Source organism: Variovorax sp. WDL1 (assembly GCF_001541225.1).
Taxonomy (GTDB): Bacteria; Pseudomonadota; Gammaproteobacteria; order Burkholderiales; family Burkholderiaceae_C; genus Variovorax.
Genome location: NZ_LMTS01000069.1, coordinates 7,091 through 58,607 on the forward strand (window position 1 = coordinate 7,091; position 51,517 = coordinate 58,607).

The 51,517-nt window shown below is 66.8% G+C and carries 51 protein-coding genes and 2 tRNA genes; 26 read left to right on the forward strand and 27 right to left on the reverse strand.

Going from position 1 to position 51,517, the window contains the following annotated elements:
- Positions 1 to 3: 3 nt before the first annotated feature.
- The 3 genes from APY03_RS45625 to APY03_RS09285 are packed head-to-tail and all read left to right on the forward strand — an operon-like array spanning position 4 to position 1,550.
- Positions 4 to 132 carry an NfeD family protein gene (locus tag APY03_RS45625; RefSeq protein WP_443082812.1) on the forward strand — a complete coding sequence of 43 codons (129 nt, stop codon included), beginning with the start codon at positions 4 to 6 and terminating at the stop codon, positions 130 to 132.
- Positions 133 to 144: 12 nt separating this feature from the next.
- Positions 145 to 1,131: a flotillin-like protein FloA gene (gene floA / locus APY03_RS09280; protein ID WP_068676072.1), complete on the forward strand. Its 987-nt coding sequence runs from the start codon at positions 145 to 147 to the stop codon at positions 1,129 to 1,131.
- Positions 1,128 to 1,550 (forward strand): hypothetical protein, encoded by a 423-nt coding sequence (locus tag APY03_RS09285; protein WP_068676074.1) that lies wholly within the window; start codon positions 1,128 to 1,130, stop codon positions 1,548 to 1,550. Before floA ends, APY03_RS09285 begins: the two co-directional genes overlap by 4 nt.
- Positions 1,551 to 1,660: 110 nt before the next feature.
- On the opposite strand, the gene APY03_RS09290 is transcribed toward APY03_RS09285, so the two are convergent.
- The 4 genes from APY03_RS09290 to xseB form a co-directional block, all read right to left on the reverse strand.
- The gene (locus tag APY03_RS09290) at positions 1,661 to 2,740 is read right to left on the reverse strand and encodes a TRAP transporter substrate-binding protein (protein WP_068676076.1); all 1,080 of its coding nucleotides are present in this window, start codon (positions 2,738 to 2,740) and stop codon (positions 1,661 to 1,663) included.
- A 94-nt stretch (positions 2,741 to 2,834) separates the two neighbouring features.
- Positions 2,835 to 4,718, reverse strand: a complete 1,884-nt coding sequence (gene dxs, locus APY03_RS09295; protein WP_068676078.1) for a 1-deoxy-D-xylulose-5-phosphate synthase — start codon at positions 4,716 to 4,718, stop codon at positions 2,835 to 2,837.
- Positions 4,719 to 4,732: 14 nt separating this feature from the next.
- Positions 4,733 to 5,647 carry a polyprenyl synthetase family protein gene (locus APY03_RS09300; protein WP_068676079.1) on the reverse strand — a complete coding sequence of 305 codons (915 nt, stop codon included), beginning with the start codon at positions 5,645 to 5,647 and terminating at the stop codon, positions 4,733 to 4,735.
- A complete protein-coding gene (gene xseB / locus APY03_RS09305) occupies positions 5,644 to 5,913 on the reverse strand; it encodes an exodeoxyribonuclease VII small subunit (RefSeq protein ID WP_068676218.1) in 270 nt (89 codons plus the stop codon). The genes APY03_RS09300 and xseB overlap by 4 nt, the downstream gene beginning before the upstream one ends.
- 246 nt (positions 5,914 to 6,159) lie before the next feature.
- Between xseB and APY03_RS09310 the strand changes: the two genes are divergently transcribed.
- From APY03_RS09310 to APY03_RS09345, 8 genes are all read left to right on the forward strand, one after another.
- Positions 6,160 to 7,296 (forward strand): aromatic ring-hydroxylating oxygenase subunit alpha, encoded by a 1,137-nt coding sequence (locus tag APY03_RS09310; protein WP_068676081.1) that lies wholly within the window; start codon positions 6,160 to 6,162, stop codon positions 7,294 to 7,296.
- A gap of 10 nt (positions 7,297 to 7,306) precedes the next feature.
- Positions 7,307 to 8,239: a DMT family transporter gene (locus APY03_RS09315; RefSeq protein ID WP_068676083.1), complete on the forward strand. Its 933-nt coding sequence runs from the start codon at positions 7,307 to 7,309 to the stop codon at positions 8,237 to 8,239.
- Positions 8,240 to 8,256: 17 nt separating this feature from the next.
- Positions 8,257 to 9,168 (forward strand): sulfurtransferase, encoded by a 912-nt coding sequence (locus APY03_RS09320; protein WP_068676085.1) that lies wholly within the window; start codon positions 8,257 to 8,259, stop codon positions 9,166 to 9,168.
- On the forward strand, positions 9,165 to 9,710 hold the full coding sequence (locus APY03_RS09325) for a DUF2796 domain-containing protein (RefSeq protein WP_068676087.1): 546 nt from the start codon (positions 9,165 to 9,167) through the stop codon (positions 9,708 to 9,710). The genes APY03_RS09320 and APY03_RS09325 overlap by 4 nt, the downstream gene beginning before the upstream one ends.
- A 1-nt stretch (position 9,711) precedes the next feature.
- On the forward strand, positions 9,712 to 10,416 hold the full coding sequence (locus tag APY03_RS09330) for an ABC transporter ATP-binding protein (protein WP_068676089.1): 705 nt from the start codon (positions 9,712 to 9,714) through the stop codon (positions 10,414 to 10,416).
- Entirely contained in the window at positions 10,413 to 11,675 is a 1,263-nt protein-coding gene (locus APY03_RS09335) for an ABC transporter permease (protein WP_068676091.1), read from the forward strand. The genes APY03_RS09330 and APY03_RS09335 overlap by 4 nt, the downstream gene beginning before the upstream one ends.
- Positions 11,676 to 11,677: 2 nt before the next feature.
- Positions 11,678 to 12,277 carry a DUF3299 domain-containing protein gene (locus APY03_RS09340; protein WP_068676093.1) on the forward strand — a complete coding sequence of 200 codons (600 nt, stop codon included), beginning with the start codon at positions 11,678 to 11,680 and terminating at the stop codon, positions 12,275 to 12,277.
- An 89-nt stretch (positions 12,278 to 12,366) separates the two neighbouring features.
- Positions 12,367 to 12,576, forward strand: a complete 210-nt coding sequence (locus tag APY03_RS09345; protein ID WP_068676095.1) for a dodecin — start codon at positions 12,367 to 12,369, stop codon at positions 12,574 to 12,576.
- A gap of 29 nt (positions 12,577 to 12,605) precedes the next feature.
- Here the strand turns inward: APY03_RS09345 and APY03_RS09350 are convergent, their stop codons facing one another.
- The 4 genes from APY03_RS09350 to APY03_RS09365 form a co-directional block, all read right to left on the reverse strand.
- On the reverse strand, positions 12,606 to 12,839 hold the full coding sequence (locus tag APY03_RS09350; RefSeq protein ID WP_232073276.1) for a hypothetical protein: 234 nt from the start codon (positions 12,837 to 12,839) through the stop codon (positions 12,606 to 12,608).
- A gap of 130 nt (positions 12,840 to 12,969) precedes the next feature.
- Entirely contained in the window at positions 12,970 to 13,839 is an 870-nt protein-coding gene (locus tag APY03_RS09355; protein ID WP_068676222.1) for a ZIP family metal transporter, read from the reverse strand.
- A gap of 176 nt (positions 13,840 to 14,015) precedes the next feature.
- Positions 14,016 to 14,774, reverse strand: a complete 759-nt coding sequence (locus APY03_RS09360; protein ID WP_068676097.1) for an aspartate/glutamate racemase family protein — start codon at positions 14,772 to 14,774, stop codon at positions 14,016 to 14,018.
- Positions 14,775 to 14,806: 32 nt separating this feature from the next.
- Positions 14,807 to 15,688, reverse strand: coding sequence for a transporter substrate-binding domain-containing protein (locus APY03_RS09365; protein WP_068676099.1), 882 nt, complete (start codon positions 15,686 to 15,688; stop codon positions 14,807 to 14,809).
- Between the two features lie 225 nt (positions 15,689 to 15,913).
- Here APY03_RS09365 and APY03_RS09370 point away from each other — a divergent pair, with 225 nt between their 5' ends.
- Entirely contained in the window at positions 15,914 to 17,125 is a 1,212-nt protein-coding gene (locus tag APY03_RS09370) for a D-amino acid dehydrogenase (RefSeq protein ID WP_068676101.1), read from the forward strand.
- 3 nt (positions 17,126 to 17,128) lie between these two features.
- On the opposite strand, the gene APY03_RS09375 is transcribed toward APY03_RS09370, so the two are convergent.
- Genes APY03_RS09375 through polA form a run of 3 tightly spaced genes read right to left on the reverse strand, consistent with a single transcriptional unit; the run spans position 17,129 to position 22,154 of the window.
- A complete protein-coding gene (locus tag APY03_RS09375; protein WP_068676103.1) occupies positions 17,129 to 18,031 on the reverse strand; it encodes a LysR family transcriptional regulator in 903 nt (300 codons plus the stop codon).
- Between the two features lie 8 nt (positions 18,032 to 18,039).
- A complete protein-coding gene (locus tag APY03_RS09380; RefSeq protein WP_068676105.1) occupies positions 18,040 to 19,329 on the reverse strand; it encodes a M20/M25/M40 family metallo-hydrolase in 1,290 nt (429 codons plus the stop codon).
- Positions 19,330 to 19,361: 32 nt separating this feature from the next.
- The gene (polA, locus tag APY03_RS09385; RefSeq protein ID WP_068676107.1) at positions 19,362 to 22,154 is read right to left on the reverse strand and encodes a DNA polymerase I; all 2,793 of its coding nucleotides are present in this window, start codon (positions 22,152 to 22,154) and stop codon (positions 19,362 to 19,364) included.
- A 97-nt stretch (positions 22,155 to 22,251) separates the two neighbouring features.
- On the opposite strand from polA, the gene APY03_RS09390 reads away from it, so the two are divergent.
- Genes APY03_RS09390 through APY03_RS09400 form a run of 3 tightly spaced genes read left to right on the forward strand, consistent with a single transcriptional unit; the run spans position 22,252 to position 24,503 of the window.
- Complete coding sequence (locus APY03_RS09390; protein WP_068676109.1) at positions 22,252 to 22,608, forward strand: hypothetical protein; 357 nt, start codon at positions 22,252 to 22,254, stop codon at positions 22,606 to 22,608.
- 12 nt (positions 22,609 to 22,620) lie between these two features.
- Complete coding sequence (locus APY03_RS09395; protein WP_068676110.1) at positions 22,621 to 23,670, forward strand: homoserine kinase; 1,050 nt, start codon at positions 22,621 to 22,623, stop codon at positions 23,668 to 23,670.
- A 29-nt stretch (positions 23,671 to 23,699) separates the two neighbouring features.
- Complete coding sequence (locus tag APY03_RS09400) at positions 23,700 to 24,503, forward strand: BPSS1780 family membrane protein (protein ID WP_068676112.1); 804 nt, start codon at positions 23,700 to 23,702, stop codon at positions 24,501 to 24,503.
- Between the two features lie 75 nt (positions 24,504 to 24,578).
- Here APY03_RS09400 and APY03_RS09405 read toward each other — a convergent pair whose 3' ends face one another.
- Together APY03_RS09405 and APY03_RS09410 are read right to left on the reverse strand one after the other, a co-directional pair.
- Positions 24,579 to 26,702, reverse strand: a complete 2,124-nt coding sequence (locus APY03_RS09405; protein ID WP_232324209.1) for a hypothetical protein — start codon at positions 26,700 to 26,702, stop codon at positions 24,579 to 24,581.
- Between the two features lie 149 nt (positions 26,703 to 26,851).
- Positions 26,852 to 29,215: a UvrD-helicase domain-containing protein gene (locus APY03_RS09410; protein WP_068676117.1), complete on the reverse strand. Its 2,364-nt coding sequence runs from the start codon at positions 29,213 to 29,215 to the stop codon at positions 26,852 to 26,854.
- Positions 29,216 to 29,445: 230 nt separating this feature from the next.
- Between APY03_RS09410 and APY03_RS09415 the strand changes: the two genes are divergently transcribed.
- From APY03_RS09415 to APY03_RS09425, 3 genes are all read left to right on the forward strand, one after another.
- A complete protein-coding gene (locus tag APY03_RS09415; RefSeq protein ID WP_083944243.1) occupies positions 29,446 to 31,230 on the forward strand; it encodes a protein kinase domain-containing protein in 1,785 nt (594 codons plus the stop codon).
- 225 nt (positions 31,231 to 31,455) lie between these two features.
- Positions 31,456 to 32,433, forward strand: a complete 978-nt coding sequence (locus tag APY03_RS09420; protein WP_068676121.1) for a GMP reductase — start codon at positions 31,456 to 31,458, stop codon at positions 32,431 to 32,433.
- A gap of 52 nt (positions 32,434 to 32,485) precedes the next feature.
- Positions 32,486 to 32,561, forward strand: a tRNA-Ala gene (locus tag APY03_RS09425).
- Positions 32,562 to 32,613: 52 nt separating this feature from the next.
- Here APY03_RS09425 and APY03_RS09430 read toward each other — a convergent pair.
- Entirely contained in the window at positions 32,614 to 33,321 is a 708-nt protein-coding gene (locus APY03_RS09430; protein ID WP_068676123.1) for an SDR family NAD(P)-dependent oxidoreductase, read from the reverse strand.
- Between the two features lie 112 nt (positions 33,322 to 33,433).
- On the opposite strand from APY03_RS09430, the gene bktB reads away from it, so the two are divergent.
- Both bktB and APY03_RS09440 read left to right on the forward strand, forming a co-directional pair.
- Positions 33,434 to 34,615: a beta-ketothiolase BktB gene (gene bktB, locus APY03_RS09435; protein ID WP_068676125.1), complete on the forward strand. Its 1,182-nt coding sequence runs from the start codon at positions 33,434 to 33,436 to the stop codon at positions 34,613 to 34,615.
- Between the two features lie 64 nt (positions 34,616 to 34,679).
- Positions 34,680 to 34,755, forward strand: a tRNA-Lys gene (locus APY03_RS09440).
- A 137-nt stretch (positions 34,756 to 34,892) separates the two neighbouring features.
- On the opposite strand, the gene APY03_RS09445 is transcribed toward APY03_RS09440, so the two are convergent.
- The 3 genes from APY03_RS09445 to orn form a co-directional block, all read right to left on the reverse strand.
- On the reverse strand, positions 34,893 to 36,338 hold the full coding sequence (locus APY03_RS09445; protein WP_068676127.1) for an NAD-dependent succinate-semialdehyde dehydrogenase: 1,446 nt from the start codon (positions 36,336 to 36,338) through the stop codon (positions 34,893 to 34,895).
- A gap of 213 nt (positions 36,339 to 36,551) precedes the next feature.
- Positions 36,552 to 38,360 (reverse strand): DEAD/DEAH box helicase, encoded by a 1,809-nt coding sequence (locus tag APY03_RS09450; RefSeq protein WP_068676129.1) that lies wholly within the window; start codon positions 38,358 to 38,360, stop codon positions 36,552 to 36,554.
- A gap of 223 nt (positions 38,361 to 38,583) precedes the next feature.
- Entirely contained in the window at positions 38,584 to 39,180 is a 597-nt protein-coding gene (gene orn, locus APY03_RS09455; protein WP_068676131.1) for an oligoribonuclease, read from the reverse strand.
- A 65-nt stretch (positions 39,181 to 39,245) separates the two neighbouring features.
- Here orn and APY03_RS09460 point away from each other — a divergent pair, with 65 nt between their 5' ends.
- The 4 genes from APY03_RS09460 to APY03_RS09475 are packed head-to-tail and all read left to right on the forward strand — an operon-like array spanning position 39,246 to position 42,968.
- Positions 39,246 to 40,517, forward strand: coding sequence for a M48 family metallopeptidase (locus APY03_RS09460; RefSeq protein WP_068676134.1), 1,272 nt, complete (start codon positions 39,246 to 39,248; stop codon positions 40,515 to 40,517).
- Positions 40,518 to 40,534: 17 nt separating this feature from the next.
- Positions 40,535 to 40,873 carry a 4a-hydroxytetrahydrobiopterin dehydratase gene (locus tag APY03_RS09465; RefSeq protein ID WP_068676136.1) on the forward strand — a complete coding sequence of 113 codons (339 nt, stop codon included), beginning with the start codon at positions 40,535 to 40,537 and terminating at the stop codon, positions 40,871 to 40,873.
- Between the two features lie 17 nt (positions 40,874 to 40,890).
- Positions 40,891 to 41,850 carry a ribosome small subunit-dependent GTPase A gene (gene rsgA, locus APY03_RS09470; RefSeq protein ID WP_068676138.1) on the forward strand — a complete coding sequence of 320 codons (960 nt, stop codon included), beginning with the start codon at positions 40,891 to 40,893 and terminating at the stop codon, positions 41,848 to 41,850.
- On the forward strand, positions 41,847 to 42,968 hold the full coding sequence (locus tag APY03_RS09475) for a glycosyltransferase family 4 protein (protein ID WP_068676140.1): 1,122 nt from the start codon (positions 41,847 to 41,849) through the stop codon (positions 42,966 to 42,968). The genes rsgA and APY03_RS09475 overlap by 4 nt, the downstream gene beginning before the upstream one ends.
- A 15-nt stretch (positions 42,969 to 42,983) precedes the next feature.
- On the opposite strand, the gene hisC is transcribed toward APY03_RS09475, so the two are convergent.
- The 7 genes from hisC to rpsP form a co-directional block, all read right to left on the reverse strand.
- Positions 42,984 to 44,063 (reverse strand): histidinol-phosphate transaminase, encoded by a 1,080-nt coding sequence (gene hisC, locus APY03_RS09480; RefSeq protein WP_068676224.1) that lies wholly within the window; start codon positions 44,061 to 44,063, stop codon positions 42,984 to 42,986.
- A 20-nt stretch (positions 44,064 to 44,083) separates the two neighbouring features.
- A complete protein-coding gene (locus tag APY03_RS09485) occupies positions 44,084 to 45,082 on the reverse strand; it encodes a CobD/CbiB family protein (RefSeq protein WP_068676142.1) in 999 nt (332 codons plus the stop codon).
- 51 nt (positions 45,083 to 45,133) lie between these two features.
- Positions 45,134 to 45,853 (reverse strand): CoA pyrophosphatase, encoded by a 720-nt coding sequence (locus tag APY03_RS09490; protein WP_068676144.1) that lies wholly within the window; start codon positions 45,851 to 45,853, stop codon positions 45,134 to 45,136.
- Between the two features lie 166 nt (positions 45,854 to 46,019).
- Positions 46,020 to 46,400, reverse strand: coding sequence for a 50S ribosomal protein L19 (gene rplS / locus APY03_RS09495; RefSeq protein ID WP_068676146.1), 381 nt, complete (start codon positions 46,398 to 46,400; stop codon positions 46,020 to 46,022).
- Positions 46,401 to 46,497: 97 nt separating this feature from the next.
- Positions 46,498 to 47,244 (reverse strand): tRNA (guanosine(37)-N1)-methyltransferase TrmD, encoded by a 747-nt coding sequence (gene trmD / locus APY03_RS09500; RefSeq protein ID WP_068676148.1) that lies wholly within the window; start codon positions 47,242 to 47,244, stop codon positions 46,498 to 46,500.
- 18 nt (positions 47,245 to 47,262) lie between these two features.
- Positions 47,263 to 47,817, reverse strand: a complete 555-nt coding sequence (gene rimM, locus APY03_RS09505) for a ribosome maturation factor RimM (protein ID WP_068676150.1) — start codon at positions 47,815 to 47,817, stop codon at positions 47,263 to 47,265.
- Between the two features lie 16 nt (positions 47,818 to 47,833).
- Positions 47,834 to 48,097 (reverse strand): 30S ribosomal protein S16, encoded by a 264-nt coding sequence (rpsP, locus tag APY03_RS09510; protein WP_068676152.1) that lies wholly within the window; start codon positions 48,095 to 48,097, stop codon positions 47,834 to 47,836.
- A 167-nt stretch (positions 48,098 to 48,264) separates the two neighbouring features.
- On the opposite strand from rpsP, the gene APY03_RS09515 reads away from it, so the two are divergent.
- Together APY03_RS09515 and APY03_RS09520 are read left to right on the forward strand one after the other, a co-directional pair.
- Entirely contained in the window at positions 48,265 to 48,786 is a 522-nt protein-coding gene (locus APY03_RS09515) for a GNAT family N-acetyltransferase (protein WP_068676154.1), read from the forward strand.
- A complete protein-coding gene (locus tag APY03_RS09520; protein ID WP_068676156.1) occupies positions 48,783 to 49,229 on the forward strand; it encodes a hypothetical protein in 447 nt (148 codons plus the stop codon). Before APY03_RS09515 ends, APY03_RS09520 begins: the two co-directional genes overlap by 4 nt.
- Before the next feature lie 7 nt (positions 49,230 to 49,236).
- Here the strand turns inward: APY03_RS09520 and APY03_RS09525 are convergent, their stop codons facing one another.
- The 3 genes from APY03_RS09525 to folK all read right to left on the reverse strand — a co-directional run.
- Entirely contained in the window at positions 49,237 to 50,247 is a 1,011-nt protein-coding gene (locus tag APY03_RS09525) for an inorganic phosphate transporter (RefSeq protein ID WP_068676158.1), read from the reverse strand.
- A 12-nt stretch (positions 50,248 to 50,259) separates the two neighbouring features.
- Positions 50,260 to 50,904 carry a DUF47 domain-containing protein gene (locus tag APY03_RS09530; protein WP_068676160.1) on the reverse strand — a complete coding sequence of 215 codons (645 nt, stop codon included), beginning with the start codon at positions 50,902 to 50,904 and terminating at the stop codon, positions 50,260 to 50,262.
- A gap of 91 nt (positions 50,905 to 50,995) precedes the next feature.
- Positions 50,996 to 51,517: 2-amino-4-hydroxy-6-hydroxymethyldihydropteridine diphosphokinase (gene folK, locus APY03_RS09535; RefSeq protein WP_443082811.1), on the reverse strand; the 522-nt coding region annotated here is incomplete at its 5' end.

Genomic DNA, 51,517 nt, shown 5'->3' on the forward strand with positions numbered 1-51,517 from the left:
GGCATCGCCGAGATCGACGCTCAGCGCATCGACGTGGTCTCGGACGGGGAACTCATCGAGCCTGGCGAGTTCATTCAGGTAGTGCGGGTCGACGGAAACCGCATCGTTGTCAAACGTGCGCGTGGCACTTGAAAAGGAACCATCATGGGCGGACTCGAGACAGGATTTCTGGGAGCTGGCGCGCTGGGCATCCTCCTCATCGTTCTGGTCGCAACAGTGCTGTACCTGGTGCCGCTTCCGTTGTGGATTGCCGCGTGGGCCTCGGGCGCGTACGTCAGCATATTCACGCTGGTCGCCATGCGGCTTCGGCGCGTACCGCCGGGCACCATCGTCACTGCCCGCATCAGTGCGGTCAAAGCAGGGATAGAGATTCCGCTGAATGACCTGGAGGCCCACTTCCTCGCGGGCGGCAATGTGGTCCGGGTCGTCAACGCAATGATCTCTGCCGACAAGGCCAGCATTCCGCTGACCTTCAAACGCGCCTCGGCCATCGATCTCGCGGGGCGCAATGTGCTTGAAGCGGTGCAGATGTCAGTGCTTCCCAAGGTCATCGAGACGCCCCGCATCGCGGCGGTTGCCAAGGACGGCATCCAGCTCATCGTGGTTTCCCGCGTGACTGTTCGCACCAACATTGAACGGCTCGTCGGCGGCGCCGGTGAGGAGACCATCATCGCCCGGGTGGGCGAAGGCATGGTGAGCACGATCGGATCGGCGATCAATCACAAGAGCGTGCTTGAGAACCCCGATCACATCTCCAAGCACATCCTGAGCAAGGGCCTGGACGCAGGGACTGCCTACGAGATTCTCTCGATCGACATCGCGGACGTCGACGTGGGAGAAAACATCGGTGCCAAGCTGCAGATCGACCAGGCCAATGCCGACAAGCAGATTGCCCAGGCCAAGGCGGAAGAGCGGCGCGCGATGGCGGTCGCACTCGAGCAGGAGATGAGCGCGCGCGTGGTGGAAGCCGAAGCCGAGGTGCCGCGGGCGATGGCCGAGGCGTTTCGTGCCGGCAATCTCGGCATCATGGATTACTACCGCATGAAGAACCTGCAGGCAGACACCGACATGCGCGGTGCCATCGCAGGGACCGACGAGGCCGGCCAGGACCAGGGGAACAAGCGACCATGACGCCCGTCGATCCGCTTTTTTACGTACTGCTCGCTGCGCTCGCGCTGGTGTTTGGCTATGCGGCGCGGCGGGGTGCGCGGCGCCTGCCGGAGCGGCCGGTGCAAGAGCAGGCAGCCGAAGAACTCCAGGAAGCCGTGGAGGCCAGGGAATCCCCGCCGAATGCGGCAGTAGACGGCCGCGAACCACGGGGCCGCAGCAGGGAGCCCAGTCCGATCGCCCAACGGCCGGTCCGGCGAACCTCCGCGGCCCTCACGGACATCGCGCCTCCTCGCCGCACCCGTACGCAGGCCATGCTCGGTTCGCGACAGGGCTTGCGCGATGCCGTCGTTTCAATGACGGTGCTGGGTCGGTGCCGCGCACTGCAGCCGCATTCGACACCCGGCGCCGATGCGGCGGGCTCTGGTGCGGAGCGCCGCTGAGCGCGGCGGCGCCTCGCACCGCAGCGCTGCATGCCGCACGCACCATAAAGAAGCCCCGCCGTGACCGGCGGGGCTTTGATGCTTCAGGATTGCAGAAGCGGACGTCCCGATCAGAGCTTCTGCTGCTGCATGAAGCGATCGAAGGTGCCTTCGGTGAAGCGGAACCAGGCGTTCTGGTCAGCCAGGAACTTGGCCCAGTCGCCGTAGATCTTCTTCCACTCCGGATTGGTGTTGTTCAGGTCCGAGTAGATCTGCTGGGCGGACTTGAAGGCGGCCTTCATCACATCTTGCGTGAAGGGCTTGAGCACCGTGCCCGAGCCGACCAGCTGCTTGAGCGCCACGGGGTTGCGCGCGTCGTACTTCGCGGTCATCGTGATGTTGGCCTGTGCGGCTGCCGCTTCGACGATTGCCTTGTACTCGGCCGACAGGCCTTCCCATGCCTTGGTGTTGATGTAGAAGTCGAGTTGCGGGCCGCCTTCCCACCAGCCGGGGTAGTAGTAGAACTTGGCGACCTTGTTGAAGCCGAGCTTCTGGTCGTCGTAAGGACCGACCCACTCGAGTGCATCGAGCGTGCCCTTCTCGAGCGCGGGGTACAGGTCTGCGCCGGGGATGGACTGCGGGATCATGCCGAAGGGCTCGAGCACCCTGCCGGCAAAGGGGTTGGTGCGGAACTTCAGGCCCTTCAGGTCGGCGACCGACTTGATCTCCTTGCGGAACCAGCCACCCATCTGCGCGCCCGTGTTGCCGCCGGGCAGGTTGAAGATGTTGTACTTGGCGTAGAAGGCGCGCATCAGCTTGAGGCCGTTGCCCTCGTACATCCAGGCGTTCATCTGGCGCGTGTTCATGCCGAAGGGCACCGCGCAGCCGAGGCAGAAGGTCGGGTCCTTGCCGTAGAAGTAATAGGGCGCGGTGTGCGCCATCTCGACCGAGGCGTTCTGCACGCCGTCGACCACGCCGAAGGCCGGCATGAGCTCCCCACCCGCATGCACCGAGATCTGGAACTTGCCGCCCGTCGCGTCGCTCACCTGCTTGGCGAACACCTCGGCCGTCCCAAAGATTGTGTCCAGCGACTTGGGAAAGCTGGAGGCCAGGCGCCAGCGGACAGCGGCCTGCGCGTGGACTGCGGGCGCGATGCCGGCAGCGAGGACGCCGGCGATGCCTGCGTTTTTGATGAGGGAACGACGATCCATTGAGGTTGACTCCGAGTGCTTGGAAAAAACAAGAACGCGGCTCGTGGCCGCGTTGCCGACTTTGCTGTCGAGGCAGCAAGATTGTAAAAAGTGCTTACATGACCCCGGGGCGGGTTTTCCCTGCGGGCTCGCTCGCGCCGAAGCGCTCGCGTATCGATTGCTCGATGCCGGCTGCGTCGAGCCCGATGCTCGCCAGCAGCCTGGCCGGGTCGCCATGCTCGATGAAACGATCGGGCAGGCCCAGCTGCAGCACGGGCCGCTGCACATCGGCCGCCTGCAGCGCCTCGATGACCGCACTGCCCGCGCCCCCCATCACGGCGCCTTCCTCGAGGGTCACGACGCACTCGTGCGTGGCCACGGTCTTCAGCAGCAGCTCGACGTCGAGCGGCTTGACCCAGCGCATGTTGAGCACCGTGGCATCGAGCGCCGCGGCGGCCTTGAGCGCCGGCTGGAGCAAGGTGCCGAAGACCACGATCGCGATGCGGCGCCCCGAGCGGCGCAGCTCGCCCTTGCCGAAGGGCAGCGCCTCGAGCCCGGGCGGGGTCGCGACGCCGGCGCCGGCGCCGCGCGGATAGCGCACCGCCACCGGATGATCCTGCGCGAAGGCGCTGGAGAGGAGTTGCCGGCATTCGGCCTCGTCGGCCGGGCAGGCCAGGCTCATGTTGGGGATGCAGCGGATGAAGGCGATGTCGTAGGCGCCCGCATGGGTGGCGCCGTCGGCACCCACCAGGCCCGCGCGGTCGAGCGCGAACACGACCGGCAGGTTCTGGATCGCCACGTCGTGGATCATCTGGTCGTAGGCCCGCTGCAGGAAGGTCGAGTAGATCGCGACCACCGGCTTGAGCCCCTCGCATGCGAGTCCCGCCGCGAAGGTGACGGCGTGCTGCTCGGCGATGCCGACGTCGTAATAGCGCTCGGGGAAGCGCTGCTCGAACTCCACCAGCCCCGAGCCCTCGCGCATCGCAGGCGTGATGCCGACCAGCCGGCTGTCCTGCGCCGCCATGTCGCACAGCCAGTGGCCGAAGATCTGCGTGAAGGTCTGCTTGGGCGCGGTAGCGGGCTTGACCAGGCCAATCGCCGGATCGAACTTGGTGGGTCCGTGGTAGGCCACCGGGTCGGCCTCGGCCAGCTTGTAGCCCTGGCCCTTCTTCGTGACCACGTGCAGGAACTGCGGGCCGTGCAGGTGCTTGAGGTTTTCGAGCGTGGGCACCAGGGAGTCGAGGTCGTGGCCATCGATCGGGCCCACGTAGTTGAAGCCGAACTGCTCGAAGAGCGTGGCCGGCACCACCATGCCCTTGGCATGCTGCTCCAGGCGCTTGGCCAGCTCGAAGAGCGGCGGCGCGGCGCGCAGCACGCTCTTGCCCACGTTCTTGGCCGCGGCGTAGAAGTTGCCGCTCATCAGCTGTGCGAGATAGCGGTTGAGCGCGCCCACCGGCGGGCTGATCGACATGTCGTTGTCGTTCAGGATCACCAGCAGCTTGCAGTCGTACACGCCCGCATTGTTGAGGGCCTCGAAGGCCATGCCGGCAGTCATCGCGCCGTCGCCGATGATTGCGACGGCGTGCCGGTCCTCGCCCTTCTGCTTGGCCGCCAGCGCCATGCCGAGCGCGGCAGAGATGCTGGTGGACGAGTGCGCGGTGCCGAAGGTGTCGTACTCGCTTTCGCTGCGCTGCGGGAAGCCGGAGATGCCGCCGATCTGGCGCAGGCTGGGCATGCGCTCGCGCCGGCCGGTGAGGATCTTGTGCGGATAGGTCTGGTGGCCCACGTCCCACACCAGCCGGTCGTGCGGCGTGTCGAACACGTGGTGCAGCGCCACCGTGAGCTCGACGGTGCCGAGGTTCGAGCTCAGGTGCCCGCCGGTGCGCGAGACGTTGTCGAGCACGCAGCTGCGCACCTCGTCGGCCAGCTGCTTGAGCTGGGCGCGGTCCATGTGACGCAGGGCTGAAGGGTCGTGGAGGGTGGGGAGCAGCGGAGCCATGGGGTTGTAGTTCTCTATCGATCGCGGTCCACGACCATGTAGGCCAGCGCACGCAAGGCACCGGTGTCGGCCAGCCCACTGCGGTCGAGTGCCTGCAGCGCCTGGGCCAGCAGCTCGCGCGCCTGCGCACGCGCGCCTTCGAGGCCGAGCAGCGAGACATAGGTGGGCTTGTCGCTCGCCGCGTCCTTGCCTGCTGTCTTGCCGAGGGTCTCCGAGTCGGCCGTGACGTCGAGGATGTCGTCCACCACCTGGAAGGCCAGGCCGATCGCGGCGCCGTAGGCGCGCAGCGCATCGAGCGCCTCGGCATCGAGGGTGCCGCAGGCGGCGCCCATCTCGACGCTGCCCTGCAGGAGGGCGCCGGTCTTCAGGCGATGCATCTCTCGCAGCTGGGCCTCGTCGAGCGCGAGCCCGACGCTGGCCAGGTCGATCGCCTGGCCGCCGGCCATGCCCTGGCTGCCGGCCGCGCGCGCCAGCAAGCGGCACAGGCGGGCCTGCACCTCGGGCGCGATGCCTTCATGCTCGGGCGTGAGCAGCTCGAAGGCCAGCGCCTGCAGGGCATCGCCGGCCAGCAGCGCATCGGCCTCGCCGAACTTCACGTGCACGGTGGGCTTGCCGCGGCGCAGCACATCGTTGTCCATGCAGGGCAGGTCATCGTGCACCAGCGAATAGGCATGGATCAGCTCGGCCGCGCAGGCGGCACGCAGCGTGGCCTCGGCCTGGCCGCGCGCCGACTCGCTGGCGGCGAAGACCAGCAAGGGCCGCAGCCGCTTGCCGCCGTCGAGCACTGCATAGCGCATCGCATCGCCCAGCAGCACCGGCGCATCGACGCCCACCCAGCGCGACAGCGCGGCCTCGACGCTCGCGAGCAGCGGCTCGCTCCAGGCCGCAAGGCGCTGTGCGTCCCAGCGCAAGGTATCGGCGGCCCTCATTCCGCGTTCCAGACTTTCAGGCCGTTCGCGTCGAGCACCTTGATCTGATCTTCGACTGCCTGCAGCTTGTCGCGGCAGAAGGCCAGGAGCGCCGCGCCCCGCTGGTAGCTGCCGAGCAGCTGGTCGAGCGGCAGTTGCCCCGATTCGAGCTCGGCCACCAACTGCTCGAGTTCCTGAAGCCCGGCTTCGTAGCTCGCTGGCAACGCGCCGGTGCCGGAAGCTGTGGGCGAAGAATCTGGTGGGGAGGAAGGGGACACCTTGGGCATGCGGGGATGGGAGATCAAACCGGGCATTTTAGGGCGGGGGCACCAGGGCTCGCCCCGCGGCGCCATCGGCGGGGCCCGGGCAAGCCCTTCGGCACGGAGGGCAAAACAGCAGCACGCGCATTTTTCCCGGGGTACAATCCCGCTCTCTCGCGCCGGCGCCTGCCGGCGATTTTCTTGGGGCCGCCCACTCTTCAGCGGCACCTCTTTGCGTTCTTCCTCCCTGTGGGGAGCTTGGTCAGGTCACCCATGTCTGATTTAAGTCTTCAACTGCAGCAGGCTTCCAGCCAACTCCCGGTTTCCGCGTACTTCGACGAGGCGCTCTATGCCCGCGAGCTGCAAACCCTTTTCGCCGGCGGTCCGCGCTACGTCGGTCACCGGCTCGCGGTGCCCGAACCGGGCAACTACCACGCCCTGCCGCAAGAGCAGCAGGGCCGCGCGCTGGTGCACACGCCGAAGGGCGTCGAGCTGATCTCCAATGTGTGCCGGCATCGCCAGGCGCTGATCCTGAAAGGCCGCGGCGAACTCGACCCGCAGGCCGGCGGCGGCAACATCGTGTGCCCCCTGCACCGCTGGACCTACGCGGCCGCCGACCCGCGCACCACCGGCAAGCTGATCGGCGCGCCGCATTTCGCACAGGACCCCTGCCTCGACCTGCACAACTATCCACTCACGGAATGGAACGGCCTGCTGTTCGAGCAGAACCCGCAGGGCGGTCGCGATGTCGCCGCCGACCTGGCCCGGCTGGGTCCGCGCGCCGACCTCGACTTCGAGGGGTACGCACTGGACCGCGTCGAGCTGCACGAGTGCAACTACAACTGGAAGACCTTCATCGAGGTCTACCTCGAGGACTACCACGTCGGGCCCTTCCACCCGGGCCTCGGCAGCTTCGTCACCTGCGAGGACCTGCGCTGGGAGTTCGGCCCCCACCATTCGGTGCAGACGGTGGGCGTCGCCAACCGTCTGGGCCGCGCCGGCAGCCCGGTCTACCAGAGGTGGCAGGAGCAACTGCTGAAGTACCGCGAGGGCAAGCCGCCCAAGTACGGCGCGATCTGGCTCACCTACTACCCGCACGTGATGATCGAGTGGTACCCGCACGTGCTCACCGTCTCGACGCTGCACCCCATGGGGCCGCAGAAGACGCTCAACATGGTGGAGTTCTTCTACCCCGAGGAGATCGTCGCCTTCGAGCGCGAATTCGTCGAGGCGCAGCAGGCTGCCTACATGGAAACCTGCGTCGAGGACGACGAGATCGCCGAGCGCATGGACGCCGGCCGCCGCGCGCTGATGCTGCGCGGCGTCGACGAGAGCGGCCCCTACCAGAGCCCGATGGAAGACGGGATGCAGCAGTTCCACGAGTGGTATCGCCGCGAGATGGCTGCCTAGAGCCGGAGGGATGCAAGCCCTCTGGATGGTGCTGGCCGCACTGATCTTCGCCACCATGGGCGTGTGCGTGAAGATCGCTTCGGCCTGGTTCACGAGCGCCGAGCTGGTGCTCTACCGCGGCCTGATCGGCATGCTGTTCCTCTGGGCGCTGGCGCGCCAGCGCGGCATCGCGCTCGCCACGCCCTACCCCGGCATGCACGCCTGGCGCAGCCTGATCGGGGTGTTCTCGATGGGTGCCTGGTTCTACGCGATCGCGCACCTGCCGCTGGCGACCGCCATGACGCTCAACTACATGAGCAGCGTCTGGATCGCGGCCTTCCTCGTGGGCGGTGCCCTGCTCGCGTGGGTGCCGGTGCCCGGCCGCGACGGGCGCATTGCACGGCCGCCGCTGCAGGGGCCGCTGGTGCTGACCGTGCTGGCGGGCTTCGGCGGCGTGGTGCTGATGCTCAAGCCCAGCGTCGGTGACGGCCAGGGCTTCGCGGGGCTGGTGGGCCTGATATCCGGGCTGACTGCCGCCTTCGCCTACATGCAGGTAGTTGCCCTCTCGCGCGTGGGGGAGCCGGAATCGCGTACGGTCTTCTATTTTGCGGTGGGCTCGGCGGTGGCGGGCGGCCTCGTCACGCTGCTGGGCAGCTTCACGCCATGGGAACAATGGACCTGGGCGCACGCGGCGTGGCTGCTGCCGGTTGGCGTGCTCGCGGCCCTGGGACAGCTGTGCATGACGCGTGCCTATGCCAGCGCCAAGACGCAAAGCGGTACGCTCGTCGTGGCCAACCTGCAATATTCCGGCATTGTCTTTGCGGCAATCTACAGTGTGCTTCTGTTCGGAGACCACATCGACGCGGCCGGCTGGGCCGGCATGGTGCTGATCGTCGGCAGCGGCATCGCGGCCACCGTGCTGCGCCAGCGCTCGCTGCCCAAGGCGCCCGCCGAAGAGCATTGAGCCATGAAGGAACCGCCATGTACCAGACCCTGATTTCCGTCGACCAACTCATGGACCTGCAGCGCAGCGCCGCCCCGCAGATGGTGTTCGACTGCACCTTCGACCTGATGAAACCCGAGGCCGGCCCCGCCCAGTACCGCGCGGCCCACATCCCGGGAGCGATCTACGTCGACCTCGACACCGACCTGAGCGCCAAGCATGGCGCGCCCGGCGCCAACGGTGAGGTCGTGGTGGCGCAGGCCGACGAGGGCCCGCCCGCGTCGGGCGGGCGGCATCCGCTGCCCAGCCGCGAGAAGTTCGCGGCGTGGCTCTCCGGCATCGGCTTTGCGAACAACATGCAGGCCGTGGTCTACGACCGCAACGGCGCCAACTACTGCGGCCGGCTGTGGTGGATGCTGAAGTGGATGGGCCACGACGCCGTGGCCGTGCTCGACGGCGGCCTGCAAGCCTGGCAGGCGGCGGGCGGCAAGACGAGCGATGGCGAGGAGCCGGCGCGCTTCCAGTCGAACTTCGTACCCGGGGATCCGCTCGTGGCCCTGGTCGACACGCGCACCGTCGCCGCGCGCCTGCAGAAGGCCGACCAGACGCTGATCGATGCGCGCGCAGCCGCACGTTATCGCGGCGAGGTGGAACCTCTGGACCCGATCGCCGGTCACATCCCCGGGGCCCTGAACCGGCCCTTCACCGAGAACCTCGGCCCCGAGGGCAAGTTCAAGCCGGCCGCGCAGCTGCGTGCCGAGTTTGAAGCGCTGCTGCAGGGCCGGGCCCCTTCCACGGTCGTCCACCACTGCGGCAGCGGAGTGAGCGCCGTGCCGAACGTGCTCGCGATGCAGATTGCCGGGCTCGGACCGACCGCGCTCTATGCCGGCAGCTGGAGCGAGTGGAGCAACACGCCGGGACTGCCGACCCGGCAAGGTGCGGATGCATGAATCTTCAACGCCTTCTCTGGACTTTCGCGTGCGCGGGCCTGGTCGCGGCAACCCCGCTCGCGGCGACGGCACAGGCGCGCGCGCATGTGCATGGCCAGCTCAGGCTCGACATCGCGATCGAGGGCCCGACCGTGGTGATCGAGATGGAATCACCGCTCGAGAACTTTGTCGGTTACGAGCATGCGCCCAAGACCGAGGCCGAGAAGAAGATGGCCGACGATGTCGTCAGTCAGCTGCGCGCGGCCGACCAGCTGTTCAAGATCGACCCCGCCGCCAACTGCAAGCTCGGCCCGGTGACGCTGCGTTCTGCGGCGCTGGGCCTGGGCAAGTCCGAGACCGGCGCTGAAGGGCATGCCGATCTCGATGGCACTTTCGCGTTCAATTGCACCAAGGCCACGGAGACGAAGTTCATCGAGCTTGCGTTGTTCAACGCCTTCAAGAACGTGCGGCAGATCGAGGTCCAGATCGTCGCGCCCGAGGGCCAGTTCAAGCGCACGCTCAAGCGGCCCGCCGCGCGGCTGACCTGGGGCGGCGGCAAGTGAGGTGAGCGCAGTTCTTCGCGCCGAAGCGTTGCGCTTCACCTGGCCTGGCGCCTCCGCCCCCTGCATCGACATCGAACACCTCGACATCGAAGCGGGCGAGGCCGTGTTCCTGCACGGGCCCAGCGGCTGCGGCAAGAGCACGCTGCTGTCGCTGCTGGCCGGCGTGCTGGTGGCCGATTCGGGCCACGTTGCCCTGCTGGGCCAGGACTGGGCCGCACTTTCAGGCGCCGCGCGCGACCGCCAGCGCGTCGCGCACGTGGGCTACATCTTCCAGCAGTTCAACCTGCTGCCCTACCTGAGCGTGCTCGACAACGTGCTGCTGCCCTGCCGCTTCTCGGCGCGGCGCCGCCAGCAGGCCGGACGCGAAGGCGGCGCGCGCGCCCAGGCCGCGCAACTGCTCGAAGCGATGGGCTTGCCGCAAGCCATGTGGAAGCGCCAGGCGATGCAGCTGTCGGTCGGCCAGCAGCAGCGCGTCGCCGCCGCACGCGCGCTCATCGGCCATCCCGAGGTCGTGATCGCCGACGAGCCCACCTCGGCACTCGACGAGGACCGCCGCGAGGCCTTCCTCGACGTCCTCGTCGAAGCCTGCCGCGCAAACCGCAGCGCGCTGGTGTTCGTGAGCCACGACCAGCGCATCGCCGCGCGCTTCGGCCGGCATCTGCTGCTGCCCGAGATCAACCGCGCGGCCATGGGCGAGCCTGCATGAACGCCCTGTTCGCGATCGCCTGGAAGAGCGCCTGGAACCGACGCTTCACGCTGGCGCTCACGGTGCTGTCGATTGCGCTGTCCACATTCCTGCTGTTGGGCGTCGAGCGGATCCGCACCGAGCTGCGCGACAACTTTTCCGCATCGGTCTCGGGAACCGACCTGATCGTGGGCGCGCGCACCGGCTCCTCGCAACTGCTGCTGTACTCGGTGTTCCGAATCGGCGCCGCCACCAACAACATGCAGTGGCAGAGCGTGCAGGCGCTGGCCGCGCACCCGGGCGTGGAATGGGTAGTACCGTTGTCGCTGGGCGATTCCCACCGCGGCTTCGCGGTACTCGCGACCTCGCCGGACTACTTCCAGCATTTCCGCTACGGCGATCGCCAGCCACTGCGCCTGCGCGAGGGCAAGCCCTTCGCCAAACTCTTCGATACCGTGATCGGCGCCGAGGTGGCGGATCGGTTGGGCTACCACGTGGGCCAGCGCATCACCCTGGCGCACGGCAGCGGCGAGCTGAACGTGGCCGAGCATGCGGACAAGCCCTTTGTCGTCGCGGGTGTGCTCGCGCGCACCGGCACGCCGGTCGATCGCACGGTCCACGTCGGCCTGGAAGCGATGGAGGCCCTGCACCTCGAATGGCGCGGCGGCGCGCCGCTGCCGGGGGTGCGCATCCCGGCCGAGCAGGTCCGCAAGTTCGACCTCAAGCCCAAGACCGTGACCGCCGCGCTGGTCGGGCTCAAGAACCGGGCCGCGGTGTTCTCGGTGCAGCGCTGGGTTTCAACCTACCAGCCCGAGGCGCTGATGGCGATACTCCCCGGCGTGGCGCTGGACGAGCTGTGGAGCGTCATCGGCGTCGGCGAGAACGCGCTGCTGCTGATGTCCGCGCTGGTCGCGCTGGTCAGCCTCGCAGGACTGGTGTCGGTGGTGATGGCCGGGCTGAACGAGCGGCGCCGCGAGCTCGCGGTGCTGCGTGCGGTGGGCGCCAGCCTGCGCCATGTTGTGGCGTTGCTGGCACTCGAAGGCGCGATCGTCACGCTGCTGGGCGTGGCGCTCGGCCTCGTCGCGACGGCGCTGGGGATCGCCCTGCTTTCGCCATGGCTGCAGGCCCAGTTCGGGCTGACACTCTCGCTGTCCGAACCTACACTCAACGAATGGGCCCTGCTCGCCGGCTTGTTGGCGGCGGGCTGGCTGGCCAGCCTGCTGCCGGGCGTGCGCGCCTACCGGTTGTCGCTGGCCGACGGCCTCTCCCCAAGGATCTGAAGATGATCAAGACATTGCGTCCCCTGCTCCTGGCGCTGTGCGCCGCGGCCGCCACGGCCTACGCTGCCGACCCGGCGCCGCAGTCGACCTCGGCCACCAACCCGCTGGGCGGCAAGGAAGCCGCCGCCAAGCCCGCGCCGGGCCAGCCGCGGCTGATTGCCTGGGAAGAACTGGTGCCCAAGGACTGGGACCCGATGAAGGAGTTCAAGGGCGTGGACCTGAGCAAGCTCGAGGACGGCGATCCGCGCGCCAACGAGCTGCTGCTGAAGATGCAGGAAGTCTCGAACAACGCGCCCACCAACCCGGAGATGAACGGCGTGGAGATCAAGCTGCCGGGCTTCATCGTGCCGCTGGAAGAGAACAAGGGCGAGGTCACGGAGTTCCTGCTGGTGCCCTACTTCGGCGCCTGCATCCACACCCCGCCGCCGCCGGCCAACCAGATCGTGCATGTGCGCCCGCGCCGTGGCGCGAAGTTCCGCGCCATGGACACGGTGTGGATCACCGGCAAGCTCCAGACCTTGCGCAACGATTCGATGATGGGCGTGAGCGGCTACCACGTCACGGCGGAGAGCGTGACCAAGTACACCGGCGGGGCGAAGTAGCAGACGGCTACGGGGCCCTGAGCCTATGATGAACGGGACGCTGCCCTTCGATGGCAGCGCGCCCGGTTCCATCATCCAAGGAGCGTTCCATGTCCAATCACGTCTACAAACTCCTCGAACTCACCGGCTCCTCGCCCACGAGCAGCGACGATGCCGTGCAGTGTGCGATAGCGAAGGCGAGCGAGTCGGTGCGCAACATCCAGTGGTTCGAGGTCACCGAAACCCGCGGCCACGTGCAGGACGGCAAGATCGCGCATTGGCAGGTCACGCTGAAAGTGGGCTTCACGCTCGAGGACTGAAGAAAAGGCCCGGTGCGGACCGGGCGGCCTCAGTCCGGCGCCTGCATGACGCGATCGAATTCCTCGTCGGCGGGCACGTTGTCGGCATCGAGCTCGCTGGCATCGCTCAGGTCGATGCCGGTTTCCTCGGAAAGCTCATCCGGCGCTCCGGCTTCTACTTCGTCCAGAGCTTCGCCTTCGGGCAGCTCGTCGTCCTCGATTTCTTCTTCCGTCGGATCGTCGACGGGGTCGACGGAGCGCAGCGGGGGATCGGCGCGGTTCATGATCGGCTCCTAGGCTGTTGTGGCTCGCGTTGGCGAATCCCAAGTGTGAGCCTCCTCGCCCGACTTGGGTAGCCCGAGTTTGCAACCGGTCGAACGGGCGCCGTGTCGGAAAGTACCGCGTCCGCGCGCGTCAGTGCCTGTGCCCGTGTTCCTCGTGGGCGGGCTCGGCGGGCTCATGGGCATGTCCGTGCTCGCCATGGGCCAGGCGGCTGACGCCCATCACCAGCAGGAGGCCCACGGCGAGCCAGGCGATCTGCAAGGCGGTCTCGCGCGCGCTCAGGCGCTTCTGCAGCTGCGGGATCAGGTCGGCCAGCGCCACGTAGACGAAGCTGCTGGAAGCCAGCACCAGGAAGTAAGGCAGCAGGCCATGGAGCTGGTCGACGAGCCACCAACCGGCCAGGCCGCCCATCGCAGTCATGGTGCCGGCGAGCGACACCTTGACCAACGCGGCCCGTGCATTGGGCGAGCTCTGGCGCAGCACGATCAGGTCGCCGATGTGGTGCGGTACTTCGTGCGCCAGCACCGCGAGCGCCGCCACGAGGCCCAGGCGCAAGTCGGCGACAAAGGCCGAGGCGATCAGGATGCCGTCGCCGAAGCAATGCACGCTGTCGCCGGTGAGCACCGCCCAGCCGCCGCCCTTGTGCGGGTGGTCGTGGCCGTGCGAATGCGCGCGTCCGGGCCCATGGTCGTGGTGCTCCTCCTCGCCTTGATGGTGCTCGTGACCGTGGTGCCAGAGTTCGGCCTTGTCGAGCAGGAAGAACATCACCAGCCCGCCGAGCAGCACACCGAACAGCAGGCCCGGTTCGATACGGCTTTCGAAGGCCTCGGGCAGCAGGTGCATGAAGGCAGTGGCCAGCAGCGCGCCGGCCGCCAGGCTCAGCAGGTGCTGCGGACCGACACCGCCGCCGCCGCGCACGCCCACGCGCAACAGCAGCGCGGCGATCCAGACACTTCCGATGCCGGCGACAAGGGTGGCGGCAATGATGGCGAACAGGTTCATGATGGATTCACGAGAAAAAACAAAGCCGCCCATCGGACGGCTTCGGCAAAAAGCAGCGCTCGCCATGGCCGCCGGGAGCCGGTGGCCAGAGCTGCTTTCATCTTATCAACCGTGTCAAGGGGGAGGATGCCCACGGACGCGGGACCGCGCCGGCGCAAAAGCCGCCCTGCAGGCGATCAGGTGTGAATCCGCTCTGAAGCCCCGTCATAGGCCCGCAGTGCGAGCGCCGAGGCCAGGACCCGTGCCGGATCGACCAGCCGCAGCCCGGCGACGGCGGCCGAGCCTTGCAGGCCCAGCGGGATCTCGGTGCAGCCCATGACGATGGCCACCGGGCCATGCCGGCCCGCCAGTTGCAGCGCGACCCGGCTGAAGCAACGCTCCGCCAAGCGCATGTCGCCGGCTTTCACGCCCTCGTAGATGCCGCGCATCAGCAGCCTGCGTTCCTCGGCCAGGGGCAGGTGGCAGGCCAGGCCCGCAGCGGCGAGCGCCTGCTCGTAGAGCCCCACGCGATAGGTGCCCTCGGTCGCCATCAGCGCCGTGCCGCGCACGCCCTCGGCCGCGAGTTGCGCCGAGACCTCGCGCGCCACATGCAATACCTCGATCTGCGGGAAGCGCTCCTGCAGCGTGGCGTGCCATGCATGGGCCGTGTTGCAGGCGATGGCCACGGCGCGGCTGCCCAGGGCGGCCAGCCGTCCGAGCGCCTGCAGCATGGGCTCCAGCGGCTGGTGGGCGCCGAGCGCATTCGATCCGAGCGCGCCGCTGCGGTCGGGCACCGGCACCTGCGCCAGCCAGTGCTCGGGAAAAGCCTGGTCGCGCACCGGCTCGCCGCGAGCGCGCATGAGCCGGGCACATGCTTCGACGAAGAGGCGCACGAAGTCGGCACCTGCCGCCGGCCCCATGCCGCCCAGAATGCCGACAGTCTGCGACTTCAGCATCGCGCCCTCCCTGCCTCGATCAACGCTTGCGCTCAGGTCGCTGGCTTGTCAGTGGGCGACATGATGTTCTCGCGCAGCTGCGGGCTCATCGGCAGGTTCAGCGGCACGTTCTTGGGTGGGATCGGCTGGAGGAACCACTTGGTGTACATCTTCTCGAACTCGCCGCTCTTCATCAGGCCGATGAAAGTGTCGTCCACCAGCTTCTTGAAAGCGGTGTCGTCCTTGGCCAGCATGCAGGCATAGGGCTCGACCTGCAGCGCCTCGCCCACCACCTCGAACTCGGCCGGGTTCTTCGCATTGGCCATCAGGCCGTACAGCAGGATGTCGTCCATCGCGAAAGCCACGGCGCGGCCGCCCTCGACCAGCAGGAAGGCGTCGGCGTGGTCCTTGGCGAGCACGATGTCCATGTCGAGGTTTTTCTCGGCGTTGTACTTGCGCATGACAAGCGCGTTGGTGGTGCCGGTGGTGCTGGTGACCGTCTTCTTCGCGAGGTCGGCGTAGCCCTTGATGTTGGAGGACTTCTTCGCCAGCAGGCGCGTGCCTGTGTAGAAATGGTTGACGGCGAAGCTCACGTCCTTGGCGCGTGCGCTGTTGTTGGTGGTGGAACCGCATTCCAGGTCGACGGTGCCGTTGCTCAGCAAAGGAATTCGGTTCTGCGAGGTCACGGCCATCATGGCCACCTCGAGATTGGGCTTGTTGAGCTTCTTCTTGACTGCTTCGACCACCGCATTGGAGAGCTCGACCGAGAAGCCGATCGGCTTGCCCCCGTCGAGGTAGCTGAAGGGCACCGAGGACTCGCGGTAGGCGAGCGTGATCTTGCCGGAGGCGGCGATCTTGGCCAGGGTGTCGGCAGCCTGCGCGCCCGTTGCGGCAGCGGCGAACGCCACGGCAGCCATCAATACGGAAATCTTCATGCGAGCCCTTTCGATCGGAATGGAATGTGTTGCCGAGTGTAGGAACGATTCACGCGGCGGTCACAATTCCTTTTGCGCCCACGCCCATGACCAAATGTTATGGCCAGCGCCTGGCGCCTGAAGGCATGAGCTTTGGCTATGGGCTGCGGCGCTTTCGGCATTTCACGCATGCGCGGCCGACGCCTACAGTCGAGTATTCCAACAAAGCGACAGGAAGAAGGCGTCATGCATGTGGGTGTGCTGGGTGCAGGCATCGTGGGCCTGGCCACGGCGTGGCAGTTGAGCCAGCGGGGCGTCCAGGTCAGCGTGGTCGACCGCGCGGCGCCCGGGTCCGGCGCGAGCGGCGGCAATGGCGCGCAGCTGAGCTATTCCTACGTGCAGCCGCTGGCCGACGCCTCCATCTGGAAGCAGCTGCCCAAGCTGCTGTTATCGCCCTCCTCCCCGCTGAAGCTGCGGCCCCAGCTCGATCCGCTGCAATGGCGCTGGGGCCTGGCATTTCTCGCGGCCTGCAACGCGCGCACCTCGCGCGAGACCACGGCCCGGTTGCTGGCGCTCGCGGCCGAGAGCCGTGCCGCCTTCGAAGCCATGCTGTCCGGGCTCGAACCCGACTGCGATTTCTCCAGCACCGGCAAGCTGGTCCTGTATGGAAGTGCCGCCTCGCTGGACGGCGCCCGCCGCCAACTCGAGCTCCAGCGCACGATGGGCAGCGAGCAGCGCCTGGTCACGCCCGACGAATGCATCGCGATCGAGCCGGCGCTCAAGGCCTACCGCACGCAGATGGCCGGCGCCATTCACACGCCCAGCGAATGCGCCGCCGACTGCCTCAAGCTCTGCATCGCGCTGGAGCGGGCGTTGCGCGCGAGCGGCGTTCGTTTCCTGCTCGACTGCGAGGTGCAGCGCTTCGACCTGCGCGATGGCCGCGTGGCAGCGGTGCAGACCAGCGCGGGCGACGTGGAGGCCGACGCCTTCGTCATGGCCCTGGGCACCGCTTCGCACCGGCTGGGTCGCCAGCTCGGCGCCTACCTGCCGGTCTATCCGCTCAAGGGCTACAGCATCACCGTCGATGTCGACGGGGCGCCCGATGCCGCCCCGCAGGTCAGCGTGACCGACAGCACGCGCAAGGTGGTGTTCGCGCGCATCGGCTCGCGCCTGCGGGTGGCGGGGATGGCCGAGCTGGTGGGGCACGATGCCAGCATCCCGGCCACGCGCATCGAGACGCTGGCGGCGGCGACGCGCGCCGTGTTCCCGCAGGCCAGCCGCATGGAGGCGCTCCACCCCTGGACCGGCATGCGCCCGGCCACGCCGACAGGCGTGCCCATCATCGGGCGCATTGCCGGCGCGCCGTCGAACATGGTGTTCAACACCGGCCACGGCGCGCTGGGCTTCACGCTGGCTTTCGGATCGGCGCAGCGCGTGGCGCGGCAGCTGACGGCCTAGGCCCTATGCCATTTCCTCGATCGCCTCGCGCATGCATCGCGTGATGCCGCGCACCGCCACCGAATCGGGCCGCTCGGCAAAGCGCAAGGCACGGATAGGCACCGGAATGCGCGGCTCGAGCGCCAGCACATCCACCTTCTCGCGATCGGCAGATCCGGCGGTGCAGCCGTCGACCAGGGCCACGCCGAGCCCGTGGTGCGCCATGGCCAGCGCGGCATGGTAGGTCTGCACCGTGACCACGGCCTGCTGGAAGCCCACCCCGGCCTGCCGGCACGCCTGGCTCAGGCTGGTGCCCACGGGGTCGCGGCTGTCGAGCCCCACCACCGGCAGCTTGACGAGGTCGTGCAGCGCCGCCGAGCCGTTACGTACCAGTGCGCGCGGCAACATCCCCTTGGGCGCGATGCAGACCATGCGGCTGTCGGCCAGCGCCTCCTGCGTGAGCGAGGGGTGCACCGCGGGACTGAAGGCGAAGCCCACGTCGGCCTCCTGCCGCAGCAGCGCCGACATGATCTGCGGCGAGTGCAGGGCCTCCACGGTGACGGCGATGCCCGGATGCTTCTGCCGGAATGACTTGAGCGCGCGCGGCAGCACTTCATAGCTCAGCGCCAGCACCGTGAGGATGCGCAGCTCGCCCGCATCGCTGCCCGTGCGCAGGTGGGCCGCCAGCCGCTGCACCTCGTCGAGTTGCGCGAACAGGCGTTCGATGTGCGGATAGAGCGCCTGCGCCTCGGTCGTGGGGGTGAGCCGCCCCTTGGCGCGCTGGAACAGCGGGAAGCCCAGCTGGAGCTCCGCATGCTGCAGCGTGCGGCTGACGGCCGGCTGCGTGATGTTGATGAGCCTGGCCGCCGCGCTCACGCTGCCGGTGAGCATGATGGCGTTGAAGACCTCGATGTGGCGCAGGCGCATCGAGCTATCTACCTGGCGGCGACCTTGCCGCGCGAGATGTCCATCACCATCCGCGCAGCCAGGTAGAGCCGCGGCTCGATGGAGTCGACCAACACGTACTCGGCATCGGCCGAATGCGCGCCGAAGCCCTGCAAGCCGAAGCGCTCCACCACCGGCGCCTTGGTCTGCAGCGCGGCAAACGCCGCATCGGTGCCGCCACCGGCCACCTTGTCGTCCGCGCCCAGGCTACGGCCCAGTTCCTTGTAGACCGCCTGCGCATGCGTGGCCAGCGCGCGCGAAGCGTCGGTGGCCTCCAGCGGCGGGCGGCGGCGCTCGAACTTCATCTCGACCTTGGCCTCGGGAACCAGCTGCTTCTTCACCCGTTCCTGCACCTGCTTCTCGATGCGGTCGTAGTCGCTGACCTTGAGCACGCGCACGTCGGCTGCGGCGCTGGCCGATGCAGGGATGACGTTGCGATTGGTGCCCGACTTCGAGATCGTCCAGTTCATCTTGAGCCCGGTCGCCGGATCGGACAGGTCGCGCATCTGCAGGATCTGGTGCGAGAGCTCGTACAGCGCATTCACACCCAGCTCGGGCGCCGAGCCCGCATGCGAGGCCTTGCCCGTGACGTTGAGCGACACCGACGCGATGCCAGCGGTGGCCAGCGAAAGCTTGTCTTCCTTGACCGAAGCGCCCTCGTACGACATCACCACGTCGTGCTCCGCGCCGAGCCGGCTGATGAGCGCGCGCGAACCGGGCGAGCTGATTTCCTCGTCGCCGTTGATCAGCACCGTGAGCGTGCCGTATTCCTTGAAGTCCAGCGCCTTCAGCAGCGCCACCGCGTGCAGGATGACGGCCACGCCCTGCTTGTCGTCGGCGATGCCCAGGCCGTAGGCCTTGTCACCCTCGATGCGGAAGGGCTGCTTGTTCAGCATGCCGATCTGATAGACCGTGTCCATGTGGGCGATCAGCATGATCTTCTTGCTGCCGGTGCCCTTGAAGGTGGCGCGCACCGCCTTGCCGATCTTCTCCGGCGTGTCCTCCATGCGGTAGGCCTCGGCCGTGGGGTCGACCAGCTCGACCTGGCCGCCCATCGCCTCGAGGCGCTCGGCGATCAGGTTGGCGATCTTGTCCAGGCCTTCGAGGTCTCGGCTGCCCGATTCGATGGAGACCAGCTGCTTCAGGGTTTCGAGCAGGGCAGGCTTTTCCTTGGCGGCCAGCGCGGCGATGCGCTCGTCGGGTGCGGCCGAGGCGATGCCCAGCCAGGCGGCGCAGACGACGCCAAGCGCGAGGGTGCGGAGGGAATGCGGGAGCTTCATCCTGTGGTCTTTCCTTGGGTCTCGTCTTCTTTTCAGTGGGCCTTGTCCCAGTTCGGGCCAAAGCCGATCTCGGCCAGGAGCGGAACCTTGAGCTCCGCCACGCCGGCCATGAGTCGCGGGATCTCGCTGCGGACCCAGTCGACTTCATCCTCTGGCACCTCGAACACCAGTTCGTCGTGCACCTGCATGATCATCTTCGTGCGGCGCTGCTCGGCGTCGAGCACGTCCTGCACCTTGACCATGCTGAGCTTGATCAGGTCGGCCGCCGTGCCCTGCATCGGCGCGTTGATGGCGGCGCGCTCGGCCCCGCCGCGGCGAGGGCCGTTGGGCGAGTTGATCTCGGGCAGGTAGAGGCGCCGGCCGAACACCGTTTCCACATAGCCCCGCTGCTTGGCCAGCGCCTTGGTCTCGTCCATGTAGATCTTCACGCCCGGGTAGCGTGCGAAATAGCGGTCGATGTAGGAGGCCGCGGCCTTGGTCTCGATGCCGAGGTTGCGCGCCAGGCCGAAGCTGCTCATGCCGTAGATCAGCCCGAAGTTGATGACCTTAGCGTAGCGGCGCTGCTCGCTCGACACCTGGTCCACCGCCACGCCGAAGACCTCGGCCGCGGTCGCGCGGTGCACGTCGATGCCCTCGGTGAACGCGCGCAGCAGCGACGCGTCGCCGCTGATGTGGGCCATGATGCGCAGCTCGATCTGCGAGTAGTCGGAACTCGCGATCACGCTGCCCGCCGGCGCCACGAAGGCCTCGCGCACGCGCCGGCCTTCGGGGGTGCGGATCGGGATGTTCTGGAGGTTGGGGTCGTTGCTGGACAGCCGCCCCGTCACCGCTACCGCCTGCGCGTAGTGCGTGTGCACGCGGCCCGAGCGCGGATGCGCCAGCTGGCCCAGCTTGTCGGTGTAGGTGCCCTTGAGCTTGGACAGGCCGCGGTGTTCGAGGATCTTGGCCGGCAGCGGGAAGTCCTCGGCCAGCTTCTCCAGCACCTCCTCGTCGGTGCTCGGCGCGCCGCTGGGCGTCTTCTTGACCACCGGCAGCCCCAGCTTGGTGAAGAAGACCTCGCCGATCTGCTTCGGCGAGCCCAGGTTGAAGGGCTGGCCCGCGAGCTCGTAGGCTTCCTGCTCCAGCGCCATGATGCGCTTGCCCAGCTCGTTGCTCTGGGCCGCCAGCGTGGGCGCGTCGATCAGCACGCCGTTGCGCTCGATGCGGTAGAGGGTTTCGCTGGAGGCCATTTCCAGCTCGTAGACGAAGCGCAGCTTGTCGTCGGCCTGCAGCTTGGGCCAGAGCGCGAGGTGCACGTCCAGCGTCTGGTCGGAGTCCTCGCAGGCGTACTCGGCCGCCTTGTCGATCGACACCTGGCTGAACGGGATCTGGTGCGCGCCCTTGCCGCACAGGTCCTCGTAGTCGATGCCGCTGCGGCCCAGGTGGCGCTCGGCCAGGCTGGCCAGGCCGTGCGGCTTGTGCACTTCGAGCACGTAGCTCTGCAGCATGGTGTCGTGCGCGTAGCCCTGCACCTCGATGCCGTGGTTGGCGAACACATGGCGGTCGTACTTGACGTGCTGGCCCAGCTTCTTCTTCGTGCCGTCCTCCAGCCAGGGCTTGAGCCTGGCGAGCACCTCGCCCCGCGGCAGCTGCGCCGGCGCGTCGCCATAGTTGTGCGCCAGCGGGACGTAGGCCGCCTCGCCGGGCTTGACGCTGAAGCTGATGCCCACGATCTCGGCGTGGATCTCGTCAAGCGAAGTGGTCTCGGTGTCCAGCGCGACCAGCTCGGCGGCCTCGATCTTCGCCAGCCAGGTGTCGAAGAGCGCCCAGTCGAGGACCGTGTCGTAGGCCACGTTGGTGGCCTTGGCGCCGGCGTCGGCGGCCGGCTCCTCGAGCAGGCCGGTGCCACCCTCGGGACCGCGCTTCGCCTTGTTCTCCCGGATGAGCTCGGGCGGTACTTCATGCGCCTCCAGCGTCTTCACCAGGCTCTTGAATCCGTACTTCTCGTAGAAGCTCTTCAACGCGTCGACCTGGTGCGGGCCGATGGCAATGCCATCGAGCGCGGGCAGCCCGGGCACATGGCCGTCGAGTTCGCAATCGGTACGGATGGTCACCAGACGCTTGCCCTGCGGCAACCAGTCGAGGGCCTTGCGCAGGTTCTCGCCGGCCTGGCCCTTGACCTCGCCGGCGCGGGCGATGAGCGCATCGAGCGAGCCGTACTCCAGCAGCCACTTGGCAGCCGTCTTCGGGCCCACCTTCTCTACCCCGGGCACGTTGTCGACGCTGTCGCCCACCAGCGTCTGGTAGTCGACCATCAGGCGGGGCGGCACGCCGAACTCGGCCGTGACGCCGTCCACGTCGCGTCTCTTCCCGCTCATGGTGTCGATGATGGTGACGTGCTCGTCGACCAGCTGGCTCAGGTCCTTGTCGCCGCTGGAGACGATCACCTCGACGCCCTGGTTCGCCGCTGTGCGTGCCAGGGTGCCGATCACGTCGTCGGCCTCGATGTCGGGCACGCACAGCACCGGCCAGCCCAGGAGCTTGACGACTTCGTGAATGGGCTCCACCTGGCTGCGCAGGTCGTCGGGCATCGCGGAGCGGTTGGCCTTGTACTGGGGATACCACGCGTCCCTGAAGGTCTTGCCAGGCGCGTCGAAGACGCAGGCGGCGTAGTCGGCCCGGACCTCGCGGCGCAGCACCTGCAGCATGTTGATCATGCCGCGGATGGCGCCGGTCGCCGGGCTGCCGGGATCGCCCGGCACTGCGCGCAGATCGGGCATCGCATGGAAGGCGCGGTACAGGTAGCTCGAACCATCCACGAGCAGCAATGTTTTCTTGTCGGTCATCGGAGCATTTTGCCGCGCCGCGTCCGGGCACCCGCACGACGGCGAACGTCGTTGCCGGCTGACAGCGGCCCATGGGGCCGCCGCCTACAATCACCCCATGCCCTCACCTCATCTTCTGCTTGCCCGCGGCGCCCTGCTCGCCGCGCTGGCCGGCGCCGCCCCGCTGGCCGCCGTTCATGCCCAGAGCGCGCCGCCGCCCGCCGAGGCCCAGGCCACGCCCGAGTCGCCGCGCCGCAACCAGAAGATAGAGCACATCCACGTCGAAGATTCTGGTGCGCGCGTCGACGAGGTGCGCTACGGCGGCCAGACCCAGAGCATCACGGTCCAGCCCAAGGCGAACGTGCCCTCCTACGAGGTGCTGCCGAACCAGGGCGGGCGCGACCGGCAGGGCCGGTCAGAGGCCGGCGGCGGCAACGGCAACGGCGCGCGGGTCTGGAACGTGCTCAAGTTCTGAGCACGGGCGGCCGTGGCGGTCTTCACCGAAGTCGGGTTCGACGAAGCCGATGCGCTGGTCCAGCGTCTCGGCCTGGGCCCGCTGGCTGCACTGCGAGGCATCGAGGGCGGCATCGAAAACACCAACTACTTCGCCAGCACCGCGTCGGGCGAATTCGTCCTGACGCTGTTCGAGCGCCTGGGGCCGCATCAACTGCCCTACTACCTGTGCCTGATGAAGCACCTGGCCTCGCGCGGCATCCCGGTGCCCGAGCCGGTCGCCGACCCGGCGATTGAGCCGCTCGGCGGACATCCCCTCTCCGTCCCGGCCGATGCGCCCTGCGAGTTCCTGCACCGGGTCGCGGGCAAGCCGGCGGCGCTGGTGCAGCGGCTCGCGGGCAAGAGTGAGCTGGCCCCCACCCCCTTGCACTGCGCCGAGCTGGGCCGTCTTCTGGCGCGCATGCACAAGGCTGCGCGCGACTTCCCCCGCATCCAGCCCAACCTGCGCGGCCTGGCCTGGTGGAACGACACCGCGCCGGTGGTGCTGCCCCACCTCGAAGCACCGCAGGCCGCGCTGCTGAAGAGCGAGCTGGCCTACCAGAACCACATCGCCCAATCCTCGGCCTACGCGGCGCTGCCGCGCGGCCCGGTGCACGCCGACCTGTTCCGTGACAACACCATGTTCGCCGCCGACGGCGACACCCCACGCCTGACCGGCGTGTTCGACTTCTACTTCGCCGGCACCGACACCTGGCTGTTCGACCTGGCGGTGTGCCTCAACGACTGGGCGATCGACCTGCCCACCGGCCGGCACGACCCGGTGCGCGCCGACGCCCTGCTGGCCGCGTATGGCACCGTGCGGCCGCTGACCGGTGCCGAGCGAGCCCTGCTGCCCGCGATGCTGCGCGCCGCGGCCCTGCGCTTCTGGATCTCGCGGCTGTGGGACTTCCACCTGCCGCGCGAGGCGAGCATGCTCAAGGCCCATGATCCGACCCATTTCGAGCGCGTGCTGCGCGAACGCTCGCGGGCGCCGGCCGCACCCTTCTCTTCGTGCATCGCCCTCGGCGAGCCGCAGGCCGCCTGAGGCTTTTTCAGCCCCCGGCCTCTCCATCCATGAAACTGAACCTCGTGCCGGCACGCACCGGCGCCGAATGGGTCCGCCTCGGGCTCAAGACCTTCTGGCGGCAGCCGCTGGCCTTCATTTCGCTCTTCTTCCTGTTCATGGCGTCGATCTCGATCGCCTCGCAGCTGCCGCTGATCGGCAGCGTGCTGGCGCCCATCCTGCTGCCCTTCATGACGCTGGGGCTGATGGTCGCCACCTCGGTCGCCCATGCCAACGACCGGCAGAAGCCGGCAGCGCCGGCCATGTTCGCGGCCGCTGCCGGAGCGGTGCGCAGCGAGTGGCGGCCGATGATCGTGCTGGGCCTGATCTCGGCTGCCTACTTCGTCCTGGCAGTGGGCGTCTCGGCCCTGTTCGACGGCGGGCAGCTGGCAAGCGCCTACCTGCTCGACGAGACGCTCTCGCCCGAGGTCTTGGCCAGCAGCGACTTCCAGACCGCGCGCCTGTTCGTCATGGTGCTCAACCTGCCGCTGTCGCTGGCCATGTGGCATGCGCCGGCGCTGGTGCACTGGCATCACGTCGAACCCGTGAAGAGCCTGTTCTTCAGCCTGGTCGCGCTGTTCCGCAACTTCGGCGCCTATGCGATGTTCTGCCTCTCGTGGTTCGGCGTGTTCCTAGTCGCCGGCATCGCCATCGGCCTGGTGGCCACGGTGCTGGTCGGTGTCGGCGCCATCGGCATGGGCGGCGGTGCCTCGGCCATCGGCAGCGCGCTGATGATCGGCAGCGCGCTGGTGCTGGCGGCCATGTCGCTGAGCTCGACCTGGTTCACCTTCAGGGACAGCTTCCGGGCGGACTAGCTGCATCCACGGCGGCGGCCTGCCGCGCGAGCGCAAGGTCAACGCGCCGACGGAGTTGCTGCAAGCGTGCGTCGATCAGGACGGCTGGCCGGCCACCTGGCCCTCCAGCTCCTCGATCAGCAAGGCCACGAGGTCGTTGCACTGGGGGTGCTGATTGAAAACCATCGGGATGACCTCCAGGACCGCAAGTCGTTCATAGGGGTCGATGTCCACCCGCTTCCCGAAGATCCGGATCAGCTCCATGTGACCCGGCAACTCGCGCTCGCCATCGGGGGAATAGCGCCTGATCAACATCTGGCCCTGCTCATGCGGTGTGAGCCGAAGAAATGCAGAGCGCAGAATGTCCGCTGGAAAATGCTCCATGAAGCCAGGGCCCGCGAACTCTTCGACGTAGGGAACGGTCACCGAGCAGAACTGGCGCAAGAGATCTGCCAGGCAGTCCACGAGCCCCGGCGGCCAGTCCCCGGACGCGTTCGCACGTCGGCACAGGGCGCCGAGCAGGCGGATGTCGGCAAGGCTCCACAGGACATAGCGTTCGCCAAACGGGTCGTCGATCAGCAGAGCGGGCTCGTCGCTCACACCGTGGTAGCGCTGGAGTGCCGCGAGAAGGGCGTTCGCCACCGGCGCCGCCACTTCGATGACCTCGTCGGGATTCGCGATCAGCGCGAGCATGTCGTCCAGGTGCTCCCATTGGCAGTACAGCCACTCATAGGCCGGAGCTGGCCACGAACCCGGTCCGAGTATGAGCTCCTGGAGACGGCTGCGCACTTGCGCCTGGCTCTTCGGCAGGGGAAGCATGGACAACAAGCCCAGCAGGGTCTGCGCCTGCACAACCGTCGGGTACGCCGGCAGGCAATAGTTGACTTGGGCGACCAATCGCTCAAAGCCCTCTCTTTTCCCTGGGCCCAGAGTGCGGTGAGCCATGGTCAGGAACTGCAATGGCAGCGCCGACAGATCGATGTGCTGCGCGAAACACGGCGACATCTTCCGGCTCCGGCTCAGCAACTGGAACATCGCCCGATTGTGCAGGTCACGATAGGCACTCTGCATCGGCGCGCCCACACCACGTTCGCTCTGGATCGAGCCCAACAACAAGGCCCGCAGCACGAGATCGAGGCGGCGCTGCGTCACGCCCGGCGCGCTTGGCAACATCGAAGCGACCGTTTGTGCATCCAGATCCACAAGCTCCCGGACCAGATCGTGCATCTTGTCCTGGAGCGCGCCCGGGTGTCCAAAGGTTGATGAATTGCCGCTGTGGGCCACCATCTGTTTCCACGGATGATTGGCCAGCTTCGGACTGAAGCAAGCGAAGAATTCCTTGTCGACCAGTGCCAGTTTCACCAAGGCAGCGCGGGAATCGGAGTCCTCGTCCTCAGGAGGAAGATACTCAGGGCGCATCCAGTCGATGCCCTGGTCCCGGAGCACGTGCGCCATCACCCGCTGCAGCACATCGAAGGGCAGTTTCATGGGGGCGCCGTCCGTCGTCGCACCCAGCGCCTGGAGCGCATGGCGGTCAGAGCCCGTGTCGATCACGATGATCTCGTCCTCCTCGAGAGCAACGGGGGCGGATTCGATGGGCACAACCCGCGTGGTGCTCGGCACGGCAAACCCAAGCCCTGGGAGGGTTTGTTCGACGCCGGCAACGACTGCCTGGACGTGGTCGATCAAAGCGAGCCCGTGCTGGGGAAGCTGTCCTTGACGCTGCTGGTCATGCAAACATGCCAGAAGCGTCTGCATGGCAAGAGGCGACAGCCTGTGAACAGCGCCGCAAAGATTCGGCCACACAGCGAATGCCTGCTTCGCCGACGATGCAGTGTCCATGCAGAGCTTCACGCACTCGCCCAGCTCTCGAGGAGTCAGGTCCACCAGCAAGCCTGCGAGCCGATCTGACAAGCACGGCAGCAAGTCCGGACAGGCCTCGCAAAGACCCGGCGTCAGCGCTCCGACCCAGGCTTTGATGTCCTCCACCGTTTCAACGTCCGGCAGCAGGGTCAGCATCCAAGGGCCGGTTCGCTCTGGCCCGTTCAGCCCTCCTTCGTGAAAGGCGATGAGACGCGGGCTCACGGAAGGACTGCGCGACCGAGCATCATCAACCGCCGAGGAATCGGCAGGACTGTGCTCGACTTCCTCCCTCTGGACCTCTTCGGCTGACTCCGAGCGGCTGGTCGATCTGCTCGATACTCTGGAAGGAAATTTCATGGTTGGCGATTGCTCTTGGTGTGGGTTCAGAACTGGGAGGACATGCCGAAAGGCAACCGCCCTGGCATGCACATCCGACATCACACCTGAGTAACGCGCTCGCGCCCGGGGTTCCTCTCGAGCCAGGGTCAACCACCCGGTCCCGGCGCCTAAACCGGCGTCAGCTTCGCCACCGACAGCGCCAGCCACTTGATGCCGTGGCGCGGGAAGTTGATCTGCGCCCGCGCATCGTCGCCGCTGCCCTCCAGCGCGAGCACCGTGCCCTCGCCGAACTTGTTGTGAAAGACCTGCATGCCCGAACGCAGGCCATGCGAAGGCGCAGCCTTCTGCGGCGGCACGGGTGGGCTGGCGAAGTTGTCCTTGCTGCCGTAGCTGCCGCCGCGCGTGCTCGCGTAGCCCCCGCCGTAGCCGAAAGCCGAGGGCGTGAAGCCCTGGTTCTTCGGCGTCAGCCACTTGAGCGCGCTCTCGGGCAATTCGTCGAAGAAGCGGCTCTTGAGGTTGTAGCGGGTCTGGCCGTGCAGCATGCGGGTCTGCGAATGGCTCAGGTACAGGCGCTGGCGCGCGCGCGTGATGGCCACGTACATCAGCCGGCGTTCCTCTTCCAGGCTTTCGTGGTCCGACAGCGAGTTCTCGTGCGGAAAGAGTCCCTCCTCCATGCCGGTGATGAACACGCAGTCGAACTCCAGGCCCTTGGCCGCGTGCACGGTCATCAACTGCACCGCGTCCTGTCCGGCCTGCGCCTGGTTGTCGCCCGATTCCAGCGCGGCGTGGGTCAGGAAGGCGGCCAGCGGGCTCATGGTCTCGCCGGTCTCGGCGTCCGGTGCCAGGGGCTCGTCGGTGATCGGCAGGTTCGGATCGAGGCCCTGGCTGGCCGGCGACTGGCGCAGTTCGTCCACCGGCATCGCCACCGCGTCGCGGCCGAAGCCCTCCTGCGTGACGAAGCTCTCGGCCGCGTTGACCAGTTCCTCCAGGTTCTCGATGCGGTCGGCGCCTTCGCGCTCGGTGCGGTAGTACTCGATCAGGCCGCTGTGCTGCAGCACCAGCTCGATGATCTCGCGCAGCGACAGGCCCTGGGTCTGCTCGCGCAGCACGTCGATCTTGGCGACGAATGCCGACAGGTTGGCACCGGCCTTGCCGCCGACGGCAGCGACTGCGTCATGCAGCGACCGACCCGCGGCACGGGCGGCGTCCTGCAGTTGCTCGATGCTGCGCGCGCCGATGCCGCGCGGCGGAAAGTTGACGATGCGCAGGAAGCTGGTGTCGTCGTCCTTGTTCTCGAGCAGCCGCAGGTAAGCCAATGCATGCTTGATCTCGGCGCGCTCGAAGAAGCGCAGGCCGCCGTACACGCGGTAGGGCACAGCGGCATTGAAGAGCGCGGTCTCGATCACGCGACTCTGCGCGTTGCTGCGGTAGAGCACCGCCATCTCCTTGCGCTCGATGCCCTCGCGCACGAGCTGGCGCATTTCCTCCACCATCCACTGCGCCTCCGCGAAGTCGCTGGTCGATTCGTACACGCGCACCGGCTCGCCGGGGCCCTGGTCGGTGCGCAGGTTCTTGCCGAGCCGCTTCTTGTTGTGGCTGATCAGCGCGTTGGCCGAGTCGAGGATGTTGCTGTAGCTGCGGTAGTTCTGCTCCAGCTTGATCTGGTGCGTTACATCGAACTCCCGCACGAAGTCGGCCATGTTGCCCACGCGCGCGCCGCGGAAGGCGTAGATGCTCTGGTCGTCGTCGCCCACGGCGAGCACGCTGTTGTCGCCCGGGACGAAGCGGCCCTCCACAGTGGTGCCGGCGAGCATCTTGATCCAGGCGTACTGCAGGCGGTTGGTGTCCTGGAACTCGTCGATGAGGATGTGGCGGAAGCGCCGCTGGTAGTGCTCGCGCACCGGGTCGTTGTCGCGCAGCAGCTCGTAGCTGCGCAGCATCAGCTCGCCGAAGTCGACCACGCCTTCGCGCTGGCACTGATCCTCGTAGAGCTGGTAGAGCTCGACCTTCTTGCGGTCATCCTCGCTGCGGGTCTCGACGTCGCGCGGGCGCAGGCCATCTTCCTTGGCGCCGGCGATGAACCACTGCGTCTGCTTGGCCGGGAAGCGCTCTTCATCGACGTTGAACTGCTTCATCAGCCGCTTGATGGCCGAAAGCTGGTCCTGCGTGTCGAGGATCTGGAAGGTGGACGGCAGCCCGGCCAGCTTCCAGTGCGCGCGCAGGAAGCGGTTGCACAGGCCGTGGAAGGTGCCGATCCACATGCCGCGCACGTTGACGGGCAGCATGGCGGTCAGGCGCGCCATCATCTCCTTGGCCGCCTTGTTGGTGAAGGTGACGGCCAGGATGCCGCCTGGCGAGACCTGGCCGGTTTGCAGCAGCCAGGCGATGCGGGTGGTGAGGACGCGGGTCTTGCCGGAGCCGGCGCCTGCGAGGATCAGGGCGTTGCCGGCGGGCAGCGTGACGGCGGCTAGCTGCTCGGGGTTGAGGTTTTGCAACAAAGGGGAGGCGGGCGCGGGGGTGTCGAACAGCATGGCGCATTGTAGGAAGTGCTGTTTTGCACGGTTCAACGGCGCGCCGGTCACGCGCATCGCGGGGGAGGCGGAATTGTTTCCGGCTGTCCGTTACTCAGCTTGCACAGGACGTCGCATAGCAGGAAGCGCCGTCCCAACTGTCTCGTGGACTGGCATTCAGTGGATCACATGGCAGATGAGCAATTTCTGCGAATTGTCACTCTGAGCTTACCAAACGTCAGATCTCACTTATGCGCCCAACCACCGCGACCATCAAGGCCGAAGTCAAGTTCTACGAAGCAACGCCGAAGACCGAGAACAGTCCAGCGCACGTATCGCGCCCACCCGCCAACACCGTTCAACAACTGGGCTTGCACAAAAAATCCGACGTGCGGATCGTGTTCGAAGCGCGGGGAACGGTCATTTATGCAAAGACATGGGCAGAGCCCAACCGGGCCAAGCGCCTGTGGGAGGCAGCGTACGGCCGTTCCAAAATTCGAAAGAGTTCATCAAGAGCTGTCCTAGATCGGCTCGAAAAAGATGTGGCCAACAGTGGAGGGGCTTCAAGGAGTCCTCTCGTAAAAGCCAAACTTGAAGAGGTGCGGTCCCAAATCATGGAATCGGACTCTGTATATGCGAAAGATCTTCACGCGCTGCTTGACGGCATCTCCAAGGCGGAGCAAGTCCATGCCGAACAGCAACTGAGGTTCAACGCGAACATGAAGGATGCTGCCGATAAGCTGAAGACGCATAGGACCCAGTATTTCCTCAACGCGTTGCCGTCTAAAAATTTGGACCCTACTCGGTTCACCAAAAAATCCGTTGGCGATTTTCTGGACTTCGTCAGAAAAACGGCTGATCTTGATCTGGGCGTTCTCGGGGCAAGCCCGATTGCTTATGAAGAGGCCCAGAAAGCGATTGAGTTTGCCGAGACCTGGGCCAACGCGACGCCAAAGGCCGCGCTCGGAAGCCCGAAAGCCCGATGTGCCATCGACCACATAGTGAGCCTGATACTCGGTAGCGGTATGGACCTGAATCGCCCCGCCAGGCAAGACTTGGGGAAATTCAAGTGGGTCGACAATCAAACGCTGAGCGGCCCCGGCGGCCAGTTCGTGCGTGACAAAGAACCCATCTGTAAAAATGGTCCGTACATCTACAGGTGCGGCACCGAGACCGTTGTCGTGAAGTCGTTGCACCATGATGACGAGCAAAAGGCGGCGCAAGCCCTGCAGGAAGCTGAGGTACACGCCCACGCAACGACGGGCGAGCCCGGGCACATCGTGCAGCTCCTGGGGATCGTACAAACGCCCGAAACCGGCCCCATGATGGTTCTCCAACATGCGCCCAACGGTGATGCCAATCAAGCTCTGTTGAAGTTACAGAAACTGGGCAGTGAACGCGCGTCGCACTCGCTAATGACCATGTTCACGTACATGGTCATGGGGGCGAAGAAGGCCCATCACAACGGCGTCATGCATCTTGATCTCAAGCCCGAGAACTACGCTCTCGATGAGAATGGCGCGCCTTTGCTTATTGACTTCGGCACTTCGCGCGCAACGCTGGCCCGGACCATGAAGAGCCCGACCGACTCACCCGAGTTCAGCGCTCCGGAGCTCGTCAACGCACTCCACGCACCAGGAACGATCACCTTTGAGGCCGACGTCTGGTCATTGGGAGTAGTCCTGTACCAATTCAACTCGCCCCGATTCGACGACATTGAGTCCACCGACGACCCTCGCCGCCTTCTGCCCTTTCCCCACACGGGATTCAACACCGCCTCCGTCAAACTTATCAACGAGTTCATTACGAAAAAAGATGAGGAGGATCGATTCAATCAACTTGACTTGGACCAGGACAACCCGTTGCATCACCTGATCATCCGCATGCTTGATCCGGATCCCTCCAAGCGGCCCTCGCTCACGGACGTGCTCGAGCATCCGTCGATCAAGCCCTATGCGAATCAGAGTGCCGCTGAATTGCTCGATGCGCGCGAGCTGATCCTCGAACCTCCTGCCAATCAACTGATTCAGGTTTGAAGCAAACGTCCGAGCGTCGCGGCGATCGGTTCATTCGCTCCCTTGCATAGACAGTATTTGCATACCGGTCTGCGCATGCGCCGCCGCGCGACTAGAATCAGCCACCGGGCCCAAGTTTCTTGCGCCCGGTTTTTTGCGCGCGCTTCCTTTTGCGGGACGCGCCCGAAGACCGGCCAGACCAAGCGCTCATTCGTTCTTCAACGACCTCTCCAGGAGCTTGGTTTCATGCAGATCTTCGACTACGACAACATCCTCCTCCTGCCGCGCAAATGCGTGGTGGAAAGCCGTTCCGAGTGCGACGCCAGCGTCACGCTGGGTGGCCGCACCTTCCGCATCCCGACGGTGCCCGCCAACATGAAGACAGTGGTCGACGAGACCATCTGCACTTGGCTGGCGCAGAACGGCTACTTCTACGTGATGCACCGCTTCGACCTCGACAACGTGCAGTTCGTGAAGGACATGCACGCGAAGGGCGTCTTCGCCTCCATCTCGCTGGGCGTCAAGAAGCCGGACTACGAAACGGTGGACCACCTGGCCGCCGAGGGCCTGGCGCCCGAGTACATCACCATCGACATCGCGCACGGGCACGCCGACACGGTGAAGAACATGATCACCTACCTCAAGAAGAAGCTGCCCAAGGCCTTCGTGATCGCAGGCAACGTGGGCACGCCCGAAGCTGTGATCGATCTCGAGAACTGGGGCGCAGACGCGACCAAGGTCGGCATCGGCCCGGGCAAGGTCTGCATCACCAAGCTCAAGACCGGCTTCGGCACCGGCGGCTGGCAGCTGTCGGCGCTCAAGTGGTGCGCGCGGGTGGCGACCAAGCCCATCATTGCCGACGGTGGCATCCGCGACCACGGCGACATTGCCAAGAGCATCCGCTTCGGCGCGTCGATGGTGATGATCGGCTCGCTGTTCGCCGGCCACGAGGAGTCGCCAGGCAGGACGGTGGAAGTCGACGGCACCCTCTTCAAGGAGTACTACGGCTCGGCCAGCGACTTCAACAAGGGCGAGTACAAGCATGTCGAGGGCAAGCGCATCCTCGAGCCGATCAAGGGCAAGCTGGCCGATACGCTGGTCGAGATGGAGCAGGACATCCAGAGCTCCATCAGCTACGCGGGAGGGCGCAAGCTGATGGATATCCGCAAGGTCAACTACGTCACGCTGGGCGGCGACAACGCGGGCGAGCACCTGCTGATGTAAGGCACCGGCTGCGCCGGGGCCTCTCGATTCTGGTTAGAATTCGCCCTGCGTTGGGGGGGTAGCTCAGCTGGGAGAGCGCCGCGTTCGCAATGCGGAGGTCGTGAGTTCGATCCTCATCCTCTCCACCAACTCTTTCAAAGGCCTCGGCATCCGCCGGGGCCTTTTTGCTTTCAGGTTATTTCAGGCGTCGAGCGTCAGGTGCTGGCCGTGCAGCGCCGCAGCCGCGGGCGAGGCCAGGAAGCCGATGGTCTGGGCCGCCACTGCTGTCGACACCCAGCTCTCGGGCTTGGCATCTGGCATGGCCTGGCGGTTGGCCGGCGTGTCCAGCACGCTGGGGGCGATGCTGTTCACCGTGATCCCATGCGGCGCCAGTTCGGCAGCCGAGGCCTCGACGAGGCGCTGCAGCGCGCTCTTCGACGCGATGTAGGCCGCCATGGCGGCGGTGCCGCGTGCGGCGCTCTTGGCGGTAACGGCGATCACGCTGCCGGCCTTGCGCTCGATCATCGAGGGCACCAGCGCCTGCGAAACCGCGACGAAGGACCATGCGTTCAGGTTCATCATGCGGTCCCAGGCGGGCCGGCTCAGCGCATGCACCTCTTCGCCCATCTCGAAGCCGCCGGCGATGTGCACCAGCGCATCCACATGCTTGAAGGCTGCAAGGATGCGACCAGCCGCATCCCCCATGCTCTCGCCGGAAGTCACATCAGCTTCGAGCAACAGGTGTTGCGAGTTGTCCAGCCCCGGGAAGACGCTGACGATGTGTTCCATCCGGTGGTCGAGCAGAGCGAGGCGGGCGCCCTGGTCGAGGAAGTGCTGCACGACGGCGCGGCCCAGGGCGCCGGCAGCGCCTGTGACCACGACGTGGCGGGAGGTGTTGGGGTCGATCATTTCGCGGTTCCTTGTTCGGGCAGGCATCGTAACGCCGAGGTCACGCAGGAAACGTGCATCATTGCCACTTTCCCCTCCCCCTGCCCCCTTTCACTGCACCCGGAGACTTGTCATGAAAGAAGTAGTTGTTGTCAGCGGCGTTCGCACGGCCATCGGTACCTTCGGCGGCGCGCTCAAGGACGTTCCACCCACGCGGCTTGCCGCGCTGGTGACCCAGGAAGCGCTCGCGCGTGCCAAGGTCGACGGCAAGGACGTGGGCCATGTGGTCTTCGGCCACGTGGTCAACACCGAGCCGCGCGACATGTACATGGCACGCGTGGCTGCCATCGAGGGCGGCTGCGCCCAGGAAACGCCTGCGCTCACCGTCAACCGCCTCTGCGGCTCGGGCCTGCAGGCGATCGTGAGCGCGGCGCAGAGCATCCAGCTCGGCGACGCGACGGTGGCCGTCGGCGGCGGCGCCGAGAGCATGAGCCGCGCCCCGCTCTCCTCGCTTACCGCACGCTGGGGCGTGCGAATGGGCGACATGAAACTGGTGGACATGATGATCGGCGCGCTGCACGACCCCTTCGAGAACATACACATGGGCGTGACGGCCGAGAACGTGGCCAAGAAGTGGAACATCACCCGCGAGACGCAGGACCAGACCGCGCTGACCAGCCACCAGCGTGCGCAGAAGGCGATCGAGGGCGGCTACTTCAAGACCCAGATCGTCCCCGTGCCGCTGCAGAGCCGCAAGGGCCCGGCCCAGTTCGACACCGACGAGCACGTGCGCTTCGACGCCCGGATTGAAGACATGGCCAAGCTCAAGCCCGCTTTCCTGAAGGAGAACGGCACGGTCACGGCTGGCAATGCCTCCGGCATCAACGACGCCGCCGCTGCCGTGGTGCTGATGGAGAAGGAAGAGGCGGCGCGCCGCGGGCTCAAGCCGATGGCGCGCATCGTGGCGTATGCCTTCGCCGGCGTGGACCCGAACTACATGGGCATCGGGCCCGTGCCGGCCTCGCGCAAGGCGCTGGAGAAGGCGGGTCTTAAAGCTTCGGACATGGACGTGATCGAGGCCAACGAGGCCTTCGCCGCACAGGCCTGCGCGGTTACGCAGGACCTCGGCCTGGACCCTGCGAAGGTGAACCCCAACGGCTCCGGCATCTCTCTCGGCCACCCGATCGGCGCCACCGGCGCGCTGATCACGGTCAAGGCGCTGTACGAGCTGGAGCGCATCCAGGGCCGCTACGCGCTGGTGACCATGTGCATCGGCGGCGGGCAGGGCATCGCCTGCATCTTCGAGCGCGCGTGAGCCGAGGGCGCATTCGTTGTTGCTATAATCTTTGGATTGCCTGAATGACAGCAATGTCGATCAGGGGCTCTTAGCTCAGTTGGTAGAGCAGCGGACTCTTAATCCGTAGGTCGAGTGTTCGAGTCACTCAGGGCCCACCAAAATTACCGCGCCAACGCTGAAAAGCCCGCCATCCAAAGATGGCGGGCTTTTTCTTTGGAGGCGGTTTGGCGGCGTCCTCGATCAGCCGTCGCGTCGCGGGCAATGCGCCCGCGTTTCACGTCAGCCGCAGGGGGCCTTAGGCCGCCATGATCGACACAGCCTTGGTGTTCAGATAAGCCTCCATCGCCTCCGGACCGCCCTCGGAGCCGTAGCCCGAGTCCTTGACGCCACCGAAGGGCATCTCCGGCGAAGGCGCGGCCGGCTGGTTGATCCACAGCATGCCGACCTCGAGCTGCTGCGACAGCAGGTGCGTGTTCTTGAACGAGCGCGTGAAGGCATAGCCCGCCAAGCCGAATGGCAGGCGGTTGGCCTCGGCGATGGCTTCCTCCAGCGTGTCGAAGCCGCGGATGGCGGCAACCGGGCCGAAGGGCTCGTTGTTGAACACGTCGGCTTCCAGCGGCACGTCGGTCAGCACGGTGGGGGCGAAGAAGTTACCGACCGAGCCGATCCGCTCGCCGCCGGTAGCGACTTTCGCGCCCTTGCTCCGTGCATCGTCTAGGACCTGAGCCATCGCCGTGAGGCGGCGCGCATTGGCCAGAGGCCCGAGGGTCGTGCCCTCGGCCAGGCCGTCGCCCAGCTTGAGGCCCTCGGCATGCTTGACCAGCGCTTGCGCGAATTCGGCCTTGATGCTGTTGTGCACCAGGAAGCGCGTCGGCGAGATGCACACCTGCCCCGCGTTGCGGAACTTGGCGCCGCCCGCGGCCTTGACGGCGAGGGCAACGTCGGCATCGTCGGCGACGATCACCGGCGCGTGACCGCCCAGTTCCATCGTGGCGCGCTTCATGTGTTGGCCGGCCAGGGCGGCGAGCTGCTTGCCCACGGGGGTGGAGCCGGTGAAGGTGACCTTGCGGATGATCGGGTGAGCGATCAGATAGCTGGAGATCTCGGCGGGGTTGCCGAACACCAGGCCCACCGTGCCGGGCGGCACGCCGGCGTCGACGAAGGCCTGCAGCAGGGCCGCAGGCGAGGCTGGCGTCTCTTCGGGCGCCTTCGCCAGGAAGGAGCAACCGGTGGCCAACGCGGCACCCAGCTTGCGCACGACCTGGTTAATCGGGAAGTTCCAGGGCGTGAATGCGGCCACGGGGCCGACCGGCTCCTTGATCACCAGCTGCTGCGCCGCCAGGTTGCGCGAAGGCACGATGCGACCGTAGACGCGGCGGCCTTCGTCGGCGAACCATTCGATGATGTCGGCGCCCGCGAGCACTTCGACGCGTGCCTCGGCGAAAGGCTTGCCCTGCTCCTGCGTCAGCAGGCGGGCAATCTCGGGTGCGCGCTCGCGCAGCAGGCCGGCGGCCTTGCGCATGGTGGCCGCGCGCTCGTTGGCGGGGATCTTGCGCCAGGCCTGGAAGCCACGCTGCGCGGCCTCCAGCGCACGGTCCAGGTCGGCGATGCCGGCGTGCGCGACCTTGCCAATGGGCTTGCCGGTGGCCGGGTTGACGACGTCCAGGGTCTTGCCGCTCGCGGCGTCGCACCATTCGCCATTGATCAGCAGGCGGGTGTCAACGTAGCTCGATGTGCTCATGTCGGTCCTTGGGTTCTTTCAGGGGGATGTTGATGTCGGAATCGGACGGGAGCGGGCGCGAGGCCGTCCCGTGCGCCATTGTCGCCCGACGCGGCGGGGAGGTCCCGCAAGCGGCGCAAAACCCCTCGCGCCCAGACTACGCCTGGAGGCCTGGGTCGCAGACGCAAAAAAGCCCGCCTCGAGAGAGGCGGGCTTTGCAGGGAGATCGACGCTTCAGCGGCTCGGCTTGAAGGCGCGGCGCTGCCCGTCGCGCGGTACGAAGGACTTGCCGCCCCCGTGAGCGCCACCGTGGCCACGAGGAGCACCAGCGCCAGCGCCAGCGCCGGCGCGCGGCGCGCTGTCGCCCCAGCCGGGCTTGCGGCCGAAGCCACTGCCTTCGTCACGGCCCCTGCCCTGCGCCTGGCCCGGGGCCTGGAAGCCGCGCGAAGGCGCGTGGCCGCGCGGCGCCGGGCCGCGATCGTTGAAGCCGCTGGCATTGGCATAGCCGGCGCGCGGGCCGCCGAACTTGCGGTCGCGCGAATGGTTCTCGCGGTTCTCGCGGCCGCGGCCGCCGAAGTCGCCTTGCGGACGGCCCTGCGGGAAGCGCTGTTGCGGCTCAAGGCCGGGGATTACGTCGGCCGCGAAGGGCTGGCGGCTGTAGGCCTCGATGTCGAAGATCTTGCGGCGATCGCGGAACTCGGCAAAGGTCACGGCCAAGCCGTCGCGCCCGGCCCGGCCGGTGCGGCCGATGCGGTGCGTGTAATCCTCGGCCTTCATCGGCAGGCCGAAGTTGAAGACGTGGGTGATGGTCGGCACGTCGATGCCGCGCGCGGCCACGTCGGTGGCGACCAGGATCTGCACCTGGCCCTGGCGCAGCGCCATCAGCCGGCGGTTGCGCAGGCCCTGGCTCAGCGCGCCGTGGAGGGCAACGGCGCTGAAGCCGCCCTGTTGCAGGTCGCCGGCGAGGCCGTCGCATTCCACCTGCGTGCTGCAGAAGACGATGGCTTGGTTGATGCTGGTGTCGCGCAGCCAATGGTCGAGCAGCTTGCGCTTGTGCTGGGCGTTGTCGCTCCAGAACAGCACCTGCTTGATGTTGGCGTGCTTCTCCTGGGGGGTATCGATGGTCACGCGCTGCGGCTCGCGCATCACACGCTGCGCCAGTTGCTGGATGCGCGGCGCGAAGGTGGCGCTGAACATCATGGTCTGCTGGCGCTCGATGGTGAGTTGGTTGATCTCGGCCAGGTCGTCGGCAAAGCCGAGGTCGAGCATCCGGTCGGCCTCGTCGACCACCAGGAACTTGACCTGGTCGAGCTTGATCTGCATCGAGCGCTGCAGGTCCAGCAGCCGGCCAGGCGTAGCGACCACGAGGTCGGCGTTCTGGAGGCGGGCGATCTGCAACTGATAGGGCATGCCGCCAACCACATTGGCGATACGAAGGCCGCGGCAGTGCTTCACCAGGTCGATCGCGTCGTGCGCCACCTGCTGGGCCAGCTCGCGCGTGGGGCACAGCACCAGCGCGTCGGGGGTGGCGGCCTTGAAGTGTCGCGGGTTTGTGGGGTCCTTGCGCTTGTTCTTCTTGGACGGCGCTTCGCCGCGAGCAGCGGCCTCGGCGGCTTGGCGCTGATGCTCGGCCTTGGCAGCGGCCGCGGCTTCGGCCTGGCGCTGCAGCAGGGTGTGCAGCACGGGCAGCAGGAAGGCGGCCGTCTTGCCGCTGCCGGTCTGGCTGGACACCATCAGGTCGACGAAACGGGCAGCACCGTCGGTTCCGCCGATGGCGCCCATGGCGCGGGGGATCGCCTGCGCCTGCACGGCGGTCGGCTGGGTGAAGCCGAGGTCTTCTACAGCGGCGATCAGTTCGCTCGCCAAGCCCATCTGGACGAAGCCGTTGGGTTGCTTCGTCTCGACAGGTGCGACAGCGTCGAGTGCCTCGAGCACTTCGGACGCCTCGGTGTGGGGGATGGAAGTCGATTCGCCGCGAACAGCAGCGAAGTCATCGGATTGCACAGGCGCGAACTCGCCCTGCGCTTCAAAAGCGTCGGTCATTGAAAGATCCAAGTGCGGGCGCCGCCGTGAGCGGCACCCCGTCGGGTGGCGAAAACATCAACCATCCAACGACATTTCAGCCTTGGCTTTCGCCTGGGCTGCGGCCCATTCATGTGGGCGCGGTGTGCAAGATAGGGAGATGCAAGAAGCGCTCTGGGCACCTTCTTGAAAGGGTTACCCGGAAGCGAAGCCAGCGATTATTGCATGGCTTTGGGGTTTTCACCTAATCCTGCAGGCGCAGGAAGGTATCGCGGTAGTGCGCCAGCTCCTCGATCGACTCGTGCACGTCGGCCAGCGCGGTATGCGCCTGCTGCTTCTTGAAGGCGTTGTAAGCGGCCGGCTTCCAGCGCTTGGCAAGCTCCTTGAGCGTGCTGACGTCCAGGTTGCGGTAGTGGAAGTAGGCCTCCAGCCTGGGCATGAACTTGACAAGGAAGCGCCGGTCCTGGCTGATGGTGTTGCCGCACATCGGCGAGCCGTTCTTCGGGATGTAGAGCGCAATGAATTCGAGCAACTGCTGCTCGGCGGCCGCCTCGTCCAGCGTGGAGGCCTTCACCTTGTCGATCAGCCCGCTGCGGCCGTGCGTGCCCTTGTTCCAGGAGTCCATTCCGTCAAGCACCGTGTCGCTCTGGTGAATCACCAGCACCGGGCCGTCGATGCGCGGGCTCAGGTCGGGGCCGGTCACGACCACGGCGATCTCGAGCAGGCGCTCCTTCTCTGGGTCGAGGCCGCTCATCTCGCAGTCCAGCCAGACGAGGTTCTGGTCGCTCTTCTTGAGGGTGGTGGCGGTCGCGGCTGCGGTCGTGGCGATGGAATCGGGCATCGGCCGATTGTCGTCGATGACCTAGAGCCCGAGTGGGCATGCCTGCGGGCTAAACTCGCTGCGCCATGGTCGCTCCCCTGCCCGCTTCTCTGCTGCTCACATTCGCCTTCGCGCTCGCGCTGGTCGCGGGCCTGATTGTGAAATTCTGGCTGGCCACCCGGCAGATCCGCCATGTGGCGCGCCACCGCGACGCGGTGCCGCCCACCTTCGCGCAGGCCATCACGCTCGCCGCTCACCAGAAGGCGGCCGACTACACGGTCGCCAAGACCCGCTTCGGCTTGCTTGAGATGGTCTGGGGCGCGATGGTGCTGCTGGGCTGGACCCTGCTTGGCGGGCTCAACCTCCTCAACGAGATGCTGCTCGACGTGCTGGGCGGCGGCATGTGGCAGCAGCTCGCGTTGCTTGCGGCTTTCGCGCTGATCGGCGGGCTGCTCGAGCTGCCCTTCACCCTGTGGCAGACCTTCCGGCTCGAGGAGCGCTTCGGCTTCAACAAGATGACCTGGCGGCTCTGGCTGGCCGACGGCATCAAGGCGCTGCTGCTGGGTGCGGTGATCGGCCTGCCCATCGCGGCGTTGATCCTCTGGTTGATGGGGGCTGCCGGCCGCCTGTGGTGGCTGTGGGCGTGGGGTGCATGGATGGGCTTCAACCTGCTGCTGATGCTGGTCTACCCGACCTTCATCGCGCCGATCTTCAACAAGTTCCAGCCGCTGGACGATGCCACGCTCAAGGCCCGCGTCACCGCGCTGATGCAGCGCTGCGGCTTCGCGGCCAAGGGCTTGTTCGTGATGGACGGCAGCACACGCAGCGCGCATGCCAACGCCTACTTCACCGGCTTCGGCGCCAGCAAGCGCGTGGTCTTCTACGACACGCTGCTGCGCCAGCTCAACGCCGGCGAGGTGGAGGCAGTGCTCGCGCACGAGCTGGGACACTTCAAGCACCGGCATGTACTCAAGCGCATGGCCGCGATGTTCGCGCTGAGCCTGGCAGGTTTCGCCCTGCTCGGCTGGCTGTCCGGCCACGCCTGGTTCTACACCGGGCTGGGCGTGCAGCCCAACATGGCGGCGGCGAACGATGCGCTGGCGATCCTGCTGTTCATGCTGGCGATGCCGGTGTTCGGCTTCTTCGTCGCGCCGCTCTCGGTCCTGATCTCGCGCCGCCACGAGTTCGAGGCCGACGCCTATGCGATCGCCCAGACCAACGGCGCCGACCTGTCGCGGGCGCTGCTCAAGCTCTACCAGGACAACGCCTCGACGCTCACGCCCGATCCGGTGTTCGTCAAGTTCTACTATTCGCACCCGCCCGCCACCGAGCGCCTCGCGCGCATGGCGGCGGCCTGACCCCTGAAAAGACGATCATGAGCAGCATGTTGAAGCCCATCGACTGGAAGACGAAGGCGCGGCGCGCGCTAAGCGCGACGGAGATCGTGTCCCACCTGGCCCGGGTGGAAGGATGGAAGCTGACCGGCGACGGAGCCGATGTCGCGATCGAGAAGACCTTCAGCTTCGCGAACTACTTCGAAACCATCGCCTTCGTGAATGCGCTTGCGCTGGTCGCGCACAAGCAGGATCACCATCCTGACCTTTCGGTGCACTACAACCGCTGCGTGGTGCGCTTCAACACGCACGACGTGGGGGGCCTCTCTGCCACGGACTTCGACTGCGCGGCGCAGGCGGATGCCCTGCTCGACGCCTGAGCCGATGGAAGGCGCCCTTGGCTAAGCCCGCGCGCCTCCGGCCGCGAGGCGATGCCGACGGGAACACGGCACAGCGCGATGGGCTCGTGGTCGCCAGCCACGGACGCCATTGCGTGGTCGAGACGCCCGAGGGCGAGCGCGTCATCTGCCATCCGCGCGGCAAGAAGAGCCGTGCCGTGGTCGGCGACCGGGTGCGATGGCAGGCCAGCGAGGACGAGGGCACTATCGAGGAGGTGCAGCCGCGCAAGAACCTGTTCTATCGGCAGGACGAGATCCGCACCAAGTCCTTCGCCGCCAACCTCGACCAGGTGCTGATCCTGATCGCCGCCGAGCCCGAGTTCTCTGAAACGCAGCTGGCGCGCTCGCTGATCGCGGCGGCAGCAGAGCGCATCGCAACGATCATCGCGCTCAACAAGAGCGATGTGGTGGCGCCTTTCGAGCGCGCCTGGGAGCGGCTCGCGCCGTACCGCCGCATGCACCACGGCGTGCTGCCGCTGTCGCTCAAGGCTTCGCCGGAGGTCGATCACGCGACCCTGATGAAGCTGCTGGCAGGCAAGACCACCCTGGTGCTCGGCCCTTCCGGCGCGGGCAAGAGCACGCTGACCAACCTGCTGGTGCCCAGCGCCCGCGCCACGACAGCGGAGATCTCGCAGGCGCTGAATTCGGGCAAGCACACCACCACCAGCACCACTTGGTACTGGGTGGACGAGGCGCGCAGCACCGCGCTGATCGATTCGCCGGGCTTCCAGGAATTCGGGCTGAACCACATCGAGCCGATGCAGCTCGCCTCATTGATGCCCGACATCGCCGAGCACGCCGGCGAGTGCAAGTTCTACAACTGCACGCACCTGCACGAGCCGGGCTGCGGCGTGATCGCGCAGGTGAGCTCGCCGGGCCACCCGGGTTCGATCAGCCCCTCGCGCTACCGCATCTATGGCGAGCTGTTCGCCGAACTGAACCAGCCCCGCCACCGATGAAAGTACTGCTGTACTCCCATGTCTTCCATCCCTCGGTAGGCGGCGTCGAGACCGTGTCGCGCGCGTTGGTCGAGGGCTTCGTGGCTCGCGGCGTCGATTGCAAGGTGGTCACGCAGACGGCGACCCGGGAGGTCGAGGTCTTTCCTTTCGAGGTGATCCGCCAGCCCTCGAGCAGGCGCGTTCGGGAGCTGCTGCGCTGGGCCGACGTGGTACTGTTCAACGGCGCCACCATGGCGCTGCAGCCCTGGGTACTGCTCTACCGCAAGCCCTTCGTCTGGGTCCACGTAGGCTACCAGGCCAGCTGCATCGATGGCGCTGGCTGGGTCGACGGCAAGCCTGCGCCGCTGTCTCCCTTCGCCTCCTTTCTCTTTCATGCGCGCCGCAGCGGCTACGCAAGGGGCGTGAAGGAGGGCATGAAGCTGCTGCTGCGCCGCGCCGTCGCCAAGTTCGGCGTGACGCGCAACGTTGCCATCACCGAGTGGATGAACCAGGCCCTGCCGCTGCCGCGGCAGGTGCAGATCTACAACCCCTTTCCAATCGAGCGCTTTCGCGCAGCCGACCGCGATGGGGCCGAGTACGAGTTCTTCTACATGGGCAGGCTGGTGCAGGAGAAAGGCGTGGACGTCCTGATTCGCGCCTTCGCGAAGCTGCACCAGCGCCACCCCGGACGGCCGCGCCTGCTGCTGATCGGCGACGGCAGTGCGCGAGCACAGATCGAGCGTCTGGTCGCAGAACTGGGCATCGCGTCCTCGGTGCGCTTCGTCGGCGCGCAATCCGGCGAAGGCCTGGTCGACTGGGTCGCGAAGGGCATGATCGGCGTCATCCCCTCGGTGTGGTACGAGCCCATGGGCGGCGTCGCGGTGGAGTTGCTGGCAGCCGGCAAGAGCCTCATCGTGTCGGCCCAGGGCGGATTGGCCGAATGCGTGGGCGATGCCGGACTGACCTTCCCGAATGGCGACGACGAAGCCCTGGCCGCTCAAATGCAGCGCGTACTGGACGATCCCGCCCTGCGCGCGACGCAGGAAGCGAAGGCGCGCGAACGCGCCGGGCACTTCACCCCCGGGCGCTTCGTTGGCCAGTACATCGAGCTGCTCGAAGGGATCGCTCGCAAGGCCTGAGCGCCCTCCCGAGTTTCAGCGGAGGATTTCCGTCAGCGCGTCGACCAGCACGCCGCACTGCTCGCGCGTGCCGACGCTGATGCGCAGGTACTGCGCGATGCGCGGCTGGTCGAAATGCCGCACCAGCACCGCATGTGCGCGCAGCTCCGATGCCAGTGCCGCCGCATCGCGCGCGGGGTGGCGCACGAACACGAAATTGGCCTGCGAGGGCAGCACCTCGAAGCCGAGGTCCTCGAGTTGCAGGGTCAGGCCCTCGCGGATGTCCATGACCTGGTGCCTCGTATGGGCGAACCACGCCTCGTCCGCCAGCGCAGCGATCGCGCCGGCACTGGCGAGACGATCGATCGGATAGGAATTGAAACTGTTCTTGACCCGCTGAAGCGCCTCGATCAGCTTCGCCTGTCCGCAGGCGAAGCCCACCCGCAGCCCGGCGAGCGAACGCGACTTGGAGAGGGTCTGCACCACCAGCAGGTTCGGATGTCGCTCGATGAGCGGCAGCGCGCTCTCGCCGCCGAAATCCACATAGGCCTCGTCCACCAGCACCACGTGCCGCGGGCATGCTTCAAGGAGGCGCTCGATGCTGCCGAGCGGCAGGCCAATGCCTGTCGGCGCGTTGGGATTCGCAATCACGATGCCTCCGCAGCCGGTTGCGGCGCGCGCGGCCATCGCGGGGATATCGATGCGCAACCCGGCGTCGACCGGCAGCAGCTCGCAGGCAATGCCATAGAGCTGCGCATAGACACGGTAGAAGCTGTAAGTGACGTCCGGGATCAGCAGCGGCTCGGACTGCTGGAAGAAGGCGAAGAAGGCGTGGGCCAGTACCTCGTCGGAACCGTTGCCTGCGAACACCTGCGAACCATCCAGCCCTTGGCGCGCGGCAATGGCTTCGCACAGCGCCATCGATTCGGGATCGGGGTAGCGCTGGAGCCCCTCGGCAGCCGCGGACTCGATGGCGTCGAGCACCTGCGGCGACGGCCCGAAGGGGTTCTCGTTGGTGTTGAGCTTGACCAGCTTCGCGATGCGCGGCTGCTCGCCCGGCACATAGGGTTCGAGCGCCGCGATACGCGGGCTCCAGAAGCTGGGGGCGGTGCTCACGGGGATGGATCCGATCGAACTCAACCCAACAGGCGTGCCAGGGTGAGCAGCGCCAGCAGCACCATCCACATCACCACCGAGCGCCAGACCAGACCGACCACGCTGCGCAGATGCGCGGGCTCGGGCTCGCGCCCCGGGGTGCTGCCGCCGTCGAGGCGTGCACCGGCCAGCGGATCGCCAGCTTGTGCCCGCGACAGCGGATCGGTCAGCGGCACCGGGCTGAGCACGCCGCCGCCGAGCCGCACATTGACCGCTCCCGAGGTCGCGGCCAGGATCACCCCGTCGTTCTCGCTGGGAAAGCGCCGGGCGTCGTTGCGCCAGCAGTCGATCGCCTCCTCGAAGCTGCCGACCACGGCGAAGCCGATCGCCGTGATGCGGGCGGGCAGCCAGTCGATCAGTGCCCAGGCCTGGTCGGCTGCGTTCTGGACCCAGATGCTGGAGGGCTGGACCGAGGCGTTGTTCTTGTGCGCCCAGTAGCGCGCGACGAACTCGCTCATGCGATAGAACACCGCCCCCGCCGGCCCCAGCCCGAAGGCGGCAAGTATCGAGAACCAGGCAAGCACGCCGAACACGTGGCGGTGCGCCGCGATCACCGAGTGCTCGATCACATGCCGCACGATCTCGCTGCGGGGCAGGTCCGCAGCATCCACGCGCTGCCAGTGGGCCAGCAGCGAGCGGGCCAGTGCCTCGTCGCCCACGTCCAGGGCGTCTCGAATGCCGGTGAAATGATGGCTGAACTGCCTGAAACCGAGCGTGACGTAGAGCACCGCCACGCTCCACAGCACGGCGAAGGGCAGGCCCAGCGTGAGCGCCAGCAGCCAGTGCATGCCCAGCGTGAGCACCGTCGGCACCAGCACCGCGAGCCCCCAGGCGACCCAGCCGTGGTGCGGCTTGCCAGCGTCGAAGTTGCGGCTGGTCCAACGGGTCCATGCCAGGACGGCGCCGTACACCGGGTTGTGATAAGCGAGCGGCCGCACTTGCTCGATCAGCAAGGCGCACAGGATCGCGAAGAAGCTCATCCGTCGATGATAGCGAGTGGTCCCCGGCGCTCCGCCCCCCGCACCGCGCCGTCAGGCCATGAGGAAGCGGTAGAGGTTGCGCAGCATGCCGGCCGTCGCGCCCCAGACATAGCGCTCATGCGCACCGTCGTGGTAGGGCATCGAGAACCACTCGCGCGACTGGAGTTCGTCGTCGACCACGGCGTGGCGGCGGTGGTTCGCCGGGTTCATCAGATAGGCCAGCGGGACCTCGAAGGCTTGCGCGACCTCGTAGGGATTGAGGGTCAGCTCGAAGTCCGGATGCACCAGCCCGACCACCGGCGTCACGATGAAGGAGGTGACCGTCGTGTAGGTGGGCAGCTTTCCCAGCACCTCGATGTACTCGGCCGAGAGGCCAACCTCTTCCCATGCTTCGCGCAAGGCGGCGGCCGCGATGTTGGCATCTTCGGGGTCTACCCGGCCGCCGGGGAAGGCCACTTGGCCCGAATGGGTGGACAGGTTGGCGGTGCGCTCGGTCAGGAGCACGGTGGGCTCCTCGCGCATCACGATCGGCACGAGCACCGCGGCCGCGGCCGGCGCGCGGTTCGTCAGGCGCGGCTCGCGCCGCAGTTCGGGCGTCCAGGCGGGCGGGGCGGCGAAGCGCGCACGCAGGGCCTGGGCATCGAAACGGATCTGCGGGACGGCGGGGAGCGCGGAGTCGACGCCCACCACCGGTACCTGGCGCGGGTCGAAGGACCGCAGCGCCGACGGCAAGACGGCATTGACGTTCTCTTCGACAGGGGCGCCGCGCATGGGAGGTGGAGGAGTGGTCAAGTCGGAATCTGGAGAGTAAAACGCAAAACGGCGCAGCGGATGACAGGCGACACCACTACAAAAATCACGGTCCCCTTAATTCATCGAGGCACCAACGCAAAAAGCCGCCCTGAGTGGCGGCTTTTTGCACGGCAGGAGGCACTCTTTACTGAGCTGCTGCTGCGGAGGACTTGCCGGGCAGCTTTTCCTTGATGCGTGCCGAACGGCCGCTACGCTCGCGCAGGTAGTACAGCTTGGCACGACGCACATCGCCGCGGCGCTTGACTTCGATACCGGCGATCAGCGGGCTGTACGTCTGGAAGGTACGCTCGACGCCTTCGCCGCTGGAGATCTTGCGCACCGTGAAGCCGCTGTTGAGGCCGCGATTGCGCTTGGCGATTACCACGCCTTCGTAGGCCTGCACGCGCTTGCGGCTGCCTTCGACGACGTTCACGCTGACGATGACCGTGTCACCGGGCATGAAATCGGGAATCTTCTTGCCGAGCCGGTTGATTTCTTCCTGCTCGAGGGTCTGGATGAGGTTCATGGCTTTCCTGGATTCGATCGTGCACGCGCTACACAAGGGGCATCTTGCAGCCTGAGGCTGGGCCGACGCGGCCGGCAGAGGATCGGGGAGCCGCGGATTATAGCTTTTTGCCAAGCGCTTTCTCGTCCGCCGCGCTCAGACGGCCAGCCGCACGCGCCGCATCTATCAATTCAGGTCGCTTCTGCAGCGTGATGGCGAGCCGCTGGTCACGCCGCCAGCGCTCGATCTGCTCATGGTGCCCCGATAGCAGGACGGGGGGCACGCCCTGCCCTTTCCATTGCTCGGGGCGGGTGTAGTGGGGGCAGTCGAGCAGCCCATCCAGCGCAGGATTGAAGCTGTCCTGGATATGGCTCGCCTCATCGCCCAGCACGCCGGGCTGCAGCCGGGCGACGGCGTCCAGCAGAGCCATGGCGGGAATCTCGCCGCCCGAGAGCACGAAATCGCCCAGGCTGAGCTGGTGCGTCACCCGAGCGTCGATGAAGCGTTGGTCGATACCCTCATAGCGGCCGCATACCAAGACCGCCCCCTCGCCCGCAGCCCAGTGCTCGACCGTCACGTGCTGCAGTACCTCGCCCATCGGAGAGAACATGACGACGGGCGCTGCGGACCCGCGCGCGGCGAGCGCAGCATCCAAGCAGGCCGACAGCGGCTCGGCCATCATGACCATCCCTGGTCCGCCGCCAAAGGGCCGGTCGTCCACGCGACGGTAGTTGCCCTCGGCAAAATCGCGCGGGTTCCACGGCACGAACTCGATCTGCCCCGTCTCGAAGGCACGCCGCGTCACGCCAGTCGCGAGGAAGGGCGCGAACAGCTCGGGGAACAAGGTGATGACGTCGAAGCGCATGGGCGCCGAAGGTGCGGCTCAGTAGTCAGGCTGCCAGTCAACGGCAATCAGCCGTCCCGCCAAGTCCACCTTGTCGATGAAGGCCGAGACGAAGGGAATCATCCGCTCGACCGGCTTGCCGTTCTCCAGCGCCGCCAGAACGAGTGTGGTCTGGGGGCCATTGGCGAGCATCTCGCGAACCGTGCCGAGTGCCACGCCTTCCCGATTCACGACCGGAAGGCCGATCAGGTCGACCCAGTAGTACTCGTCCTCGGCGGCGGTCGGGAAGCTTGAACGCGGCACGAACACGCGCGCGCCCCGCAGCGCCTCGGCCGCGTTGCGGTCGGGCACGTCTTCGGAGGAGGCGACGATGCAGTCGGAATGTTCCTTGGCCTCGCGGATGGCCAGCCGGAACGCCCCGGTGGTCTTGCCGCCGGGCGGCTGCAGGAACCAGCGTTTGGAGGAGAAAAGCGCTTCGGGCTGGGCGCTGTGGGGCAGGACCTTGAACCAGCCCTTGATACCCCAGGCATCGGCGATGCGCGCCACTTCGATCGCATCCGCCGGCAGTTCGGCGGCTTCGAGCGTGGGCAGCATCGCCGGAGCGGGCGCCTTAGGCGGCCGCCTTGGGGGCCGCGGCGGCGGCCTGCTTGATCAGGCGGGTGACCGTGGGCGAGGCCTGCGCGCCAACACCCTGCCAGTAGGCCAGGCGATCCTGCGCGATGCGGATGCCTTCCTCGTTGTCCTTGGCGGTGGGGTTGTAGAAGCCCAGCCGCTCGATGAATCGGCCATCGCGGCGCACGCGCTTGTCCGACACGACGATGTTGAAGAACGGACGACCTTTGGAGCCGCCGCGGGAGAGTCGGATCACGACCATGATTTATCCTTCGGGTGGTGCAGCGAACACTGAAAACGGTTCGCCCACGGAGTTCTTCCAGCGTCGAGACACGCGACATAGCCACCCGGCCAGCGCACGCTGAAAAGCCGACGATTATAGCCCGAGCGATATTCCTCACCATTCCCGGCCTGTGCCGAGCATTCCGAATGACCGCCATCCGCCCCAGCCGCGCCGAAGACATCGCCGCGATCACCGCCATCTACGCCCACCACGTGCTGCACGGCACCGGCACCTTCGAGACCGAGCCGCCCACGGCCGCCGACATGGCGGCACGGCGAGACGACGTGTTGGCCAGAAAGCTCCCCTACCTTGTGGCCGAACGCGACGGCGAACTGCTGGGTTTTGCCTACTGCAACTGGTTCAAGCCGCGCCCCGCCTATCGCTTCTCGGCCGAGGACTCGATCTACCTGGCCGAGGCCGCGCGCGGCCAGGGACTGGGCGCCAAGTTGCTCGCCGCATTGATCGAAGCCGCCGAATCGGCCGGCGTGCGCAAGCTCATCGCCGTGATCGGTGACTCGGCCAACGGCGGCTCGATCGGCGTGCACCGTGCGCAGGGCTTCGAACACGTGGGCGTGCTGAAGAACTGCGGCTGGAAGTTCGGCCAATGGCGCGACGTGGTCCTGATGGACAAGGTGCTGGGCCAGGGCAGCGCGACGAGTCCCGAATGAAGAACAAGACCGTAGCCGCCTGGCTCGCCTTCCTCGGCGGACCGCTGGGCCTGCATTGCTTCTACCTGCGCGGCTTCGGCAGCACGCTCGGCTGGCTGCTCCCCATTCCGACCGCCCTCGGGCTTTACGGTATCGAACGCGTGCGCCTCTACGGCGTGGACGACGCCTGGAGCTGGCTGCTGCTGCCGCTGCTGGGCTTCACGATCGCGGGCTGCGCCCTCACTGCCATCGTCTACGGCTTGATGACGCCGGAGAAATGGAATGCGCGCTACAACGCCGGCGCTGCGTCCGATGCTCCGCCCGGACGAAGCAACTGGCTCACCATCGGGGCCGTCGTGCTGGCCCTGTTCTTCGGCAGCACCATCCTGATGGCGAGCATCGCCTTCAGCTTCCAACGCTTCTTCGAGCATCAGATCGAAGAGGGGCGCCGGATCTCCCAGTAGGCCGCAATCAGAAGATCTGCAAGCCGAGCCAGTAGGCAATGGCTGCCACGAAGGCCGATGCAGGAATCGTGAAGACCCAGGCCCAGACGATGGTCCCGGCAACCCCCCAGCGCACCGCGCTGGCGCGCTGCGTCGAGCCCACGCCGACGATCGCGCCGGTGATGGTGTGCGTGGTCGACACCGGGATGCCCAGCGCGGTCGCGAGGAAGAGCGTCAACGCCCCGCCGGTTTCCGCGCAGAACCCACCCACCGGCTTGAGTTTGGTGATCTTCTGGCCCATGGTCTTGACGATGCGCCAACCACCGAACATCGTGCCCAGCGCGATCGCCGCATAGCAGCTCGCCACGGTCCAGGCCGGCGGGGCCTCCGCGCTCGCGGCCCAATAGCCGGTCGCGATCAGCAGCATCCAGATGATGCCGATGGTTTTCTGCGCATCGTTGCCGCCGTGCCCCAGGCTGTAGGCGCCGGCAGAAACCAATTGCAGTGTGCGGAACCACCGGTCCACGCGCGAGGGCGTCGAGCGGCGGAAGGCCCACGCGACCAGCACCATCATGACCGAGCCGAGCAGGAAGCCCAGCAAGGGCGACACGAAGATGAAAGCCACCGTCTTCCAGATGCCGGCGGCGATTAGCGCGCCGGCACCGGCCTTGGCAATCACCGCGCCCACGATGCCGCCGATCAGCGCATGGGAGGAACTGCTCGGAATGCCGTAGTACCAGGTGAGAAGGTTCCAGCTGATGGCGCCCACCAGCGCCCCGAAGACCACGTGAACGTCGACCACCCCGGGCTGTACGATGCCCTTGCCAACGGTCGCCGCCACGCTGAGGTGGAAGACGAAGACCGCGATCAGGTTGAAGAAGGCAGCGAACACCACCGCGTGCCCGGGCTTGAGCACACCGGTGGACACGACGGTGGCGATCGAATTCGCAGCGTCGTGGAAGCCGTTCATGAAGTCGAATGCGATGGCCAGCGCGACCAGCACCACTACCACCCAGAGGGCGACCTGGACCGATTCCATTCGGCGCCCCGCTCAGGAATTCTCGAGGACGATGCCCTCGATCACGTTGGCCACATCCTCGCACTTGTCGGTGATGCGCTCGAGCAACTCGTAGATCGCCTTGAGCTTGATGACCTCCCGCACGTCCGGCTCCTCGCGGAACAGCTTGCTCATGGCGCTGCGCATCACGCGGTCGGCGTCGGACTCGAGGCGGTCGATCTCCTCGCAGGTCTTCAGCGCGGCTTCAGCCGTGGCCGGCTCGCTCACCTTGCCCAGGAGCTTGACCGCGTCCTTGACCCGTTCGCAGCATTTCGTGCTCAGGGCGGTGAGGCGGGTGATCTCCTCGGTCATGTGGCGCACGTCGTACAGCGCCATGGTCTCGGCCGAGTCCTGGATCAGATCGGCCACGTCGTCCATCGTGTTGATCAGCTTGTGGATCTGCTCGCGGTCGATGGGGGTGATGAAGGTCTTGTGGATGAGCCGATTGACGTCATGCGTCACTCGGTCGGCGGCGCGTTCGGCGTTGTCGACATCGCGGTTGTACTGCTCGCGCAGGTGCAGATCGTTGTAGTTGGCCACCAGCTGCTCGAAGGCGCGCGCGGCTTCGACGATGCGATCGGCATGCTGATTGAACATCTCGAAGAAATTCCCCTCGCGGGGCAGCAGCTTGCCGAACATGGCGGTCTCCTGGGTTCTCGGCTATCACCAACCCGTGACGCCATCATGAAAAACCTGGCAAGTGTAATGGGCAAGCATCGCCGGGGCCGGCTCACAGCCGCTCGATGCGCTGGCCGGCCACCCCCTCGAGCTGGGCTGCCGAGACCAGGGCCGGCGCGATCTCCGCGAGCGGCAGCAGCACGAAGGCGCGCTCGCCCATGCGCGGATGCGGCAGCGTCAGCACGGCGCTCTGCATCGTGGTGTCGCCGTGCCGCAGAAGATCCAGGTCGAGGGTGCGCGGCGCGTTGCGGTAGGGCCGTTCGCGGCCGGCCTCGGTCTCGAGCCGCTGCAGCTCGGCGAGCAGGGCCTGCGGCGTCAGGCCGGTGCGCAGCTGGACAACGGCATTGATGAAATCAGGCCCCTGGGCCTCGAGAGGTGCGCTGCGATAGAGCGAGGAGCGCGCGGTGAGCCGCGTGCGCGGCAATGCTGCCAGATCGTCCATCGCCCGCCTCACCGTCGCCTGCGCGTCGCCGAGATTGGCGCCGATGGCGACGTAGGCCGGAGTTTCCGTCACGCTAGTCGGCGGCGATGCTGCCGGCTTCGCCGCCGGTACGCGGCTTGCGCCGGCGCCGGC

Coding starts and splice junctions, on each gene's coding strand:
- APY03_RS09460 (WP_068676134.1), top strand. CDS start 39,246: ATGGTCGCTCCCCTGCCCGCTTCTCTGCTGCTCACATTCGCCTTCGCG.
- APY03_RS09370 (WP_068676101.1), top strand. CDS start 15,914: ATGCATGTGGGTGTGCTGGGTGCAGGCATCGTGGGCCTGGCCACGGCG.
- APY03_RS09345 (WP_068676095.1), top strand. CDS start 12,367: ATGTCCAATCACGTCTACAAACTCCTCGAACTCACCGGCTCCTCGCCC.
- APY03_RS09515 (WP_068676154.1), top strand. CDS start 48,265: ATGACCGCCATCCGCCCCAGCCGCGCCGAAGACATCGCCGCGATCACC.
- APY03_RS09450 (WP_068676129.1), bottom strand. CDS start 38,360: ATGACCGACGCTTTTGAAGCGCAGGGCGAGTTCGCGCCTGTGCAATCC.
- dxs (WP_068676078.1), bottom strand. CDS start 4,718: ATGGCTCCGCTGCTCCCCACCCTCCACGACCCTTCAGCCCTGCGTCAC.
- rplS (WP_068676146.1), bottom strand. CDS start 46,400: ATGAACCTCATCCAGACCCTCGAGCAGGAAGAAATCAACCGGCTCGGC.
- APY03_RS09475 (WP_068676140.1), top strand. CDS start 41,847: ATGAAAGTACTGCTGTACTCCCATGTCTTCCATCCCTCGGTAGGCGGC.
- APY03_RS09315 (WP_068676083.1), top strand. CDS start 7,307: ATGCAAGCCCTCTGGATGGTGCTGGCCGCACTGATCTTCGCCACCATG.
- APY03_RS09320 (WP_068676085.1), top strand. CDS start 8,257: ATGTACCAGACCCTGATTTCCGTCGACCAACTCATGGACCTGCAGCGC.
- APY03_RS09350 (WP_232073276.1), bottom strand. CDS start 12,839: ATGAACCGCGCCGATCCCCCGCTGCGCTCCGTCGACCCCGTCGACGAT.
- APY03_RS09325 (WP_068676087.1), top strand. CDS start 9,165: ATGAATCTTCAACGCCTTCTCTGGACTTTCGCGTGCGCGGGCCTGGTC.
- APY03_RS09410 (WP_068676117.1), bottom strand. CDS start 29,215: ATGCTGTTCGACACCCCCGCGCCCGCCTCCCCTTTGTTGCAAAACCTC.
- APY03_RS09485 (WP_068676142.1), bottom strand. CDS start 45,082: ATGAGCTTCTTCGCGATCCTGTGCGCCTTGCTGATCGAGCAAGTGCGG.
- orn (WP_068676131.1), bottom strand. CDS start 39,180: ATGCCCGATTCCATCGCCACGACCGCAGCCGCGACCGCCACCACCCTC.
- bktB (WP_068676125.1), top strand. CDS start 33,434: ATGAAAGAAGTAGTTGTTGTCAGCGGCGTTCGCACGGCCATCGGTACC.
- APY03_RS09290 (WP_068676076.1), bottom strand. CDS start 2,740: ATGGATCGTCGTTCCCTCATCAAAAACGCAGGCATCGCCGGCGTCCTC.
- APY03_RS09300 (WP_068676079.1), bottom strand. CDS start 5,647: ATGAGGGCCGCCGATACCTTGCGCTGGGACGCACAGCGCCTTGCGGCC.
- APY03_RS09415 (WP_083944243.1), top strand. CDS start 29,446: ATGCGCCCAACCACCGCGACCATCAAGGCCGAAGTCAAGTTCTACGAA.
- APY03_RS09445 (WP_068676127.1), bottom strand. CDS start 36,338: ATGAGCACATCGAGCTACGTTGACACCCGCCTGCTGATCAATGGCGAA.
- APY03_RS09360 (WP_068676097.1), bottom strand. CDS start 14,774: ATGCTGAAGTCGCAGACTGTCGGCATTCTGGGCGGCATGGGGCCGGCG.
- polA (WP_068676107.1), bottom strand. CDS start 22,154: ATGACCGACAAGAAAACATTGCTGCTCGTGGATGGTTCGAGCTACCTG.
- xseB (WP_068676218.1), bottom strand. CDS start 5,913: ATGCCCAAGGTGTCCCCTTCCTCCCCACCAGATTCTTCGCCCACAGCT.
- APY03_RS09405 (WP_232324209.1), bottom strand. CDS start 26,702: ATGAAATTTCCTTCCAGAGTATCGAGCAGATCGACCAGCCGCTCGGAG.
- APY03_RS09285 (WP_068676074.1), top strand. CDS start 1,128: ATGACGCCCGTCGATCCGCTTTTTTACGTACTGCTCGCTGCGCTCGCG.
- APY03_RS09380 (WP_068676105.1), bottom strand. CDS start 19,329: ATGAAGCTCCCGCATTCCCTCCGCACCCTCGCGCTTGGCGTCGTCTGC.
- APY03_RS09400 (WP_068676112.1), top strand. CDS start 23,700: ATGAAACTGAACCTCGTGCCGGCACGCACCGGCGCCGAATGGGTCCGC.
- APY03_RS09430 (WP_068676123.1), bottom strand. CDS start 33,321: ATGATCGACCCCAACACCTCCCGCCACGTCGTGGTCACAGGCGCTGCC.
- APY03_RS09490 (WP_068676144.1), bottom strand. CDS start 45,853: ATGCGCGGCGCCCCTGTCGAAGAGAACGTCAATGCCGTCTTGCCGTCG.
- APY03_RS09520 (WP_068676156.1), top strand. CDS start 48,783: ATGAAGAACAAGACCGTAGCCGCCTGGCTCGCCTTCCTCGGCGGACCG.
- rpsP (WP_068676152.1), bottom strand. CDS start 48,097: ATGGTCGTGATCCGACTCTCCCGCGGCGGCTCCAAAGGTCGTCCGTTC.
- APY03_RS09340 (WP_068676093.1), top strand. CDS start 11,678: ATGATCAAGACATTGCGTCCCCTGCTCCTGGCGCTGTGCGCCGCGGCC.
- rimM (WP_068676150.1), bottom strand. CDS start 47,817: ATGCTGCCCACGCTCGAAGCCGCCGAACTGCCGGCGGATGCGATCGAA.
- APY03_RS09355 (WP_068676222.1), bottom strand. CDS start 13,839: ATGAACCTGTTCGCCATCATTGCCGCCACCCTTGTCGCCGGCATCGGA.
- APY03_RS09465 (WP_068676136.1), top strand. CDS start 40,535: ATGAGCAGCATGTTGAAGCCCATCGACTGGAAGACGAAGGCGCGGCGC.
- APY03_RS09525 (WP_068676158.1), bottom strand. CDS start 50,247: ATGGAATCGGTCCAGGTCGCCCTCTGGGTGGTAGTGGTGCTGGTCGCG.
- APY03_RS09390 (WP_068676109.1), top strand. CDS start 22,252: ATGCCCTCACCTCATCTTCTGCTTGCCCGCGGCGCCCTGCTCGCCGCG.
- trmD (WP_068676148.1), bottom strand. CDS start 47,244: ATGCGCTTCGACGTCATCACCTTGTTCCCCGAGCTGTTCGCGCCCTTC.
- APY03_RS09365 (WP_068676099.1), bottom strand. CDS start 15,688: ATGAAGATTTCCGTATTGATGGCTGCCGTGGCGTTCGCCGCTGCCGCA.
- APY03_RS09530 (WP_068676160.1), bottom strand. CDS start 50,904: ATGTTCGGCAAGCTGCTGCCCCGCGAGGGGAATTTCTTCGAGATGTTC.
- APY03_RS09420 (WP_068676121.1), top strand. CDS start 31,456: ATGCAGATCTTCGACTACGACAACATCCTCCTCCTGCCGCGCAAATGC.
- APY03_RS09335 (WP_068676091.1), top strand. CDS start 10,413: ATGAACGCCCTGTTCGCGATCGCCTGGAAGAGCGCCTGGAACCGACGC.
- APY03_RS09310 (WP_068676081.1), top strand. CDS start 6,160: ATGTCTGATTTAAGTCTTCAACTGCAGCAGGCTTCCAGCCAACTCCCG.
- APY03_RS09375 (WP_068676103.1), bottom strand. CDS start 18,031: ATGCGCCTGCGCCACATCGAGGTCTTCAACGCCATCATGCTCACCGGC.
- floA (WP_068676072.1), top strand. CDS start 145: ATGGGCGGACTCGAGACAGGATTTCTGGGAGCTGGCGCGCTGGGCATC.